Raw genomic sequence first — 57,671 nt, forward strand, 5'->3', positions numbered from 1 at the left:
GGTGACCATGACCAGCACGTCCCGGCCCAGCCGCCTCGACCCGGACATCGCCGCGCGGCTCAAGCGCAGCCCCGACGGCCTCCTGCCCGCCATCGCCCAGCAGTACGACACCGGAGAGGTGCTGATGCTGGGCTGGATGGACGACGAGGCGCTGCACCGCACGCTGACCACCGGCCGCTGCACCTACTGGTCGCGCAGCCGGCGGGAGTACTGGGTCAAGGGCGACACCTCCGGCCACTTCCAGTGGGTCAGGTCGGTCGCCCTCGACTGCGACGCGGACACCGTGCTGGTCAAGGTCGACCAGGTCGGCGCCGCCTGCCACACCGGCGCCCGCACCTGCTTCGACGCCGATGTCCTGGTGGTGGCGGACGCCCCCGCCTCGGATCAGTAGGGTCTGCGGCCATGGACCTCGAGACGTTCCGCAAGCTGGCCACCGACCGCCGGGTCGTCCCGGTCACCCGCAAGCTGCTCGCCGACGGCGACACACCGGTCGCGCTCTACCGCAAGCTCGCCGCCGAGCGCCCCGGCACGTTCCTGCTCGAATCCGCGGAGAACGGCCGTGCCTGGTCCCGCTACTCCTTCGTCGGGGTCCGCAGCGCCGGCACCCTCACCGAGCGGGACGGACAGGCCCACTGGGAGGGCACGCCGCCCGTCGGCGTCCCCACCGACGGCGACCCCCTCGCCGCGCTGCGCGCCACCCTCCGGGCCCTGCACACCCCCCGCGACCTCACCCACGACCTGGGCCTGCCGCCCTTCACCGGCGGCATGGTCGGCTATCTGGGCTACGACATCGTGCGCCGCCTGGAGAAGATCGGCCCCGGCGAGCGCGACGACCTGCGGCTGCCCGAGCTGACCATGCTGCTCACCAGCGACCTCGCCGTCATGGACCACTGGGAGGGCTCCGTCTGGCTGATCGCCAACGCGATCAACCACAACGACCTGGACACCGGCGTCGACGAGGCGTACGCCGACGCCGTGGCCCGCCTCGACGCCATGCAGGCCGACCTCACCCGCGCGGTGGCCCAGCCGCCCGCCGTCCTCCCGCCCTCCGAGCTGCCCGGCTACACCGCCCTGTGGGGCGGCCCCGACTTCCAGCGGGCCGTGGAGGACGTCAAGGAGCGCATCCGCGCGGGGGAGGCCTTCCAGGTCGTCCCCTCCCAGCGGTTCGAGACGCCCTGCACCGCGAGCGCCCTGGACGTCTACCGGGTGCTGCGGGCCACCAACCCCTCGCCCTACATGTACCTGTTCCGCTTCGACGGCTTCGACGTGGTGGGCTCCTCGCCGGAGGCCCTGGTGAAGGTCGAGGACGGACGGGCCATGGTCCACCCCATCGCCGGGACCCGGCCCCGCGGCGCCACCCCGCAGGAGGACCAGGCCCTCGCCGACGAACTGCTCGCCGACCCCAAGGAGCGCGCCGAGCACCTCATGCTCGTCGACCTCGGGCGCAACGACCTCGGGCGCGTCTGCGAACCCGGTTCCGTCGAGGTCGTCGACTTCATGTCCGTCGAGCGGTACTCGCACGTCATGCACATCGTCTCCACCGTCACCGGCCGGGTCACCCCCGAGCGCACCGCGTTCGACGTGCTCACCGCCTGCTTCCCGGCCGGCACCCTCTCCGGCGCGCCCAAGCCCCGCGCGATGCAGATCATCGACGAGCTCGAACCGTCCCGGCGCGGGCTGTACGGCGGCTGCGTCGGCTACCTCGACTTCGCCGGCGACTCCGACACCGCGATCGCCATCCGCACCGCCCTGCTGCGGGACGGCACCGCCTACGTCCAGGCCGGCGCCGGGATCGTCGCCGACTCCGACCCGGTCGCCGAGGACACCGAGTGCCGCAACAAGGCGGCGGCGGTGCTGCGCGCCGTGCACACCGCCAACCGGCTCGGAACGGCCTGAGACGAACCCCGGGTGACGGTTCGCCCGGGGTTCAGGCGATAGTGGAGGGCGTGACTGCTGTACCTACCCCCCGCCCCGAGGCCGCCGGCTCCGCCCGGACCGGCCGCCTCAGCCTCGCCGTCGCCCTGCTGTGCGGCGCCCTGGGCGCGGCCGTGGCCCTGCTCGCCACCCGGCAGGAGTGGTCGCGGGGCACCGCGACGGTGGCCGGCGGCGCCTTCCCCCTGACCGCCCGGGGCAGCGACGTCACCGGCGTCCCCGCCGCCCTGGCCGTCGTCGGGCTGGCCGCCCTCGTCGCCGTCTTCGCCGTGCGCCGGGCCGGCCGGCTGGCCGTCGCCGCGCTCCTCGCCCTCTCCGGCGCGGGCACCGTCGCGGCGGCGCTGCTCGGCGCGTCGGACGGCGCGGCCCTCGACGAGAAGGCCGCGGAGGCCTCCGGCGACACCTCGGCGACCGTGGACGCCCTCAGCCACACGGCGTGGCCGTACGTGGCCGCCGCCGGCGGGGTGCTGCTGCTGCTGGCCGGGCTGCTGGCGCTGCGCTACGGACGGCTGTGGCCGGCCATGTCGGGCCGCTACGAGCGGGGCGGCGCGCCCCGGCCGCGGCGCAGGCCCGCACCGGTCGACCCGGACCGGCCCGAGGACCTGTGGAAGGCGCTCGACCGCGGCGAGGACCCCACCGGCGCCTGACCGCCGCGCCGCCCCCGCGGGCGGTACGGCCGCCGTGCCGTCCGGTACCCCCGGTCTCCCCCCGGGCGCGCGTGCGGGACAATGAGGGCGAGCGTCTGCTCAGACACGTACACAGCAACGAGGAGCAAGCAATGGCGGGCAGCAGCCACGGTCACACCCCGGCCGCCTGGACCGGTGTCATCATCGCCTTCATCGGTTTCTGCGTCGCGGGCGCGTTCATGGTGATGGACCAGCCCGTGGGCTTCTGGGGCGGCATGGGCGTCGTGCTCCTCGGCGGTGTCGTCGGCGCCGTGATGCGCGCGATGGGCATGGGCCAGCCGAAGAGCGACCACCCCGTGCACCAGGTCACCGGCGACCGCGCCCCGGCCCGCGCCGAGGGCTGAGCACCGCGGAGCACTCCCGACGGGGGCGGCCGGCACGGTGGTGCCGGAACCGCCCCTGACGCGTACCGGGGGGGGACAATGCACCGCGTGAACGCCCTCGATCCCGGAGCGACCCGCGCCGGGGCGGCCCGGTCGGCCGTCCCCGCCGGTGTGCTCGCCGCCGTCGCCGGAGCCTTCGCCTACGTCGGCACGGTGGACCCCAACGAACCCGGCCACTACCCGGTCTGTCCGCTGCTGCGCCTCACCGGCCTGTACTGCCCCGGCTGCGGCGGACTGCGCAGCGCGCACGCCGTCGTCCACGGCGACCTCCTGGCCGCTCTCCAGGCCAACGCGCCCGCCGTCCTCGGCTACGCGGCCTTCGCCGTGCTGTGGACCGTCTGGGTGGTCCATGCGGTGCGCGGCAGGCCGCTGCGGATCGACCCGCATCCGGCGCTCCTGTGGTCCCTGGGGGTGTTGCTGCTGGTCTTCACGGTTGTCCGGAACCTGCCGTTCGGTGGCTGGCTGCACCCTTGATCAATGGGTGAACGTCCAGGTAGTGGAATCACTGTCGCCCGGATGCGGGGCCCGCGCCCCGCTGCGGATACCATCGCATTGACCATCGAAAGACCGACCGTCAGGAAGGGGGCCGCTCGCGTGAGTGTGCTCGACGAGATCATCGACGGAGTCCGTGCCGACCTCGCGGAGCGGCAGGCGCGCGTCAGCCTCGACGAGCTCAAGGAGCGCGCCGCGAAGGCACCCGCCGCCAAGGACGGCGTGGCCGCCCTGCGCGGCGACGGCGTCAAGGTGATCTGCGAGGTCAAGCGCTCCAGCCCGTCCAAGGGCGCGCTCGCCGCGATCGCCGACCCGGCCGGACTCGCCGCCGACTACGAGGCGGGCGGCGCCGCCGTCATCTCCGTCCTCACCGAGCAGCGCCGCTTCGGCGGATCGCTGGCCGACCTGGAGGCGGTCCGCGCGCGGGTGGACATCCCCGTGCTGCGCAAGGACTTCATCGTCACCTCGTACCAGCTCTGGGAGGCCCGCGCGTACGGCGCCGACCTCGCGCTGCTGATCGTCGCCGCCCTCGACCAGCCGGCCCTGGAGTCGCTGATCGAGCGCGCCGAGTCCATCGGCCTCACCCCGCTGGTCGAGGTGCACGACGAGGACGAGGTCGAGCGCGCGGTGGACGCCGGCGCCAAGGTCATCGGTGTCAACGCGCGCAACCTCAAGACCCTCGAGGTCGACCGCGGCACCTTCGAGCGGGTCGCCCCGGAGATCCCCGGCCACCTCGTCAAGATCGCCGAGTCCGGCGTCCGCGGCCCGCACGACCTGATCGCGTACGCCAACGCCGGCGCCGACGCCGTCCTGGTCGGCGAGTCCCTGGTCACCGGCAAGGACCCCAAGACGGCCGTCTCGGACCTGGTGGCGGCGGGCGAGCACCCGGCCCTCCGCCACGGCCGGGGCTGATCCACCGGTAGGCTGGCCCCGATGACGCGCTCACTGACCCCGGCCCGGGACCCGTACGCCCGCCTCGCGCGCGGCTGCCGGCCCCGAGGCTGCCGCGCGCCCGCCCGCAGGGTGCACGGCCGTCGGGTGCGGTACGTCATCGGCGACGAGCCCGGGCAGGTCAACGGGCGGCGATGGCACCGCACCCCCAGGGGCGCGGTGCGTTCTGACCATGCGACTCCGTCGCGTGAGCGCGACCAGTCACACACGGCCTGAAGCCGGCTGGTAAGCCCCGCCCCCACGGCGACTGGTGCCCACCACAAACCCACCGTGAGGCTCACGCATGCCCAGCACCTTCTTCATTCCCGACCCGGAGGGTCAAGTCCCCAGCGCCGAGGGCTACTTCGGCGCCTTCGGCGGCAAGTTCATCCCCGAGGCCCTGGTCGCGGCGGTCGACGAGGTCGCCGTCGAGTACGACAAGGCCAAGTCCGACCCCGCGTTCGCCCGCGAGCTCGACGACCTCCTGGCCCACTACACCGGCCGCCCCTCGGCGCTCACCGAGGTCCCCCGGTTCGCCGAGCACGCCGGCGGGGCCAGGATCTTCCTCAAGCGCGAGGACCTGAACCACACCGGCTCGCACAAGATCAACAACGTGCTCGGCCAGGCCCTGCTCACCAAGCGCATGGGCAAGACCCGCGTCATCGCCGAGACCGGCGCCGGCCAGCACGGCGTGGCCACCGCCACCGCCTGCGCCCTGTTCGGCCTGGACTGCACGATCTACATGGGCGAGATCGACACGCGGCGCCAGGCCCTCAACGTGGCCCGGATGCGCATGCTCGGCGCCGAGGTCATCGCCGTGAAGTCCGGCAGCCGCACCCTCAAGGACGCCATCAACGAGGCGTTCCGCGACTGGGTCGCCAACGTCGACCACACCCACTACCTCTTCGGCACCGTCGCGGGACCGCACCCCTTCCCGGCCATGGTGCGCGACTTCCACCGCGTCATCGGCGTCGAGGCCCGCCGCCAGCTCCTGGAGCGCGCCGGACGGCTGCCCGACGCCGCGATCGCCTGCGTCGGCGGCGGCTCCAACGCCATCGGCCTCTTCCACGCCTTCCTCCCCGACGCGGACGTACGCCTCATCGGCTGCGAGCCCGCCGGGCACGGCGTCGAGACCGGTGAGCACGCCGCCACCCTCACCGCGGGCGAGCCCGGCATCCTGCACGGCTCGCGCTCCTACGTCCTCCAGGACGACGAGGGCCAGATCACCGAGCCGTACTCCATCTCGGCCGGCCTGGACTACCCGGGCATCGGACCCGAGCACTCCTACCTCAAGGACAGCGGCCGCGGCGAGTACCGCGCGGTCACCGACGACGCCGCCATGCAGGCCCTGCGCCTGCTGTCGCGCACCGAGGGCATCATCCCGGCCATCGAGTCCGCCCACGCGCTGGCCGGCGCCCTGGAGGTCGGCCGGGAACTCGGCTCGGACGGGCTGATCGTCGTCAACCTGTCCGGCCGCGGCGACAAGGACATGGACACCGCCGCCCGCTACTTCGGGCTGTACGACACCGACGCCGAGGTCGCCGAGGACGCCTCCGGCACCGCTGAGATCGAGGGGGACGCCAAGTGAGCGGGAACGTGCGGCTGCTGGACGACACCCTCGCCGCGGCGAAGGCCGAGGGCCGCGCCGCCCTCATCGCCTACCTCCCGGCCGGGTTCCCGACCGTGGACGGCGGCATCGAGGCGGTCAAGGCGGCGCTGGACGGCGGTGCCGACGTCGTGGAGGTGGGGCTGCCGCACAGCGACCCCGTCCTCGACGGACCGGTCATCCAGACCGCCGACGACATCGCCCTGCGCGGCGGCGTGAGGATCGCGGACGTGATGCGCACGGTCCGCGAGGCGCACACCGCCACCGGCAAGCCGATCCTCGTCATGACGTACTGGAACCCCATCGACCGCTACGGCGTCGAGCGCTTCACCGCCGAGCTGGCCGAGGCGGGCGGCGCCGGGTGCATCCTGCCCGACCTGCCCGTCCAGGAGTCGGCGCTGTGGCGGGAGCACGCCGACAAGCACGGACTCGCCACGGTCTTCGTGGTCGCGCCCAGCAGCAGGGACGAGCGGCTGGCCGAGATCACCGCGGTGGGCAGCGGCTTCGTCTACGCCGCCTCCCTGATGGGTGTCACCGGCACCCGCGAGTCGGTCGGCGCGCAGGCCGAGGACCTGGTGCGGCGCACCCGCGCCACCACCGGCCTTCCGGTCTGCGTCGGGCTCGGCGTCTCCAACCCGGCCCAGGCGGCCGAGGTCGCCGGCTTCGCCGACGGCGTGATCGTCGGCTCCGCCTTCGTCAAGGGGATGCTGGACGCCCCCGACCACGCCGCCGGCGTCGAGGCCGTCCGCACGCTCGCCGGTGACCTGGCCAAGGGCGTACGCGGACAGGCGTGACCGGCGGGGGATCCGCAGACAGTCATACGGGTCCCTCGTAAGGGTGGACCTGGGACCGGGGAGGCGCTGCGCGCCTCCCCGGTTCGTTCTGCGGGGTGTGAGCGAGAAGAACCGTGAGGGAAAGCGCACCGCCCGGGAGCGGCTGGCGGTCGAGCGCGAGAAGCAGAAGTCCGCGGAGAAGCGGCGCCGCACCCTGATCGTGGGGGCGAGCGTGGTCTGTGTCCTGGGGCTCGCGGCGGTGATCGGCGTCGTCGCGGCCAACGCGGGCAACGACGAGGAGAGCGAGGCCGCCGGCCCCGTCGTGGCCCCCTCGGGCGCCCTGGGCAAGGACGGCACCGCGATCCCGGTCGGCAAGCAGGGCGCCAAGGCCACGCTCACCGTGTGGGAGGACTTCCGCTGCCCCGCCTGCAAGGCCTTCGAGGAGGCCTTCGGCCCGACCGTCCACGAGCTGACCGAGGCCGGGCAGCTCAAGGTGGAGTACCACCTGGTCACGCTGATCGACGGCGGCATGGGCGGCACCGGCTCCCGCACCGCGGCCAACGCCGCCGCCTGCGCCCAGGACGCCGGGAAGTTCACCGCCTACCACGAGGTGCTGTTCCGCAACCAGCCGATGGAGAGCGACGACGCCTACGCCGACAGCGGCAAGCTGCTCGACCTGGCCGGCAAGGTCGACGGGCTCGTCACCCCGGCCTTCCGCTCCTGCGTCGAGGACGGCACGCACAACGGCTGGGTCGCCAAGTCCCACCAGGCCTTCCAGAAGGAAGGGCTCAGGGGCACGCCGACCGTCCTGTTCAACGGCGAGAACATCTACCAGGACAGCTCGATGACCCCCGAGAAGTTCCGGCGGATGGTCGAGGAGGCCAACAAGGGATAGAGCGGGGCCCCGGGGATTTCTCCCGGGTCCTGTTATGGAGCCGTAGCCGGGCCGCCCGCCGTGCGGCCGGTCCGGCACGGTAGCGTCGACCCTGCCATGGAACTTGCCTACATTCCCAGCCCGTCGAGCGGGGTGCTGTACCTCGGCCCCGTCCCGCTGCGCGGCTACGCGTTCTGCATCATCATCGGTGTCTTCGTCGCCGTCTGGCTCGGCAACAAGCGCTGGGTCGCCCGGGGCGGCCGGGCCGGCACGGTGGCCGACATCGCTGTCTGGGCCGTGCCGTTCGGCCTGGTCGGCGGCAGGCTCTACCACGTGATCACGGACTACCAGCTGTACTTCAGCGAGGGCCGTGACTGGGTGGACGCCTTCAAGATCTGGGAGGGCGGCCTCGGCATCTGGGGCGCGATCGCCTTCGGCGCGCTCGGCGCCTGGATCGGCTGCCGCCGCCGGGGTGTCCCGCTGCCCGCCTACGCCGACGCCGTCGCGCCGGGCATCGCCCTCGCCCAGGCGATCGGACGCTGGGGCAACTGGTTCAACCAGGAGCTGTACGGGCGCAGCACCGACGTGCCGTGGGCGGTGGAGATCACCTCCTCCGCCGACGGCCGCGTTCCCGGCACGTACCACCCGACGTTCCTGTACGAGTCGCTGTGGTGCGTCGGCGTGGCGCTGCTGGTGATCTGGGCCGACCGCCGCTTCAAGCTCGGACACGGGCGGGCGTTCGCGCTCTACGTCGCCGCCTACTGCGCGGGCCGGTTCTGGATCGAGTACATGCGGGTCGACGAGGCCCACGAGATCCTCGGCCTGCGGCTGAACAACTGGACCTCGATCGTCGTCTTCCTGCTCGCGGTGCTCTACATCGTGCTCTCCGCGCGCAAGCGGCCGGGACGTGAGGACGTGGTGGAGCCGGGCGCCTCCGACGGGGAGGCCGCTTCCGCCGCCGAGGCCGACTCGGCCGACGCCGCGGACGACAAGGACGAGAAGGACGCCAGGGACGAGAAGGACGCGGCCGAGGCGTCGGACGGCGAGCAGGAAGCCGACGGGGCCGGGCAGGAGTCCAAGGACGGGGCCGGGTCGGCGAAGAAGAGCTGACACCCCGCTGTACGCCACGGAGGGCGCCCGGAGATCATCCGGGCGCCCTCCGCGTGTCCCGGCGCGGGACTTCAGGTGCGGCGGGCCAGACGGAGCGTGCGGTGGGCCGCCGTCACCACCGCCGCGTCGACGAAGGTGCCGTCCGGGAGGGCCTGGGCGCCCTGCTGCGCGGCCGCCGCCTTGAGCACGGTCTCCGCCTGTTCGACCTCCTCCTCGGTGGGCCGGTAGGCCCGCTCGATCACCGGCAGCTGGCGCGGATGGATCGCCGCGCGGCCCAGGAACCCCAGGGCACGGCCGTGGCGGCAGGAGGCCGCCAGGCCGTCCAGGTCCCGGGTGTCCGGGTGCACGGACTGGGCGGGCGGGGCCAGGCCCGCCGCCCGCGCGGCGACCACCACCCGGGAACGGCACCAGTCGAGGCCCGCGTCGTCGCGTACGCCCAGGTCGGCCCGTAGGTCCGCCTCGCCGAGGGCGATGCCGCGCAGGGACGGGTGGGCGGTGGCCACGGCATGGGCGCGTTCGATGCCGAGGGCCGTCTCCAGGAGGGCGTACAGGGGGAGGGCGCCGCCGTGCGCGGAGGCGGTCCGGCGCGCGACGCGCACCACGTCGGACGGGGAGCAGACCTTGGGCAGCCGCAGTCCGGACAGGCCGGGGGCCGGGACGACGGCCGCGAGGTCGGCGCGGGCCCACGGGCCGGACAGCGCGTTGACCCGGACGTGGACCGGCACCGGCTGGGGGTCGCGCAGCAGCTCGGCGGCGGCCTCGCGGGCGTAGGCCTTGCGGTCGGGCGCGACCGCGTCCTCCAGGTCGATCACCACGACGTCCGCCCCGGAGGCGAGCGCCTTCGCCACCACGGCGGGGCGGTCGCCGGGGACGTACAGCCAGGTCAGCGGGACGAACGTCATGTGGCGCCCTCCGCGCGCAGCGCCGCGAGGTCGTCCGGGGTGAGACCGAGCCCGGTCAGGACCTCCTCGGTGTCCGCGCCGTGCGGGCGGCCCGCCCAGCGGATCGCGCCCGGCGTGCCGGAGAGCCGGAAGAGGACGTTCTGCATCCGCAGCGGGCCCAGTTCCGGGTCGTCGACCGTGGTGATCGTGCCCAGCGCCTGGTACTGGGGGTCCGCCATGACGTCCCGCACGTCCTGGACGGGCGCGACGGCCGCCTCCGCCTTCTCGAAGGCGGCCAGCACGTCGGCGCGGGTGTGCCGGGCGATCCAGCCGCCGACCGCCTCGTCCAGCACGTCCGCGTGCCGGGCGCGGTCCTCGCCGGTGGCGAACCAGGGTTCGTCGATCAGATCGGGCCGTCCCACCAGCACCATCACGCGCTCGGCGATCGACTGGGCCGAGGTGGAGACGGCGACCCAGGTGCCGTCGGCGGTGCGGTAGGTGCCGCGCGGGGCGTTGTTCTGGGAGCGGTTGCCGGTGCGCGACTGGACGTGGCCGAGCTGGTCGTACCAGGTCGGCTGGGGTCCGAGGACGGTCAGGATCGGCTCGATCAGCGCCATGTCGACGACCTGGCCCTCGCCGGTGCGGTCCCGTCCGGCCAGCGCGGCCATGACCGCGTACGCGGTGGCCAGGCCCGCGATGGAGTCCGCCAGCCCGAACGGGGGCAGGGTCGGCGGCGCGTCCGGTTCGCCCGTGATCGCGGCGAAGCCGCTCATCGCCTCGGCGAGCGTGCCGAAGCCCGGACGGTGCGCGTAGGGGCCGAACTGGCCGAAGCCGGTGACCCGGGCCAGGACCAGACGCGGGTTGACGGCGGACAGCTCGGGCCAGCCCAGGTCCCACTTCTCCAGGGTGCCGGGGCGGAAGTTCTCGATGATCACGTCGGCGTCCTCGGCCAGGCGCAGCAGGGTGGCCCGTCCGCCCGGCGTGGACAGGTCGAGGGTGATGGTGCGCTTGTTGCGGCCGAGCACCTTCCACCACAGGCCGATGCCGTCCTTGGACGGGCCGTGGCCGCGGGAGGGGTCCGGTTTCCTCGGGTGCTCGACCTTGACGACCTCCGCGCCGAAGTCGCCGAGCAGGGTCGCGGCGAGCGGCCCGGCGAAGAGGGTGGCGAGGTCCAGGACGCGCAGGCCGGTCAGCGGGGGGCCGGCGGGCGTGGGGTGGCTCATGGGCGGGAGGCCTCCAGACGGGTCAGACGGGCCAGGGTGTCGAAGCCGGTGCCGTGGAAGTCGCCGACGGAGGTGGCCAGCCGGTTCTTCAGCGGGGCCGTCCAGCGTTCGGGCAGGGCGTCGGGCGAACCGGCGAGCAGGGCGGCGACGGAGCCGGCGGTCGCGCCGTTGGAGTCGGTGTCCCAGCCGCCGGAGACGGCACGGCAGACGGAGCCGGCGAAGTCGCCGTCGGCGTGGGTGAGGGCGGCGGCGATCAGGGCGGTGTTGGGGACGGCGTGCACCCAGTGGTGGGTGGCGGCGTAGGTGTCGTGCAGCAGGTCGACGACGGTGTCGAAGTCGGTGTGCTCGTGGGCCAGCCGGACGGCCCGGCGGACGGCCCGGGCGAGCCGGGAGCGGGGCGGGACGACCGTGAGGCCGGTGCGCAGACAGGCGTGGACGTCGGGGGCGCCGCCGGCCGCGGCGGCGATGACGGCGGCGGTGAACATCGCCGCGTAGACGCCGTTGGCGGTGTGGGTGAGGGTGGCGTCGCGGTGGGCCTGCCCGGCCGCCGCGGCCGGGTCGCCGGGGTTGGTCCAGCCGTGCACGTCGGCCCGGATGAGGGCGCCGATCCACTCGCGGAACGGGTTGTGGTGACGGGCGGTCAGCGGGGGTTCCAGACCGCCGAGGAGGTTGCGGTAGGCGACCCGCTCGGCGGTGAAGGTGCGGCCGGCGGGGAGTTCGTCGAGCCAGACGCGGGCCACGTCGGTGGTGGTGAAGGCCCGGCCGTGCCGCTGGAGGACGAGCAGGCCCAGCAGGGGGTAGTTGAGGTCGTCGTCCTCGGGCATGCCGTCGATGTTCTCGGCGAGGGAGGTGCCCGCGGAGCGGCGGTTCCACGGGTGGCGGGCGAGGAGTTCGCCGGGGACGCCACGGGCGGTGAAGTACCCGGTCAGGGGCCAGTTCCCGGAGGCCCGGGCGAGGCCGCGGATGGCGTCGAGGGGGAGCTTCTCGACCGGTTTGCCCAGCAGGCAGCCCACGGCCCGGCCCAGCCAGGCGGCTTCCAGGCGTCGGGGGTCCGGCGGGGGCGGGCGGTGCTCGGGGGGACGGGGCCAGTCGGGGCACAGGGCCCGGATCGCGGCCGGGTCGGTCGGTTCGTCGTCCGCGAACGCGCCGGGCAGGTCGGACAGTTCGTCCAGCAGGTCGGTGGCCAGCAGCCGGAGGTAGCGGGACGCCGGCCGGTCGGACGCGCCCGCGGTGAGCGGGGCCTCGGGGCCGCCCGCCGCGCGCCAGCGGGCGGCGATCACCGAGGTCTCACGGCCGTCCAGGGCCGCCTGACGCAGTTCGTGGCCGATCAGGTCCTCCGGCTGGACCCAGGTCAGCCGGAGCATGCCGGGCCTTCCAGCCGGGCGAACGCCTCCTCGTGGGCGCGGCGGCGCCGGACGTCGCGGGCGAAGACCTCGCGGGTCACGGCGGTCAGTGTGGCCGCCGGTTCCCACAGGTCGAGACGGCTGGCCTCCGCCACCGTCTTGGACCAGTCCCGGGGGACGGGGGAGCCGAGGGCGCCGGTCACCGCCCCGGCCATCGTGGCGATGGAGTCGCAGTCGCGGCCGTAGTTCACCGCGCCCAGCACCGCGTGCCGGAAGTCGCCGCCGGCCACCACCACCATGCCCAGCGCGACCGGGAGTTCCTCGATGGCGTGCAGCCGGGACGGGCGCCGGGCACCCAGGGACGGGGAACGGTAGTCGGGGCCCACGGTGTCGTACGGCGTCACCGCCTCCCGCAGCGGGCCGAGCGCCGACTCGAAGTCCGTGTACCGCGCGGCCGTTGCGCAGACCTTCTCGATCGCCGCACGCGTGCCGTCCTTCGCCAGCGACAGACACGCGGCGACCACCGAGTCCGCCGTCGCCCCCGGCGCGCACGCCGCCGCCACGGCCGCCGCGAACACCCCGGCCGCCTCCCTGCCGTACGACGACTGGTGGGCGCCCGCCACGTCCAGCGCCTCGGCGTAGGCGGCGGCCGGGTGGGCGGCGTTGACCAGGCCGACCGGGGCCATGTACATCGCGGCACCGCAGTTGACGATGTTGCCGGTGCCCGCCTCGCGCGGGTCGACGTGACCGTAGTGCAGCCGCGCCACCAGCCACTTCTCCGCGAGGAAGATCCGGTGCAGGGGAAGCGCCTCCGCCTCCAGCTCGGGGATCCAGCGCGGGTGGGTCATCAGGTCCGGCACCAGGTGGTCGGCGACCGCGTAGGCGTCCAGGTGGTCGCGGACCGTCGCGTACACCCGGACCAGCGCGTGGGTCATCAGGGTGTCGTCGGTGACGTGGCCGTCGCCCTTGTGGTAAGGGGCGATGGGGCGGGCGGTGCGCCAGTCGTCGCCGTTCCACGGGCCGACGACACCGTGCACGCGTCCGCCGTGCCGCTCGGCGATCTGCTCGGGGGAGTAACCCTCGACCGGTCCGCCGAGGGCGTCGCCGACGGCCGCCCCCACCAGGGCTCCGGTGATCCGCTCGTCCAGGGGGAGACCCCCGTCGTCGTTTTCGTCCTTTTCGCGCGTCATGAGCGAATCATCCTCCGGGTGGGGCCGGTTGTGCGGCTTCCAGGAGTCCGGCGAGTTCCACCAGGTCGGTGCCGGTGAGCCGGGGGAGGACGCAGCCGGAGAGGGTGCGGCAGCTCTCCCTCCAGGACTCCGGGATCGCCGCCGCGCCGCCCAGCGCGCCGGTGAGGGCGCCGACGAGCGCCGGCGCGGAGTCCGCCACCCGGGACAGACAGGCCGCCGCGGGCACCGCCTCCGCGATCCGGCCGCGGGCGGCGGTGGCCAGGGCGAGGGCGACGGGCACGGTCTCGGCGGCGGCGATGCCGTAGCTGTAGACGTGGTCGACGATCTGGTGCTCCAGCGGCGGGACGAGGGCGAAGGCGCCGTCGGCGTCCGCCGCCAGCTTCAGGGCGTGCCGGGCGTTGCGGCCGATCTCCGTGTCCTCGGGCAGCTCGGCGCAGGCGGCGGCCACGCAGTCGTCCGCGTCCGCCCCGGCCAGCGCGAGGGAGACGGCGGCGGCCATGGCGCGGGCGCCGTGCACGCCGTCGCCGTCCTGGGTGTAGCGGGCGTCGAACTCGGCGAGATCGGCGGCGCCCCGGGGGTCGCCGGGGTGGGCCACGGCCAGGACACAGGCCCGTACGCAGGCGGCGTCGTCGAAGTAGTGCGGGTTGTCGTGGCCGGTGGCGGGCGGGCGCAGACCGGTGGCCAGGTTGCCGAGACCGGCCCGTACGGAGATGCGGGCGCGCAGGGGGAGCACGGCGGACTCGGTCTCGGGGGCGCGTGCGGTGGCCGCGGCGACCTCGGCGGCCACGGAGTTCCAGGTCAGGTCGAGGGCGGCGCGGGTGCGGCGCTCCCGGCTCAGGTCGCCGAGCGCGGTGTCGTCGCCGGCCCGCAGCACCGCCTCGGCGGCGAACGCCGCCCACTCCGCGTCGTCGGAGGGGCCGAGGCGGAGCGGTTCGGGGGGCTGGTTGAGGGCGATCGGTACGGGGAGGGTGGTGGTCGCGTTCTGCTCGGCGAAGGTGTCCAGCTCGCGGGTGAGGCGGCGGGTCCACTCGGGCATGCGGACGGCGCGGTGGCGGGCGGCGGGCCAGCCGGCGGCGTCGCCCGCGGCGAGGCCGAGGAGGAGGCCCTCGATACGGGTACGGGCCGGTGTGTGCGGTCGCCGGTGCGGTGCGGGGGGTCCGGGCTCGGCTTCGCCGTCGGCCGGGGCGGTCCCCTCCGCACCACCTGTGCGGCTTTCGTGGTCGGGTGCGGGTGGGTGCTGTGCGGGGGTGGGGGGTGGGGCGCCGTCCGTGGGGGTTGGTGCGGGCGGGGGTGGGTCGAGGGTGGGCTCGGGGCCGGTCGTGGGGGTGGGCGGGGCCTGGGTGTGGGGGGTCATGTGACGGTCTCCGTTGGGTCGGCCGGGGGCCGGGTGAAGGTGTGCGGGGCCGGGGCGCCGGCTCGTGGGGGTGGCTCGCCCGGTGTCAGGAGGTCCGCGACGCGCAGGACGTGGTGGCCCGCCATCGCCGGCAGGCAGGTGCCGCGGGCCGGGGCGATGGCGGCCGCCCAGGGCTCCGGGATCGCGTCCACCCCCTGGGTCGCCCCCGCCAGCGCGCCCGCCACCGCCGCCGTGGTGTCGGCGTCGCGCCCCATGTTGACGGCCGTCAGCACCGCCTGCTCGAAGTCCCCGTCGGCCGCCGCGTACGCCCCGAAGGCGAGGGCGACCGCCTCGGGGGCCAGGTCGGTCCACGGGTAGCCGCCGATCACCACCGCGGCGCGGACCGCGCGTTCGCCGAGGTGGGCCGCGGTGACGGCGCGGCGCAGTGAGCGGGCGGTCCAGGAGTCGTCCGGGACCACCGCCAGCGCCGAGGCCACGACCGCGACCACCGGCGCCCCGGCCATCGCCGCCGCGACACCCGCCGCGACCGCCTGGCCGCCGTAGATGCCCTCGCCGTCGTGGCTGACCGAGCCGTCGACCGCCGCCAGCCGGGCCGCCTCGTCGGGACGCCCGGCCGCGAACACCCCGTGGGGCGCCGCCCGCATCGCCAGCCCGTCGCTCCAGGCGTGCCGGTGCTGGGCGGAGATCGGCGCGGCCAGGCCCCGGCGCAGGTTCTCCAGCGTGCCGCGCTCGCTGAAGCCGGCGCCCCGGAAGGGGCCCTCCGCGCGGTCGGCGATCAGCTCGTGCCAGGCGGCCTCCACGTGCGCCGGGGTGAGCGCGGAGCCGTGCCGGGCCAGCAGCAGACCGGAGAAGATCGCGTACTCGGTGTCGTCCGTGCCCGCCGGGTGGTCCGTCACGTAGCCCGTGATGCGGCCCCACCGCGCGCGGATCTCGGAGGGCTTCATGTTCTCGGCCGGGGCGCCCAGCGCGTCGCCGACGGCGAGGCCGAGCAGCGCGCCGCGCGCCCGCTCGCGGAGCCCGAGGGCGTCCCCGGGCGCGGGGACGGAGGGGATGCGGGCGGTCGATGCCATGCGCGGCTCTCCTCTCAGGTGCGCCCCGAGAGGCGCGGCCCCCTTTGCGGAACTGTCCCCGGTGCGGCGTCCGGCGCAGCCTCACCGGCCTCAGCGTCACCCGGTCGACATCTGTGCGCCCATCTACACAAACGAGCAGAACCCGCAAAACCGCAGGTTAGCCCAGCCTTTCCTTGCTGGCGGCGGGGAATGCGGGGACGTAGATTGAGTGTTGTCAAGAAGTAGAACGTGTCCAAACTAGTGCCGTGGGGGAACACGCATGGCCATCATCGAGACCGAGGCGGCGCTGCACGAGGCGCACCGCGACAACCACACGCACCGGGACGTGAACGGCGGCTGGCTGCGCCCCGCGGTCTTCGGCGCGATGGACGGACTGGTCTCCAACCTCGCCCTGATGACGGGTGTCGCGGGCGGGGCGGTCGGTCAGCAGACCGTCGTCCTCACGGGCCTCGCCGGCCTGGCCGCCGGTGCCTTCTCGATGGCGGCCGGGGAGTACACCTCCGTCGCCTCCCAGCGCGAGCTGGTCGAGGCCGAGCTCGACGTCGAGCGGCGCGAGCTGCGCAAGCACCCCAAGGACGAGGAGGCCGAGCTCGCCGCGCTCTACGAGGCCCGCGGCGTCGAGCCCCACCTGGCCCGCGAGGTCGCCCGGCAGCTGTCCCGGGACCCCGAGCAGGCCCTGGAGATCCACGCCCGCGAGGAGCTGGGCATCGACCCCGGCGACCTGCCCTCGCCCACCGTCGCCGCCGTGTCCAGCTTCGGCTCCTTCGCGCTGGGCGCCCTGCTGCCCGTACTGCCCTACCTGCTCGGCGCGGGCAGTCTGTGGCCGGCCGTGCTGCTGGCGCTGCTCGGGCTGTTCCTGTGCGGTGCGGTGGTGGCCAGGGTGACGGCGCGCAGCTGGTGGTACAGCGGACTGCGGCAGCTCGCCCTCGGTGGCGCGGCCGCCGGTGTGACGTACGCCCTGGGCGCGCTGTTCGGTACGGCCGTAGGATGATGCGTAGCGCACTTATGCGTTGGGCCGCATAAGTAGTCGTTACTTGCTGGTTTCGACGGCATGACCACTGGGCATGAGCCGTAAGCGCTGTGGGCAATGAGGCCGACGGCGTGCCCGCGGGACGGGCGAAGGAGCCGGATCCCGCCATCGGACCGACGGACATCGATCTGTCCGGCCAGGTCCCCATAGCTTCCACCGCCAGGCGCGGAACCCCGCCGCGATCCGTGTGGTGTCCGCATGTCGGAACGGGTTATCCCGGTTCCCGAGAACCGCTCCATCATGTAACCTGCACGAAATTTTGCACTCACGCAGAGGGCCAACGTCGTCCCTCGGCACTTGCACATGCCACATGACGACGACGGGAGAGCCGATGCGTACGCCGCGCCAGCCGTCCCAGCATTCCTCGAACGACCGCCTGAGCTGGTCTTTCATGGATGCTCGCCCTGCTGCGCAGGGTATGTACGACCCCCGCAACGAGCACGACGCCTGCGGCGTCGGCTTCGTCGCCACCCTGACCGGCGAGGCGTCCCACACCTTGGTCGAGCAGGCCCTCACCGTTCTGCGCAACCTCGAACACCGCGGTGCGACCGGCTCCGAGCCGGACTCCGGCGACGGCGCCGGAATCCTCTCCCAGGTCCCCGACGCGTTCTTCCGCGAGGTGGCCGGATTTGAACTGCCCGAGGCGGGCGGCTACGCCGTCGGCATCGCCTTCCTGCCGGAGCACGGCACCGAGGACGCCGTCGCCCGGATCGAGGAGATCGCCGCCGCCGAGGACCTGACCGTCCTCGGCTGGCGCGAGGTGCCGGTCGCGCCCGAACTGCTCGGCGCCACCGCCCGCTCGACCATGCCGGTCTTCCGGCAGATCTTCGTCGCCGCCGGCGACAGCCGGGGCATCGACCTCGACCGCAGGGCGTTCGTGCTGCGCAAGCGCGCCGAGCGCGAGGTGGGCGTCTACTTCCCGTCGCTGTCCGCGCGGACCGTCGTCTACAAGGGCATGCTGACCACCGGCCAGCTCGAACCCTTCTTCCCGGACCTGTCCGACCGCCGCTTCGGCTCCGCGATCGCGTTGGTGCACTCCCGGTTCTCCACGAACACCTTCCCGTCGTGGCCGCTCGCGCACCCCTACCGCTTCGTCGCCCACAACGGTGAGATCAACACCGTCAAGGGCAACCGCAACTGGATGCGCGCCCGCGAGTCCCAGCTCGCCTCCGAGCTCATCGGCAGCGGCAGCGACCTCGAGCGGATCTTCCCGATCTGCACGCCCGACGCCTCCGACTCGGCGTCCTTCGACGAGGTCCTGGAACTGCTGCACCTGGGCGGGCGCTCGCTGCCGCACTCCGTGCTGATGATGATCCCGGAGGCGTGGGAGAACCACGACTCCATGGACCCGGCCCGGCGCGCCTTCTACCAGTACCACTCCACGATGATGGAGCCCTGGGACGGCCCCGCCTGCGTCACCTTCACCGACGGCACCCAGGTCGGCGCCGTGCTCGACCGCAACGGCCTGCGCCCCGGCCGCTACTGGGTCACCGACGACGGCCTGGTCGTCCTCGGCTCCGAGGTCGGCGTCCTCGACATCGACCCGGCGAAGGTCGTCCGCAAGGGCCGCCTCCAGCCCGGCCGCATGTTCCTGGTGGACACCGCCGAGCACCGCATCATCGAGGACGACGAGATCAAGGCCCGGCTCGCCGCCGAACACCCCTACCCGGAGTGGCTCGAGGCCGGCGAGATCGAGCTGTCCGACCTGCCCGAGCGCGAGCACATCGTGCACACCCACGCCTCGGTCACCCGCCGCCAGCAGACCTTCGGCTACACCGAGGAGGAACTGCGCGTCCTCCTCGCGCCGATGGCCAAGGCCGGCGCCGAGCCGATCGGCTCCATGGGCACCGACTCGCCGATCGCCGCGCTGTCCGAGCGCCCGCGCCTGCTCTTCGACTACTTCACCCAGCTGTTCGCGCAGGTCACCAACCCGCCGCTGGACGCGATCCGCGAGGAACTGGTCACCTCGCTGCGCTCCTCGCTGGGCCCGCAGGGCAACCTCCTGGAGCCGACCGCCGCGGCCTGCCGCAGCGTCACCCTGCCCTTCCCGGTGATCGACAACGACGAGCTGGCCAAGCTCATCCACATCAACGCCGACGGCGACATGCCCGGCTTCAAGGCCGCGACCCTCTCCGGCCTGTACCGGGTCTCCGGCGGCGGCGAGGCCCTCGCCGCCCGCATCGAGGACATCTGCGCCGAGGCCGACGCCGCCATCGACAACGGCGCCCGCCTGATCGTCCTGTCCGACCGGCACTCCGACGCCGAGCACGCGCCGATCCCGTCGCTGCTGCTCACCGCGGCCGTCCACCACCACCTCATCCGCACCAAGCAGCGCACCCAGGTGGGCCTGCTGGTCGAGGCCGGCGACGTCCGCGAGGTCCACCACGTCGCCCTGCTGATCGGCTACGGTGCCGCCGCCGTCAACCCGTACCTGGCGATGGAGTCCGTCGAGGACCTGGTCCGCGCGGGCACCTTCCTGCCGGGCATCGAGCCCGAGCAGGCCATCCGCAACCTGATCCACGCCCTCGGCAAGGGCGTCCTGAAGGTCATGTCCAAGATGGGCATCTCGACGGTCGCCTCCTACCGGGGCGCCCAGGTCTTCGAGGCCGTCGGCCTCGACGACGGCTTCGTCGAGAAGTACTTCAACGGCACCGCCACCAAGATCGGCGGCGTCGGCATCGACGTCGTCGCCCAGGAGGTCGCCGCCCGCCACGCCAAGGCCTACCCGGCCTCCGGCATCGCTCCCGCGCACCGCGCGCTGGACATCGGCGGCGAGTACCAGTGGCGCCGCGAGGGCGAGCCGCACCTGTTCGACCCGGAGACGGTCTTCCGCCTCCAGCACTCCACGCGCGCCGGCAAGTACGACATCTTCAAGAAGTACACCGCCCGTGTGAACGAGCAGTCCGAGCGGCTGATGACGCTCCGCGGCCTCTTCGGCTTCAAGTCCGGCCGGGGACCGATCCCCATCGACGAGGTCGAGCCGGTCTCCGAGATCGTCAAGCGGTTCTCCACCGGCGCCATGTCGTACGGCTCCATCTCCCAGGAGGCGCACGAGACCCTCGCCATCGCCATGAACCAGCTGGGCGGCAAGTCCAACACCGGTGAGGGCGGCGAGGACCCGGAGCGCCTGTACGACCCGGCGCGCCGCTCCTCCATCAAGCAGGTCGCCTCCGGCCGCTTCGGTGTGACCTCCGAGTACCTGGTCAACTCCGACGACATCCAGATCAAGATGGCCCAGGGCGCCAAGCCCGGCGAGGGCGGCCAGCTGCCCGGCCACAAGGTCTACCCGTGGGTGGCGAAGACCCGGCACTCGACGCCGGGCGTCGGCCTCATCTCGCCGCCGCCGCACCACGACATCTACTCCATCGAGGACCTCGCCCAGCTGATCCACGACCTGAAGAACGCCAACCCCCAGGCGCGCATTCACGTCAAGCTGGTCTCCGAGGTCGGCGTCGGCACCGTCGCCGCGGGTGTCTCCAAGGCCCACGCGGACGTCGTGCTGATCTCCGGTCACGACGGCGGCACGGGTGCCTCCCCGCTGACCTCGCTGAAGCACGCGGGCGGCCCCTGGGAGCTCGGCCTGGCCGAGACCCAGCAGACGCTGCTGCTCAACGGCCTGCGCGACCGCATCGTCGTGCAGACCGACGGCCAGCTGAAGACCGGCCGCGACGTGGTCATCGCCGCGCTGCTGGGCGCCGAGGAGTTCGGTTTCGCGACCGCCCCGCTGGTCGTCTCCGGCTGCGTCATGATGCGCGTCTGCCACCTGGACACCTGCCCGGTCGGCATCGCCACCCAGAACCCGGTGCTGCGCGACCGGTTCTCCGGCAAGGCCGAGTACGTGGTGAACTTCTTCAAGTTCATCGCCGAGGAGGTCCGCGAGCTCCTCGCCGAGCTGGGCTTCCGCTCCATCGAGGAGGCCGTCGGCCACGCCGAGGTGCTCGACGTGACCCGCGCGGTGAACCACTGGAAGGCGCAGGGCCTGGAGCTGGAGCCGCTGTTCCACGTGCCCGAGCTGCCCGAGGGTGCCGTCCGCCACCAGGTCGTCGCCCAGGACCACGGTCTGGAGAAGGCGCTCGACAACGAGCTGATCAAGCTCGCCGCCGACGCGCTCGCCGCCTCCGGCGCCGAGGACGCCCAGCCGGTGCGCGCCCAGGTCGCCATCCGCAACATCAACCGCACGGTCGGCACCATGCTCGGCCACGAGGTGACCAAGAAGTTCGGCGGCGCCGGTCTGCCCGACGACACCATCGACATCACCTTCACCGGCTCCGCCGGCCAGTCCTTCGGCGCCTTCGTCCCGCGCGGCGTCACGCTGCGCCTGGAGGGCGACGCCAACGACTACGTCGGCAAGGGCCTGTCCGGAGGCCGGATCATCGTCCGCCCGGACCGCGGCGCCGACCACCTCGCCGAGTACTCGACCATCGCGGGCAACACCATCGCCTACGGTGCGACCGGCGGCGAGCTGTTCCTGCGCGGCCGTACCGGCGAGCGGTTCTGCGTGCGCAACTCCGGCGCGCTGGTCGTCTCCGAAGGCGTGGGCGACCACGGCTGCGAGTACATGACCGGCGGTCACGCGGTCGTCCTCGGCGAGACCGGACGCAACTTCGCGGCCGGCATGTCGGGCGGCACCGCCTACGTCATCGACCTCGACCGGAACAACGTCAACGCCGGCAACCTGGACGCCGTCGAGGCGCTGGACGAGGCCGACAAGCAGTGGCTGCACGGCGTGGTCCGCCGGCACCAGGAGGAGACGGGCTCCACCGTCGCCGAGAAGCTGCTCGCCGACTGGGACACGGCCGTGGAGCGCTTCAGCAAGATCATCCCCAGCACGTACAAGGCAGTGCTCGCCGCCAAGGACGCCGCCGAGCGAGCAGGTCTCTCCGAGACCGAGATCACCGAGAAGATGATGGAGGCGGCGATCAATGGCTGACCCGAAGGGCTTTCTGAACCACGGCCGCGAGGTCGCCACCTCCCGTCCGGTCGAAGAGCGCACGAAGGACTGGAACGAGGTCTACGTCCCCGGCTCCCTGCTGCCCATCATCAGCAAGCAGGCCAGCCGCTGCATGGACTGCGGCATCCCGTTCTGCCACAACGGCTGCCCGCTCGGGAACCTCATCCCCGAGTGGAACGACTACGCCTACCGCGAGGACTGGGGCGCGGCCTCCGAGCGCCTGCACGCCACCAACAACTTCCCGGAGTTCACGGGCCGGCTGTGCCCCGCTCCGTGCGAGTCGGCGTGTGTGCTGGGCATCAACCAGCCGCCGGTCACCATCAAGAACGTCGAGGTCTCGATCATCGACAAGGCGTGGGAGACCGGTGACGTCGCCCCGCAGATCCCCGAGCGCCTGTCCGGCAAGACGGTCGCCGTCGTCGGCTCGGGCCCCGCGGGCCTGGCCGCCGCCCAGCAGCTGACCCGGGCCGGCCACACGGTCGCCGTGTACGAGCGCGCCGACCGCATCGGCGGCCTGCTGCGCTACGGCATCCCCGAGTTCAAGATGGAGAAGCGGCACATCAACCGCCGTATCGAGCAGATGCGCGCGGAGGGCACCAAGTTCCGCACGGGCGTGGAGATCGGCCGCGACATGCCGGCCACCGCGCTGCGCAAGCGGTACGACGCCGTGGTCCTCGCCGTCGGCGCGACGACCGCGCGCGACCTGCCGGTGCCGGGCCGCGAGCTCAAGGGCATCCACCAGGCCATGGAGTACCTGCCCCTGGCCAACAAGGTGCAGGAGGGCGACTTCGTGGCGCCCCCGATCACCGCCGAGGGCAAGCACGTCGTCGTGATCGGCGGCGGTGACACCGGCGCGGACTGCGTGGGCACCGCCCACCGCCAGGGCGCGGCCTCCGTCACGCAGCTGGAGATCATGCCCCGCCCGAACGACGAGCGGAACCCGGTCTCCCAGCCCTGGCCGACCTTCCCGATGCTCTACAAGGTCACCAGCGCCCACGAGGAGGGCGGTGAGCGGGTCTACTCCGTCTCCACCACCCACTTCGAGGGCGACGAGGACGGCAACGTCCAGTGGCTGCACCTGACCGAGGTCGAGTTCGTCGACGGCAGGCTGACGCCGAAGCCGGGCACCGAGCGCAGGATCCCGGCCCAGCTGGTCACCCTCGCCATGGGCTTCACCGGCACCGACCGGGAGAACGGCATGGTCGACCAGTTCGGCCTGGACCTCGACGAGCGCGGTAACATCGCCCGCGACGCCGACTTCCAGACCAACGTGCCCGGCGTGTTCGTCGCCGGTGACGCCGGCCGCGGCCAGTCGCTCATCGTGTGGGCGATCGCCGAGGGCCGTTCGGCCGCCCGCGGCTGCGACCGCTTCCTCACCGGGGCGAGCGAGCTGCCGGCCCCGATCCGTCCGACGGACCGCGCCCTGGCGGTCTGACGGCCGGCACGACCGACAAGGTGACCTGACGGTCCCTCATATGCGTCCCGTACAAAGGCGTACGGAACACCTGGTGGCGCCTGCCCCCCAGTCCCCGACCGGACGACTGGGCAGGCGCCGCCGCACGTTCAGGGCAGCCGGTAGCCGTCGCCGTACACCTGCCACACCAGCGGTGTGTCCAGGTCCAGGTTCCCGTCCCGGAGGAACCGGCGCTGGGCGGTGTCGACGCGGGAGGTGTCGTGGTCCGGGGCCCGGGTCGGCATGGCCTCGCGGCGGACGTCGAGGAAGGCGTTCAGATAGGCCGTCTCGGAGCCGCCCGCGGCCGGCGTCTTCTCCTGCTCCAGCGTGCGCTCGCGCAGGGCGTAGAAGCCGCCCGCGTCGGTGTCGGGGCCGTGGAAGACCATCGCGTCGTAGTAGACGAACTGGCCCAGCGTGCCGAGGCCGTCCAGCTTGGCGAGGCGGACCGCCGGGTCGAAGTAGATGCGGTCCCGCTCCTCCTCCTGGGCCTCGCGGAACGCCGGGACCTCCGCCTCCGCCGCCCAGGCGGCGGTGAAGCCGGGGTCCAGGCCGTCGTGGGACTCGGAGCCGTCGACCTCGCGCAGGGCGGGCAGATAGGGCGCCAGCCCGTTGTCCGGGTGGGCCTCGGTGTACCGCTCGACCAGGGTGAGCAGGTCGTGGGTGCCGGTGCAGAAGCCGATGATGCCCGCCGTGTACCCGCAGCCGTCGCCCCGGTCCTCGATGGTGCCGTAGGTGGTGCGCCAGTCGGTGGTCGAGTGCTCGGCGCTGGCCACCAGCTGCTGGGCCAGCTCCTTCTTCGCCGGCGCGGCCAGCCCCGGCGGCAGGCCGGCGATGACCGCGTCGTCCGCCTTCCGCTCCTGCTCGGCCCGGTCCTTGGCGTCCTCGCGGGCCGCCTGGGCGGTGGCGGCGGGCGGTGCGGCCGGGGCGTCGGGCGCGTCCGACGACGGCAGGACGAAGTACACCGCCGTCGCGATCACGGGAAAGGCCGCCAGGAGCAGCACTCCGGAACGTCTCACTGGGGGACCCCTCCGCCCGTCAGCGCGGACACCTTCGCCACCGCCGCGACCGCCAGTACTACCACGAGCACCCCGCACGCGCCGACCTGCACGAGCGTGCGGCGCCCGTCCCGCGGGGCGTACGCGAACGCCAGCGCCACCACGCCGCCCGCCAGCAGTCCGCCGAGGTGGCCCTCCCAGGACGTGACGACCGCGGACACCACCAGCCACAGCAGCAGCCCGGCCATGAACCGGTTGACCTGGCCCATGTCCACGCCGATGCGCCGGGCCATGACGTAGTACGCGGCCCCGATGCCGAAGACCGCGCCGGACGCGCCGACGACGGCGTCCTCGGGCGCGATCAGCAGCACCAGCACCGAGCCGCCCAGCGCCGACAGCAGGTACAGGGCGAGGTAGTGGACCCGGCCCAGCATCGGCTCCACCAGCCGGCCCAGGTTCCACAGCGCCACCATGTTCATCACGACGTGGAAGACGCCGAACGTCCCCCCGGTGGGCGGCAGATGCAGGAACGCGCCGGTCAGCAGCCGGTACCACTCCCCGTCCACCAGCCCCTCCGGTGTGAAGCCCGCGGGGTGGGGGTCCACCCACAGGTAGTGCTCGCCGTCCGGACCGAGCAACCCCGCGCCCACCATCGCGAACCGGTCCACGATCTCCGGCCGCACCAGCTCCGCCAGGTACACCAGTACGTTGACGGCGATCAGCACGTACGTCACCACGGGCACCGCGGAGACCCGGCCGCCCACCAGGGTGCGGGCCTGCCGCACCGACCGCGCGCCCTCCCGCACGCACGCGGGGCACTGGTGGCCCACGGCCGCCTCCCGCATGCAGTCCGGACAGATGTACCGCTCGCAGCGCGTGCAGCGGACGTGACACTCCACCTGGGGATGGCGGTAGCAGGTGGTGACGGTGGACTCGGAATCCACGGGCCGGCTCCTCGGGAGGGACGGGACGGAAGTGAGCCGGTGGGGACGGCGGCGAACAAAATATCGAACGGCGGCGGACGGGGCGAGGGGCGGGGTGAGGGTGCCGTACGCTCTGGGCCAGTTCCGCGACGGAGGGGGAGCCGAATGGCCGCGATCGGTCTGCGCAGGATCGAGGAGACCGCGCCCGCGCTGGTCAGCCTCTACAAGACGGCCGGGGTGTCACTCGCCAAGCACCGGCTGGACGGGCTGCGCGCGGCGGTCTACCTGGTGATCGACTACTCCGGCTCCATGAAGCCGTACTACGAGGACGGCACGGTCCAGGCGCTCGCCGACCGGGTGCTGGGGCTGTCGGCCCACCTCGACGACGACGGCACCGTGCCGGTGGTGTTCTTCTCCACCGACGTCGACGCGGTCACCGACATCGCCCTCACGGGCCACCAGGGGCGCGTCGAGCGGATCGTGGCCGGGCTCGGCCACATGGGCAGGACCAGCTACCACCTGGCGATGGACGCGGTCATCGACCACTACCTGGACAGCGGGTCCACCGCACCCGCGCTGGTGGTCTTCCAGACCGACGGCGGCCCGGTCAACAAGCTCGCCGCCGAGAAGTACCTGTGCAAGGCGGCACGGCTCCCGCTGTTCTGGCAGTTCGTCGGCTTCGGCGACCCGCACAGCAAGCAGTTCGACTACCTGCGCCGACTCGACGACCTGGCCGTGCCGACGAAGCGCGTCGTGGACAACGCGGGCTTCTTCCACGCGGGCGAGAACCCGCGCGCGGTGTCGGACACCGACCTGTACGACCGCCTGGTGGGCGAGTTCCCCCAGTGGCTGGCCGCGGCACGGGCCCGGGGGATCGTGCGGTAGCGGACGGCACCCGACGCCACGAAGCGCTCCTAGGTGTCGCACTCCAGCACCGTCCGGCACAGGCCGCACCGCGCCCGCACCCGGCCCCGCACCGGCACCCGGATGCGCTGGTGACAGGTCGGGCAGGGGAACGACACCCGCAGGGGGCCGTGGCTGTCCGGGGTGAAGCGGTAGGGGACCTGCGCCTCCGCCACGGCCGGGCGGTGGTCCTGGGCGTGCCGCCGGTCCCGCGCGTACCGCCGCCGGCCCGCCCAGCCGGCCGCCGTCAGCGGCGGCTGCTGCCCGTCCCGGCGGGCCAGCGCCATGCCCGCGCCGTACGCCGTGTACGCCTGGGCGCTGGTGAACCACACCGACGGATCCTCCGCGAACGCCAGCGACCGCTTCGCCAGCACGTACCCGAACTCCTCCGGCGTGAGGTACCCCAGCTTCTGCGACGACGCCCCGTCCTGCCGGAAGGCGTCCAGCAGCAGCCACCCCGCCCCCAGGTACGTCGCCGTCGTGTCCGTCAGGATCTCGTTGTCCCGCGTGCCCGGGAACGACAGCCCCAGCCGGTGCAGGTACACATGCGCCACCTCGTGCGCCAGGGCCGCCCCGATGTCCCGCCGATGCGTACGGAACCGGTCGTTCAACTCCACGAAGTACTCCGGCCCCGCGGCCAGTTCCACATGCGCCGCATGCGTCATCTCGCGGAACCCGACGATCAGCCGCGCGTCCGGCAGCCGGTAGTGCCGCACCAGCTCGCGGGCCACCCGCTGCGCCCCCAGATGCAGCTCGTCCGTGTCGCAGAACGCCACGTCGGCCGGGGCCACGCTCACCGAGAAGGTGCGGACCGTGTCGTACGACAGCCGTCGGTACAGCGCCGTGACGGCCGACCGCACCGTCTCCAGATGCGGGTACCCGTGCTCGACCGGACCGCCGTTCGCCACGTCTCACCCCCGCCACGCCCAGAACCCGATTCCACTGTACGAGCCCGCCCCCGCCCCCGCCCCGGCCGGGCGGACACCGGCCCGGACGGGCACCGTAGGCTGACGCCCCATGAGCACCAGCAACACCGCCCCCGGTGACGCCGACCCCGCCGTCCGCGAGGAACTGGCCCGGCTGCGCGACAGCATCGACAACATCGACGCGGCCGTCGTCCACATGCTCGCCGAACGCTTCAAGTGCACCCAGCAGGTCGGCCGGCTCAAGGCCCTGCACCGGCTGCCGCCCGCCGACCCGGGCCGCGAGGCCCGCCAGATCGCCCGGCTGCGCGCCCTCGCCGAGAACGCCAGACTCGACCCGGCCTTCGCGGAGAAGTTCCTGAACTTCATCATCGCCGAGGTGATCCGCCACCACGAGCGCATCGCCGACGACACCGTCAACGGCGCCACGCCCTCAGCGAACCGCGCCACAACGTCCTCCCCCGGGGAGTGACACCGCGCCCCGCGCGGGGCATGCTGCGCTGTGCACTCCTTGTCAGCCGGCGGGTACCCCCCGTCAGCACCCGGACAGGCTCCGGTCCCTTACGAGGAGGGACGTGCACATGCCGCCGAACGCCCGGATCCTCATCGTCGACGACCACGAGGACACCCTCTACGCACTGGAGAGCGCCCTGGCCCCGCTGGGCCACCTGCTGGGCCGGGCCACCAGTGGCGACGAGGCCCTCAAACAGCTGCTGCGGGGGAACGTGGGCCTGCTCCTCCTCGACGTCCACATGCCGGGCACCGGCGGCCTCGACGTCGTGCGCTACATGCGGCGCCTGGAACAGACCCAGCACATCCCCGTCGTCCTGCTCACCGGCTACGCCCGCGACCCGCAGCTCGGCGCCGCCGCCTACGCCCTCGGCGTCGCCGACCTCGTCACCAAACCCGTCGACCCCTGGGCCCTGCGCACCAAGGTCCGCCACCTCTACGACACCCACCAGCGCCACCTCGCCCTCCAGCGCGAGATCCGCGCGCTGCGCGCCCGGCTCGACGGGCACCCCGCGAGCCCCCAGCGCCCCGCCCTGCCCCACCCCCACGCACACGCGGCGCCCGGACAGCCCGCGGGGGCGCACCCCGGGGAGCTCGAACGGGACCGGACATAGGGCGCGTACCCGATCCGCCCCTGTGCCCGGGCAACCGCATCGGGCAGCATGGCCTGCATGTCCGTACTGACGCGCGACGAAGCGCAGAACCGAGCTCAGCTCCTCGACGTCCACCGCTACACGATCGAACTCGATCTGACCGCCGGCGACGAGACCTTCGACTCCCGCACCCTGATCAGGTTCGGCGTCCGTACGGACGCGGACACCTTCGTCGAGATCAAGCCCGCCGAGCTGCGCTCCGTCACCCTCGACGGACAGCCCCTGGAGACCGGCACCCTCGACGGCAACCGGCTGCCGCTGAAGAACCTCACCGCCGGCGAGCACGAACTGCGCGTCGACGCGAGCATGCGCTACTCCCGCACCGGCGAGGGCATGCACCGCTTCACCGACCCCACCGACGGCGAGACCTACGTCTACACCCAGCTGTTCCTGGACGACGTGCAGCGCGTCTTCGCCGCCTTCGACCAGCCCGACCTCAAGGCCGTCTTCGACCTCACCGTCACCGCCCCCGAGAGCTGGACCGTCCTCGCCAACGGCGTCACCGAACACCTCGGCGGCGGCCGCTGGCAGGCCGCCGCCACCCCGCTGATCTCCACCTACCTCGTCGCCGTCGCCGCCGGCCCCTGGCACTCGGTGCGCACCGAGCACCGCGGACTGCCCTTCGGCATCCACTGCCGCCGCTCCCTCGCCCCCTTCCTCGACGCGGACGCCGACGAACTCCTCGACATCACCCGGGCCTGCTTCGACCGCTACCACGAGAAGTTCGAGGAGCCCTACCCCTTCGACTCCTACGACCAGGCCTTCGTCCCCGAGTTCAACGCGGGCGCCATGGAGAACCCCGGACTGGTCACCTTCCGCGACGAGTTCGTCTACCGCTCCGCCGTCACCGACACCGAGCGCCAGACCCGCGCCATGGTCGTCGCCCACGAGATGGCCCACATGTGGTTCGGCGACCTGGTCACCCTCGCCTGGTGGGACGACATCTGGCTCAACGAGTCCTTCGCCGAGTACATGGGCTACCAGACGCTCACCGAGGCGACCCGCTTCACCGACACCTGGACCGACTTCGGCGTCACCCGCAAGCCCTGGGGCTACGACGCCGACCAGCGCCCCTCCACCCACCCGGTCGCCCCGGAGAACGTCGAGGACACCGCCTCCGCCCTGCTCAACTTCGACGGCATCTCCTACGCCAAGGGCGCCTCCGCGCTGCGCCAGCTCGTCGCCTGGCTCGGTGAGAAGGACTTCCTCGCCGGCATCAACACCCACTTCGCCCGGCACCGGTTCGCCAACGCGGGCCTGGCCGACTTCATCGACTCCCTCGCCTCCGCCACCGAACGCGACGTGCACGCCTGGGCCGACGCCTGGCTGCGCACCACCGGCGTCGACACCCTCACCCCCGAACCGAGGAGCGGCGACAACGGCCACTGGCACCTCGGCATCGGGCACCGGGGCAGCCCCGCGGCCGGCTCCGGGCCGGACCCCGACCGGGACCGCGACGGCCGACGGCACCTCGGCTCCCTCCACACCACCGGCAGCACCCGCCCGCACCGCATCACCATCGGTGTCTACGACCGCGACCTGCACGACGCCGACCGGCTCACCCTGCGCAACCGCTTCGAGGCGGACGTCCCCGCCACCGAGGCCGTCGCCCTCAGCACCGCCGGAGCCCGCCCCGCCCTCGTCGTCCTCAACGACCAGGACCTCACCTACGCCAAGATCCGCTTCGACCCCGAGTCCCTGGGCACCCTGCGCACCCACCTGTCCGGCCTGCCCGAACCCCTCACCCGCGCGGTGGTGTGGAACGCGCTCAGGGACGCCGTCCGCGACGGCGACCTGCCCGCCGCCGACTTCCTGGACATCGCCCGCACCCACCTCCCGCACGAGACCGACCTCGCCCTCGTCCAGGGCGTCCTCGCCTTCGCCTCCACCCACATCGCCGACCGCTACCTCACCCCGGACCAGCGGCCCGCCGCGCTCGCCACCCTCACCGCCCTGTGCCGCGACCTCATCCGCCGCACCGAGGACGGCGACCACCCCGGCCTGCGGCTGATCGCCGTACGCCACCGCATCGACACCGCCGCCCACCCCGACACCATCGCCGCCTGGCTCGCCGACGGCATCGTCCCCGGCGGACCCGAACTCGACCCCGAACTGCGCTGGCGCGTCCTCGCCCGCCTCGCCGTGCTCGGCGCCACCGACGAGGCCGCCATCGCCGAGGAACTCCGGCGCGACCCCAGCGCCACCGGCCAGGAGGGCGCCGCCCGCTGCCGCGCCGCCCTGCCCGACGAGGACGCCAAGGCCCGCGCCTGGCAGGCCATGTTCGGCTCCGACGACCGGGCCGACCTGTCGAACTACCTGTTCACCGCCACCGCCCAGGGCTTCTGGCAGCCCGAACAGGCCGACCTGGTACGCCCGTACGTGACCCGCTACTACCAGGACGCGGTCGCCGTCGCCGCCCGCCGCGGCCCCGCCATCGCCGAGGCCGCCGGCCGCTGGGCCTTCCCCGCCCACGCCGTCGACGCCGAACACCTCGCGCTCGGACAGCGGTGCCTGCGCACGGCCGACCCGATCCCGGCCCTGCGCCGCAGGCTCGTCGACCAGCTCGACGACCTGGCCCGCGCCCTGCGCGTCCAGCAGGCGTAGCGCAGCGCACCGGGGGCGCCGCCGGACGGAACGGCGGCGCCCCCGCACGTACCTCGTAAAACGGGCGATACCCCCTTTCGGGTTCGATCCCCGTGCTTTCCGGGCGCCGTACCCCCTTCCCGTACACCCTGGAGTCCTCCCCGCGCCGCGCCCCGGAGGACAGCCCATGAGCACACCGCCCCTCGCCTCGGGCCCCCAGGGCCCGGACCGGCTGGAGCCGTTGCTCGACACCGTCCTCGACGCCCTGCGCACCGGCGCCCGCGCCCGCGGGGGACCGCTGCCCCCCGGCGGCCCCGACGCGGTCACCGCCCGCGTCCGGGACGCGGTGGGCGACGTCCTCCCCGAGCGGGGCGACCCCGACGCCCTGCGCACCCTCGTCCACGCCTTCACCGAGGGCGCCGCGGACCCCGCGCACCCCCTGTGCACCGCCCACCTGCACTGCCCGCCCCTCGCCGTCGCAGCAGCCGCCGACCTCGCCGCCACGGCCCTCAACCCCTCCCTCGACTCCTGGGACCAGGCCCCCGCCGCCTCCGCCCTGGAGACCCTCGTCACCCGGGCCCTCGCCCGCGAGGCCGGGCACGCCGACGCCCTCGTCACCACCGGAGGCACCGAGTCCAACCACCTCGCCCTCCTCCTGGCCCGCGAGGAACACGGCCGCTGCCTGCGCCTCGTCCACGGCACCAACGCCCACCACTCCCTGCCCCGCGCCGCCTGGCTGCTCGGCCTGCCCCGGCCCGTCACCGTCCCCGCACCCGACGGCACCCTCGACCCCGGCGCCCTCGACGCGATCCTCACCCGGCTGCCCGGACCCCACCTGGTCGCCGCCACCGCCGGCACCACCGACACCGGCGGCATCGACCCGCTGCCCGAGATCGCCGCCCGCTGCACCGCCCACGGCGCCCGCCTCCACATCGACGCCGCCTACGGCGGACCGCTCCTCTTCAGCGACCGCCACCGGCACCGGCTCACCGGCCTCGACGCCGCCCACACCATCACCCTCGACCTGCACAAACTCGGCTGGCAGCCGGTCCCTGCCGGCCTCCTGACCGTCCGCGACGCGGACGACCTCACCGCACTGCGGCACCACGCCGACTACCTCAACGCCCACGACGACACCGAGGCCGGACTACCCGACCTCCTCGGACGCTCCCTGCGCACCACCCGCCGCGCCGACGTCCTCAAACTCGCCGTCACCCTCAAGACCCTCGGCCGCACCGGACTCGGCGCCCTCGTCGACCAGGTCTGCGCCCACGCCCGGGCCTTCGCCGCCCTCGTCCACGACGACCCCCGCTTCGACCTCCACCGGCGGCCCGTCATCAGCACCGTCCTCTTCCGGCCCGCCGGCGCCGACGACACCGCCGTCGCCACCCTGCGCCGGCACCTGCTCACCACCGGCCGCGCCGTCCTCGGCCGCGCCCGCGCCGACGGCCGCCTCTGGCTCAAGGCCACCCTCCTCAACCCCGCCACCCACCCCGACGACCTGGCCGGCCTGCTCCACCTCGTCCACCAGGCACACACGGAAGGCCCCCGATGACCCCCACCCCCCACGACGCCCCCCACGACCTCGTCGGCATCGGCATCGGCCCCTTCAACCTCTCCCTGGCCGCCCTCGCCCACCCCCTCACCGCACTGCGCACCGCCTTCTACGACCAGCGCCCCCACTTCAGCTGGCACCCCGGCCTGCTCCTCGACGACGCCACCGTCCAGGTCCCCTTCCTCGCCGACCTCGTCACCCTCGCGGACCCCACCAGCCCCTGGACCTTCCTCAACCACCTCAGGGCCCGCGAGCGGCTCTACCCCTTCTACTTCGCCGAGCACTTCCACATCCGCCGCACCGAGTACGACGCCTACTGCCGCTGGGTCGCCGACCGGCTCCCCGCCCTCCACTTCGGCCACCGCGTCGACACCGTCCGCTGGAACCCCCGCCGCGCGCTCTTCGAAGCCGACCTCACCCCGCTCGACCCCGACGGCCGCGCCGGGTCACCCGGCCGCGTGAGCGCCCACCACCTCGTCCTCGGCATCGGCACCGAACCCTCGGTCCCCGAACCGCTCCGGCCCCTCGCCGACGCACCCGACGTCCCCGTCGTCCACTCCGACGACTACCTCACCCACCGCGCCGCCCTCCTCGCCGCGGGCCACGTCACCGTCGTCGGCACCGGACAGTCCGGCGCGGAGGTCTTCCTCGACCTGCTGCGCCACCGCCCCGTCGGCCGGGAACGCCTCCACTGGCTCGGCCGCACCGAGGCCTTCGCCCCCATGGAGTACTCCAAGCTCGGCCTCGAACACTTCACCCCCGACCACACCCGCTACTTCCGCGCCCTGCCCGAAGCCGTCCGCGACCGGCTCGTCCCCGCCCAGTGGCAACTCCACAAAGGCATCGACGCCGCCACCATCGCCGCCATCCACGACGAGCTGTACCGGCGCACCCTGCACGGCGGATGGCCCGACACCGTCCTCACCCCCGCGGTCCGCATCCGCACCGCCGGCCGGGTCGCCCCCGCCGGGATCGAACTCCACCTCGAACACACCCGGCAGCACACCCGCACCCGCCTCATCACCGACGCCGTCGTCCTCGCCACCGGCCACCGCGGACGCCCCCTCGACGACCTCCTCGCCCCCCTCGGCCCCCACCTGCGCCGCGACCGCTCGGGCCGCCCCCGCGTCGACGAGCACCACCGCCTCGACCTGGACCCCTCCGTCACCGGCAGCGTGTACGTGCAGAACGCCGAACTCCACACCCACGGCGTCGGAGCACCCGACCTCGGGCTCGCCGCCTGGCGCAGCGCCGTCATCCTCAACCACCTCACCGGCGAGCGGACCTACCCCCTCCCCGAACGCACCGCCTTCACCACCTTCGGCCTCCAGCCCCGAACGCCGCAGGTCCCGCCCGCCCGGCGAGCCGCACGGCTCACCCCACTGGCGGACGGGACCTGACGACCCCTGCGGACGGCGATCAGAACACCGGCACACCGTCCCGCGTCAGCCTCCAGTCCACCGACGCGAAGTCCTGCGGGTCCAGCACGCCCTTCGCCGTCACCCACTCGGCGATCCGCGTCCGGATCTCCGTCGACTCCGCCCACAGCTCCTTCGCCGACGCCACGTGCGGGAACGCGCCACCACCGTTGGCCCGGTAGTTGTTCACCGCGAACACGAACTGCCGCGCATCGTCCAGCGGAGCACCTTCGAACGTCAGGTTCCGGATCCGCGACCCGGCCGGCCGGGCGATGTCGATCTCGTAGGCGAGCCCCGAGACGTAGTCGTAGTTGTAGTCCGGACGGCCGCCCGCGTTCGTCAGCTTCGCCACGTCCACCGGGGCACCCGCCGCCGTCTGCGCGAAGTACTCCGCCGAGTACTCCAGGTACGCCCGCACCTGCGCGCCCGTCATCAGCTTCGCGACCAGCGTGTTGTCGTACACGTACAGGCTCGACAGGTCCCGGATCGTCACCTCGCCCGCCGGGATCTGCGACGTCCGCGAGAACGGCGACGCCTGCGACAGCACCGGCAGCGACGCGTACTCCGTGCCCGCCAGGGCCGCCCGCACCACGTCCTCCTGCACCTTCGCGATCAGGTCGATGATCGGCGCGTCCTTGTAGCGCGCCTCCACCGTCGTCAGCGTCCGCGTCGCCGTGCCGACCACCTGGTTGACGTACGCCACCACCACGGCGTGCTCGTCCGACAGCAGCTTGGTGATCGCCGGGTCGTCCTGGACCGCCGCCGCGTTCCGCAGCGACGCCTTGACCGACTCCACCCGCCACCGGCCCCGCTCCAGGACCAGCTCGAAGTCGAACAGCGTCAGCCGCTCGGCGTAGCACAGCGGCTCGGACAGCACGACGTCCCGGCCGGTCTCCTCGTTGACGACCCGCAGCTCCGCGATCTCCTGGTGCGCGTGACCCACCAGGATCGCGTCGATCCCCGGCACCAGCCGCGCCACGTTCGCCGCCGCGTTCTCCACGTACGGCAACTGGTCACCGTACGACGACGTGCCCGACGACCCCGAGTGCGCCGACACCACGACCACGTCCGCGCCCATCGACCGCAGCTTCGGCACCCACTTCGCCGCCTGCTCCTCCAGACCCGGGAACGTCAGCTTCCCCTGCACGTACGCCTTGTCCCAGATCGCGATACCGGGGTTCGTCAGCCCCAGCACCGCCACCTTCACCGGGGGAGCGCCCTTCACCCGGAACGTCTTCATGAAGTACGGCGGGAAGGCCGGCTTCAGCGTCTTCGCGTCCAGCGCGTTCGCGCCCAGCAGCGGGAAGTCGCACTGCTCCTCGAACTTCCGCAGCGTCTCGATGCCGTAGTTGAACTCGTGGTTGCCGAGCGCCACCGCGTCGTACCCGATGGCGTTCATCGCCTGCGCCATCGGATGCACCGGACCGCCCTCGGCGGTGATCGGGTCCACCTTCGCGTAGTAGTACGTCAGCGGGGTGCCCTGGATGGTGTCGCCCGCGTCGAGCAGCAGCGTGTTGCGCCGCCCCTTCTCCTCGCGGACCTGGTCCACCAGCGTCGACACCCGCGCCAGACCCTGCGCGTTGCCGGCCGCGTCCGTGTACTCGGCGTCCTTGAAGTAGTCCCAGTTGAAGACGTGCCCGTGCAGATCGGTCGTCCCCATCACCGTCAGCGCGTACCGCTTCACCGGCCGTCCTCCCCGGCCCGCCCCGGCGGCCTCGGCCGCGGGAACGGCCGCCGACCCCGCGAGCGCCACCCCCGCCCCCGTCACAGCGGATCTCTTCAGAAACTTCCGGCGGTTCAACGGCATGTCGGGCTCTCCTCGGACAACGGACAACAACGCGCGTAGACACGACGCGCGTAGACGCCCGACGATTCTGGCCCGGACCCGTCCACCCCGAACAGACCTCCCAGGTTGCGATCCGGTGTCCGGCAGCCACCCCGCACCGGCACGACCGGTGACACAGTGGGACGTATGACCACCCCGCATCCCTACGGCACACCGGGCGCCCCCCATCTCACCGTGCGCGGCGAGGCCCACCTCGAAGCCGTCCCCGACCTCGCCCGCATCACGGTCACGCTCACCGCGCGGGGCCGCGACCGGCGCACCACCCTCGACGACCTCGCCCGCCGCAACACCGCCGCCGTCGACCTCGTCAAGTCCTGCGGCGACGCCCTCGAACACCTCGAAACGGGCGCCCTCACCCTCACCCCCGAACTCACCGCCCACGGCCGCGGCGAACGCGTCCGGAGCCATCACGGCACGGTCCGCCTCACCGCCGAACTGAACGACTTCACCGTCCTCGGCGACCTCACCGCCCGCCTCGCCGACCTCGACCTCACCCGCGTCGACGGACCCCGTTGGATCCTGCGCCCCGACTCCCCGGCCCACCGGCAGGCCCGCCGCGAGGCGGTGCACGACGCCGTCCGGCGCGCCCGCGCCTACGCCGAGGCGCTCGGCACCACCCTCGCCGCCCTCATCGAACTCACCGACACCGGCGCCACGGCAGGCCACCCCGAACCCCTCCCCGGCACCCGCTCCCTGGCCTTCGCCGCAGCCGCCGAGGACGCCGCGCCCCCGCCGCTCGACCTCGAACCCCAGCGGCAGCACCTGCACGCCGAGGTCAGCGCACGCTTCACCATGCTGCCGCCCCGGCTCTAGCGAGCGCGGCCGCCGCACCCGCAGCCGCCCCCCGATCGCTCATCGGAGCGGCCCCGCGCACACTTCAACACTTGTCAACAACCCTTCACCGACAGGCCGTTGAGTCGTCATGCGCAACCAAGTCGCTACCCGCCGGTAAGCCCTAGGCTCGAACCATGCGCCGAGCGAAAATCGTCTGCACCCTGGGCCCCGCCACCGACACATACGACCAGATCAAAGCCCTGGTCGACGCGGGAATGGACGTAGCCCGATTCAACCTCAGCCACGGCGGCCACGCCGAGCACGAGGAGCGCTACCGACGTGTGCGCAAGGCCGCCGACGAGACCGGCCGCAGCGTCGGCCTCCTCGCCGACCTTCAAGGCCCGAAAATCCGCCTTGGCCGCTTCACCGAGGGCCCCGTACTCCTCGAACGCGGCGACACCTTCACCATCACCGTCGAAGAAGGCGTCCAGGGCGACCGCCACACCTGCGGCACCACCTACGCCGGCCTCGCCGCCGACGTCACCACCGGCGAGCGCATCCTCGTCGACGACGGCAAGGTCACCCTGGAGGTCACCGCCGTCGACGGCCCCCGCGTCCACACCACCGTGGTCGAAGGCGGCATGGTCTCCGACCACAAGGGCCTCAACCTCCCCGGCGTCGCCGTCTCCGTCCCCGCCCTCTCCAAGAAGGACGAGAACGACCTGCGCTGGGCCCTGCGCACCGGCTTCGACGTCATCGCCCTCTCCTTCGTCCGCAGCGGACGCGACATCAGGGACGTCCACCGCATCATGGACGAGGAGGGCCGCCGCCTCCCCGTCATCGCCAAGGTGGAGAAGCCGCAGGCGGTCGAGAACATCGACGACATCGTCGCCGCCTTCGACGGCATCATGGTCGCCCGCGGCGACCTCGGCGTCGAGATGCCCCTCGAACAGGTCCCGATCGTCCAGAAGCGCGCCATCAAACTGGCCAAGCGCAACGCCAAGCCGGTCATCGTCGCCACCCAGATGCTCGACTCGATGATCGACAACGCCCGCCCCACCCGCGCGGAGGCGTCCGACGTCGCCAACGCCGTCATCGACGGCACCGACGCCGTGATGCTCTCCGGCGAGACCAGCGTCGGCAAGCACGCCGTCGAGACCGTGCGCACCATGGCCCGCATCGTGGCCGCCGCCGAGGAGGACATCCTCGCCAAGGGCCTGCCGCCCCTGACCGAACGCAACAAGCCCCGCACCCAGGGCGGCGCCGTGGCCCGCGCGGCCGCCGAGATGGGCGACTTCCTCGGCGCGAAGTTCCTCGTCGCCTTCACCCAGTCCGGCGACACCGCCCGCCGCCTGTCCCGCTACCGCAGCCCCATCCCCCTGCTCGCCTTCACCCCGGACCCGGCCACCCGCTCCCAGCTCAGCCTGACCTGGGGCGTGGAGACCTTCCTAGGTCCCCACGTCGACTCCACGGACGCGATGGTCGAACAGGTCGACGAACTGCTGCTGGAGTACGCCCGCTGCGAGCGCGGCGACACCGTCGTCATCACCGCCGGCTCCCCGCCGGGAGTCTCCGGTTCGACGAACATGGTCCGTGTCCACCGCATCGGCGAGGACGACAGCCCTCGGCAGCCGTCCGGCACCTGATCGTCCCGAGGTGCGGCAGGCGTGCGACAAAAAGCGGATGTTCACCGAAAAGTTGGACATCCGCTGTCAAATGGTGACCTTGGATACAGAGGAAAAGTACCCCGGGTCGGATTCGAACCGACGCTGGATGGTGTTTGAGACCATTGCCTCTACCGCTGGGCTACCGGGGCGCCCTGCAAAACGAAGGTCGACGGTCACCCGCCGTGCCCCCACCTTACCGCAGCTGGGTACGCTCTTGTCAGCAGTACCGGTCTGCCCCGCACCAAGGAGCCCACGTGAGCGCCCCCGAGTCGCCCCAGCCTGTAGACGTGCCCGATGACGACAAGTCGCACGTGCCTCCCTTGACGACCCGCGTCGTGATCGCCGAGGACGAGGCCCTGATCCGGCTCGATCTCAAAGAGATGCTGGAGGAGGAGGGCTACTCCGTCGTCGGGGAGGCGGGGGACGGCGAGCAGGCGATCGAGCTGGCCCGTGAGCACCGGCCCGACCTGGTGATCCTCGACGTGAAGATGCCGAAGCTGGACGGCATCTCCGCGGCGGAGAAGATCGCCGAGGAGAGCATCGCCCCGGTGCTGATGCTGACCGCGTTCTCGCAGCGCGACCTGGTGGAGCGGGCGCGGGACGCGGGCGCGATGGCGTACCTGGTGAAGCCGTTCAGCAAGAGCGACGTGGTGCCGGCCATCGAGATGGCGGTGTCGCGGTTCACGGAGCTGAAGGAGCTGGAGCGCGAGGTCGCGGACCTGAGCCAGCGGCTGGAGACGCGGAAGCTGGTGGACCGGGCGAAGTCGGTGCTGCAGACGCAGTACGGACTGTCGGAGCCGGCCGCGTTCCGCTGGATCCAGAAGACGTCGATGGACCGGCGGATGTCGATGCAGCAGGTGGCGCAGGCGGTCATCGACGATGCCGAGGAGAAGAAGGCGTCCAAGGGATAGCCCGCGGCCGCCGTGTGCGCGACGAGGCCCGCGCTCCCCTCGCAGGGGGCGCGGGCCTCGTCGTGTGCCGGCCGGTGCGGGCCCTCAGTCCTCGCCGAGGTACGCCTTGCGGACGGACTCGTCGTGCAGGAGGTCCTGTCCGGAACCGGAGAGGACGATCTTGCCGACCTCCATGACGTGGGCGTGGTCCGCGAGGGACAGCGCCGCCTGGGCGTTCTGCTCGATGAGCAGGATGGTGGTGCCCTGGGACTTGAGTTCGGCGATGGTGGCCATGATCTTCTGCATCATGATCGGCGAGAGACCCATGGAGGGCTCGTCGAGCATCAGCAGTTTGGGCCGGGACATCAGCGCCCTGCCCATGGCGAGCATCTGCTGCTCACCGCCGGAGAGGGTGCCCGCGGCCTGCTTGCTGCGTTCCCCGAGGATGGGGAAGAGCTCGTAGGCGCGCTGGATGTCCTTCTCGATGCCCTCCTTGTCGTTGCGGAGGAAGGCACCGAGGCGCAGGTTGTCCTCGATGGTCATCCGGGGGAAGATGTGCCGCCCCTCGGGGGAGTGGGCGAGCCCCAGCGACACGATCTTGTGCGCGGGGATCTTCTTCAGCGACTGTCCGTCGAACCTGATGTCGCCGGAGACCGGCTGGAGCAGTCCGGAGAGCGTCCTGAGCGTGGTGGTCTTGCCGGCGCCGTTGGTGCCGATGAGGGTGACGACCTCGCCCGCTTCGACCTTGAACGAGATGCCCTTGACGGCCTCGATCTTGCCGTAGGCGACCCTGAGGTCCTCGACCTCCAGCAGTGCGGTCACTTGTCGTCCCCTTCTGTGGTGCTGTGCGCCTCGGCGGCCTCGACCTCGGCGGCCTCCTCCTGGCCCGGTGCGCCTTCGAAGGGGGTGCCGAGGTAGGCGGCGATGACGCGTTCGTCGGCCTGGACGACCTCGGCGGGGCCTTCGACGATCTTCTCGCCCTGGACGAGTACGGCGACCCGGTCGCAGAGGTTCATGATGAACCGGATGTCGTGTTCGATGACGAGGACGGCGATGCCCTTGTCGCGGATGGCGAAGATCAGCTCTTCGGCGGCCCGGGTCTCCTGCGGGTTCATGCCCGCGGTGGGCTCGTCGAGCAGGAGCAGGCCGGGCTCGCTGGCGAGTGCCCGGGCGATCTCCAGCTTGCGCTGTTCGCCGTAGGGCAGGTTGCGGGCGAGGTGGTCGGCCTTGGCCGCGAGTCCGGTGAACTCCAGGAGTTCCATGGCCCGTTCGCGGGATTCCTGTTCGGCCCTCTTGAAGCCGGGCAGCCGCAGCAGGGCCGACCAGAGGCCTTCCTTGGTGCGGGTGTGCCGTCCGACGAGCACGTTCTCCAGAACGGTCATGTTGGCGAAGAGCCGGATGTTCTGGAAGGTGCGCGCGATGCCGGCCTGGGTGACCAGGTGCGGCTTGGGCGGCAGCACGGTGCCCTTGTAGGAGACCTTGCCCTCGGTGGGGACGTACAGGCCGGTGAGGCAGTTGAAGAAGGTGGTCTTCCCCGCGCCGTTGGGGCCGATGAGTCCCACGATCTCGCCGCTGTTGACGGTGAGGTCGACGGAGCGCACGGCGGTGAGGCCGCCGAAGCGCATGGTGACGTCGCTGGCGTCGAGGACGGTGGTGGTGGGTGCGGTGGTGGTCATGAGGGTCACGCCCCTGCCTTCGCGACGCCGGTCGCGCCGTCCGGGAGCGGCTTGTCGTCCGGTACGTCGAGCTGTCCGGTGTCGTGGAACTCGAGTTGCTTCCTGCGGTCGGCGACCAGGCCCTCGGGGCGGAAGCGCATGAGGAGCATGAGCGCGGCGCCGAAGAGGAGCAGCTGGTACTCCGCCATGAACTGGAGTTTGGCCGGGATGAGGTAGAGCAGTGCGGCGCCGATGAGGGGGCCGCTGATGGTGCCCATGCCGCCGAGGATGACGGCGGCGAGCAGGAAGGCCGAGTTCGGCGGCACGGAGCCGGCGAACTGGTACTGCTCGGGGGTGACGCTGTAGGAGACGTGGGCCTGCACGGTGCCGGCGAGGCCGGCCAGGCAGGCGCCGAGGGCGAAGGCGAGGAGCTTGAGGCGGAAGCCGTTGATGCCCATGGCGGTGGCGGCGGTCTCGTCCTCGCGGATGGCGACCCAGGCACGGCCGATGCGGGACTCCGCGGAACGGCGGAAGACCAGCACGACGATCGCGGTGAACAGCAGCATCAGCAGGTAGTAGTTGCCGGAGCGGGTGAGCTCGTGGCCGAGGACGTCGTGCGGCAGGCCCAGGTTGAAGCCGAAGATCTCCAGGTCGGGGATGTTCGGGATGCCGTTGGAGCCGTTGGTGACGTCCGGTCCGCTGTTGCCGTTCAGGTTGTTCATGGTGATGCGGAAGATCTCACCGAAGCCGAGCGTCACGATGGCGAGGTAGTCGCCGCGCAGTCGCAGGGTCGGCGCGCCGATCACCACGCCGAAGATCAGCGAGGCGAGCGCGCCGGTGAGGACGGCCGCCCAGAACGGGAAGTGCAGGCCGATGCTCGACTGCGGGGAGCCGGACACCAGGGCGGCGGCGTAGGCGCCGACACCGAGGAAGGCGACGTATCCGAGGTCGAGGAGGCCGGCGAGGCCGACGACGACGTTGAGGCCCAGGGCGACCGTGGCGAAGATCAGGATGTTCGCGCCGATGAGGGCGAACTGGTCGTTGCTCTGGGTGAAGGGGAAGCAGATCGCGGCGACGAAGGCGGCCGCGAGGGTGACGTTGCGGTGCTTGGCGGTGAGGGCCGAGAGCCGCTTGAGCAGTCCGGCGCGGGTGACGGCGGTGAAGCCGAACCCGGCGGTGATCAGGAACCCGATGAACAGCTCGGAGTACTCGGTGCCGATGCCGTACGCGAAGACGTACAGGCCGGCGCCGAAGCCGGCGGCGATGATCAGGATCTCGGCCCAGGAGGGCAGCTCCTTGGCGCGGCCGGGTTCGGGGGCGGTGAGGGAGTGGCGGATCCGGCCCCAGAGGCCGGGGCGGCCTTCGTTGCGGTCGTAGGGCTGGTCGACCGGGAGGCCGAGGGCACCGACGACGGCGACGAGGGCGCCGGCGCCGGAGACCCAGGCGCCGGGTTCGAGGTTGACCAGGCCGCCGAGTTCCTGGCTGATGGCGCCCATGGTGTAGCCGGTGGTGCCGAGGACGCCGAGGGCGCCGAGCAGGACCGGGCTGTTGGTGCCGCCGGGGGTGAGCCAGCCCAGACCCCGGATGCCGTAGCCGGAGAGGGCGAACAGCAGGGTGAGCGCGGAGCCGACGAGGGTGAGGACCTGGAGGCCGCCGGGGTAACCGGTGACGGTGAGGTTGCCGGGGAACTCGTCGGTCCAGGTCCAGGCGAGGAAGGTGCCGATGAGGGCGAGGGCGGAGCCGGCGACGGCGGTCGCGCGTGCCGCGGCGGGCGGCAGGGGGACGACCGGGGTGGCCGGTGCGGTGTCCGCCTTGGTGGCGGTGGTGGGAGGTGTGGTGGTCATGGGTATCACGCCCGATCCGCGACGCGTTCGCCGAGCAGGCCCTGTGGCCGGAAGAGCAGGACGAGGATGAGCAGGCTGAACGCCCATACGTCCTTCCAGGCGCCGCCGCCGAAGAGTTCCATGCCCGGGATGTTGCCGATGTAGCCGGTGGCGAGGGCTTCGGCGACGCCGAGGACGATGCCGCCGAGCATGGCGCCGTAGATGTTGCCGATGCCGCCGAGGACCGCGGCGGTGAAGGCCTTGAGGCCCATCAGGAAGCCCATGCGGAAGCCGACCTGGCCGTTCTTGAGGCCGTAGGCGACGGCGGCGATGGCGGCGAACGCGGCACCGATGGCGAAGGCCATGACGATGATGCGGTCGGTGTTGACGCCCATCAGCTTGGCCGTGTCGGGGTCCTGGGCGGTCGCCTGCATGCCGCGGCCGGAGCGGGTCTTCGACACGAAGAGGCCGAGGGCGATCATGCACAGCGGGGCGGCGATGATGACGAAGAGGTCACCGCGCTGGACGGTGGCGCCGAGGATGTCGATCGCCTCGCCCTCGAACTGCGGGAAGGAACGGTCCTTCTTCGCCTCGGGGTACCACATCCACACGATCTGCTGGAGGACGATGGACAGGCCGATGGCGGTGATCAGGGGTGCCAGCCGTGGTGCGTTGCGCAGGGGCCGGTAGGCGAAGCGTTCGGCCGCGGTGGCGAAGGCGACCGAGACGATCACGCCGCCGAGGATCATGAGGGGGATGGCGGCTCCGAGGGCGAAGCCGTCGGGGAGTATCAGGAAGACGGTGAGGGCCCCGAAGCCCCCGACCATGAAGATCTCGCCGTGGGCGAAGTTGATGAGCTGGACGATGCCGTAGACCATCGTGTAGCCGATCGCGATGAGTCCGTACATCGCGCCGAGGATGAGTCCATTGGCCAGCTGTTGCGGCAGTTCGTTCACCGCAGGGCCTCCGTGGAGTGGTTCGGATATGGCGCCGCGCGGGAGCGCTGGTGGGCGCTCCCGCGCGGCCTGGATCAATGTCTGAAGGGTGTGTCCTTCGGGTGTCCCCTCGCTCAGTCCACCTTGGGCGAGGCGCTGTACTCGGGCGCCCAGGCGCTGCTCTTGACCTTGTAGGCGGTCATCAGCGTGTTGGTGGTGTCACCGAACTCGTCGAAGGAGATGGTGCCGGTGACGCCGTCGAACTTGACCTTGCTCATCGCGTCGAGGACGGCCTTGCGGGCGTCGGACGGGACCTTGCCGTCGTTGCCGTCGACGGCCAGCTTGATGGCCTCGATGATCGACCAGGTGGCGTCGTAGGTGAGGCCGCCGTACGCCTCGTACGGGTCCTCGAAGCCCTCGTTCTTGTAGTTCTCGATGAACTCCTTGGCGGAGGGCAGCTGCTCGACGGGCTTGCCCACGGAGGTGGCGAGGTCGCCCTCGGCCTTCTTGTTGAGCTTCGGGAACTCGCCGGAGTAGATGCCGTCGCCGCCCATCAGCGGGATGTTCTGGCCGCTGTCCTTGAGCTGCTGGCTCAGCGGGGCGGCGGCCGGGTACTCGCCGCCGTAGTAGAGGGCCTCGGCACCGGTCTTCTTGATCTTGGCGACGACGGCGTTGAAGTCGCGGTCGTCGGGGTTGATGTGGTCGGTGCCGACGATCTTGCCGCCGAGCTTGGTGAAGTTGGTCTTGAAGGAGGCGGCGAGGCCGGCGCCGTAGGTCTTCTGGTCGTCGATCAGGTAGACCTTCTTCTTGCCGGCCTTGGTGTAGAGGTACTCGGCGGCGAAGGCACCCTGGATCTCGTCCGTGGTGGCGGTGCGGAAGAAGGTCTTGAACTGGCGGACCGAGTCGCCGGTCTTCCAGCCGTCGCCCTGGGTCAGCTCGGTGCCGGTGTTGGCCGGGGACACCTGGACCAGACCGGCGTCGTTGAACGGCTTCTGCATCTGCTGCGAGACGCTGGAGTTCAGCGGGCCGACGACGCCGAGGACGTCCTTGTCGCTGATGAACTTCTGGGCGTTCTGCTGGCCGACGGAGGGCTGGGCCTGGTCGTCGAGCGGTTCGAGCTTGAACTCGACGCCGTCGACGTAGCCCTCCTTGTTGGCGGTCTTCACCGCGAGCTCGGCGGAGTTGCGCATGCCGAGGCCGAGGGCCGAGAGGTCGCCGGTCAGCGGGGCGTCGATGCCGATCACAACAGTGGTCTTGTCGCCGCCGCCACTGCCGTTGCTGCTGTCGTCGCGCGACCCGCATGCGGTGAGCGTGAGCGATCCCGCCGCGAGTGCCGCGGTGAGGGCGATGAGCGAACGTTGACGCACGATCCAGTCCTTTCCCCTGACAACCGCTTCCTGGTGAAAACGGCCGAGTCGAGCGCTGGGCCGACGTGACAATCGGGCGGCGCGGTGACTGGCCGTGACTCTAAGCGGGTGTGGGGAAGGTGGAGGAGGGTCTGGCCAAGGCTGTGACTCTCTTGTTATGACACGACGTATTGCAGAGCGGTACTGACTGGGGGGAACGGCGGAATTCTCGCCGTTTTGCCCTGTCCGGATGGTGAGAAACCGCAGGACCCGGCGGAGTGTGTTCAGGCGTATCGGGGGTTTTGCTCATGACTGGACGGGGGTGCAGAAACCTGCACACGGGGTCTGGTGGGGGCCTTGGCGCGGCCTGGGGCGGGAGGGGGCGGGCCGGGTTACTGTATTGCGCGCGCATTACGCAGCGTTACGCGGAGGAAAGGGAGTCCGGCGTTCCGGCGTTCTCCGGTGGTTTCTCTCATTTGGCCACGGGTGGGGCGCGGGAAAGGTCCGGAGCGGGTCGACGGCGGGGTGGCGTCGGGGACGGAATTCCGTGTAATAGGCACGGAAATCTTGGATTCGTTGATCGGCCGGATAATGAATCAAGAGTTCCGGATTCTTGGATCAACGGCTCTGGCCTGCGATTTCCCTGCCTCACCGGAGAGTTGCCCGGGGGTGGCGCGGTGGACGCGCGGCCGGCCTGCCGGGAGGCCGCCGGGCGGGGTGGCGCTCGGGTGGCCGGGCTGCCGGGCCGGGCGGCGCCTTCCGGCCTCGGCGTCTCACGGCTCGTCAAGTCCCGGCTTGGGGTGCCCTTTTGACGGCCGGTCGAGTGGGTGCGCGCCGGCCGGACACCTCGCACCCGGTCACCGGGCCGGGGCGCCGGACGCGCGGGGGCGTGCTGCGGGGTGGGGGCGGGGTGGCGCGATGGCGGGGGTTCCGCGCGCTGGTGGGGGCGTGGGCTTCGTGCCGGGAGGGCGGGACGGTGTCCGGGCCGTCTCGGGCGCGAAGAGGAGCGGGGCGTAGGGGGCCCCGGCGCCCGAAGGGGCGCGTGGTGCGGGGGCGGACGCGCTCCCGCACCACACCGCCCGTCAGCCCGCGACCTGTTCCCCGTCCCCGGGCCGCACGTCCCGCAGCAGACAGGTCAGCCGCGCGGTGCACACCCGCTTGCCCGCCTCGTCGGTGATGACGATCTCGTACGTCGCCGTGGACCGCCCCCGGTGCACCGGCGTGGCGACCCCGGTCACCAGGCCGGAGCGGACACCGCGGTGATGGGTGCAGTTGAGGTCGACGCCGACCGCGATCTTCGAACTGCCGCCGTGCAGCATCGACCCCACCGACCCCAGCGTCTCCGCCAGCACGGCGGAGGCGCCGCCGTGCAGCAGGCCGTACGGCTGGGTGTTGCCCTCCACCGGCATCGTCCCGACGACCCGCTCCGCCGACGCCTCCCGTATCCGCACGCCCATCCGCGTCCCCAGGTGGCCCGCCGAGAACAGCGCCTGGAGGTCCACGCCGAGCGCGGCGTACTCGTCGATGACCTCCGGCGGGAACGTGACGTGCTGCTGCTCTCCCATGGGCCCGGCTCCATTCGTCGTGCGTCGGTACGGCTCGCTGCTGAGCGAACGCTCAGTCGGTCGACGATTGTTCCAGACGCACCACGACGGACTTGCTGGCCGGGGTGTTGCTGGTGTCCGCCGTGGCGTCCAGCGGCACCAGGACGTTGGTCTCCGGGTAGTACGCCGCGGCGCAGCCCCGGGCCGTCGGGTAGTGCACGACGCGGAAACCGGGCGCCCTGCGCTCCACGCCGTCCTTCCACTCGCCGACCAGGTCGACGTAACTGCCGTCCACGAGCCGCAGTTCCCGGGCGTCCTCCGGGTTCACCAGCACCACCCGCCGGCCGTTCCTGATGCCCCGGTAGCGGTCGTCCAGGCCGTAGATCGTGGTGTTGTACTGGTCGTGCGAGCGCAGCGTCTGCAGCAGCAGCCGGCCCTCCGGCAGCTCCGGGTACTCCACCGGCGCGGCGGTGAAGTTGGCCTTGCCGGTGGTGGTGGGGAAACGGCGCTCGTCGCGCGGCGCGTGCGGGAGCGCGAAGCCCTCGGGACGGGCCACCCGCGCGTTGAAGTCCTCGAAACCGGGGATCACGCGCGCGATGCGGTCGCGGATCGTCGCGTAGTCCTTCTCGAACTCCTCCCACGGCACCGTGCTGCGCTCACCGAGGACCCGGCGGGCCAGCCGGCACACGATGGCCGGCTCGGACAGCAGCTGCCGGCTCGCGGGCTCCAGCCGGCCGCGCGAGGCGTGCACCATGCCCATGGAGTCCTCGACCGTCACGAACTGCTCGCCGCTGCCCTGCACGTCGCGCTCCGTGCGGCCCAGGGTGGGCAGGATGAGGGCGCGCGCGCCGGTGACGGTGTGCGAGCGGTTCAGCTTCGTCGACACGTGCACCGTCAGCCGGGCGCGGCGCATCGCCGCCTCGGTGACCTCCGTGTCGGGGGAGGCGGAGACGAAGTTGCCGCCCATGGCGAAGAAGACCTTCGCCTTCCCGTCGCGCAACGCGCGGATGGCCCGTACGACGTCGTAGCCGTGCTCGCGCGGCGGGGCGAAGCCGAACTCCCTCTCCAGGGCGTCCAGGAACGCCGGCGCGGGCCGCTCGAAGATGCCCATGGTGCGGTCGCCCTGCACGTTGGAGTGGCCGCGCACCGGGCACACGCCCGCGCCCGGCCGGCCGATGTTGCCGCGCAGCAGCAGGAAGTTGACGACCTCGCGGATCATCGGCACGGAGTGCTTGTGCTGGGTGAGGCCCATCGCCCAGCACACGATGGTGCGCCGGGAGTCGAGGACCATCCGCAGACAGCGCTCGATGTCCCCGCGCGTGAGACCGGTCGCCGTGAGCGTCTCGTCCCAGTCGGCGGCACCCGCGGCCTCGGCGAACTCCTCGTAGCCGTGGGTGTGTTCGCGCACGAACTCCTCGTCGACCGCGCCCGGCGTGTCGAGGATCAGCTTGTTCAGGAGGCGGAAGAGGGCCTGGTCGCCGCCGAGGCGGATCTGCAGGAACAGGTCCGTCAGCGCCGCGCCGGTGGTCAGCCCCTTCGGCGTCTGCGGGTTCTTGAACCGCTCCAGCCCCGCCTCGGGCAGCGGGTTGACGCTGATGATCCGCGCGCCGTTCGCCTTTGCCTTCTCCAGGGCGGACAGCATGCGCGGGTGGTTGGTGCCCGGGTTCTGCCCGGCGACGATGATCAGGTCGGCCTTGTGGAGGTCCTCGAGCAGGACGCTGCCCTTGCCGACGCCGATCGTCTCCGACAGGGCCGAGCCGGAGGACTCGTGGCACATGTTGGAGCAGTCCGGCAGGTTGTTGGTGCCGAGCTCCCGCGCGAAGAGCTGGTAGAGGAACGCGGCCTCGTTGCTGGTGCGCCCGGAGGTGTAGAAGACGGCCTCGTCGGGGGAGTCGAGCGCGCCGATCTCCTCGGCGACGATGTCGAAGGCGCGCTCCCAGGTGACCGGCTCGTAGCGGTCACCGCCCTCGGGGAGGTACATGGGGTGCGTCAGCCGGCCCTGCTGCCCCAGCCAGTAGCCGCTGCGCCCGGCGAGGTCGGCGACGGAGTGCGCGGCGAAGAACTCCGGGGTGACCCGGCGCAGGGTGGCCTCCTCGGCCACGGCCTTCGCGCCGTTCTCACAGAACTCCGCCCTGTGCCGGTGCTCCGGCTCCGGCCAGGCGCAGCCCGGACAGTCGAAGCCGTTCTTCTGGTTGACGCTCAGCAGCGTCAGCGCCGTGCGCTTGATCCCCATCTGCTGGTGGGCCATGCGCAGGGTGTGGCCGATCGCGGGCAGCCCCGCCGCCGCGTGCTGGGGCTCGGCGACCTCCGGCGCGTCCTGGACCGGATCACCCTTGGGCGGCTTCGTGGCCATCGCGCGCTCCTGTTCGCGTACACGTGTGAGGTACGCCTCCGATCCTCGCACGCGCCGGTGACGGGAGTGTGGGCCGGAGGGACGGGGATCGCGCGCAAAGCGTGGGGTACGGGGGTGGGGGGCGAGGTGCGTGGACGGGCCGGGGGCGGCGGCGGGGCGTGGGTGGCGGCGGGGCGTGGGTGGCTGGAGGGGCCAGCGGCGTGCGGGCGGTGGGCCGGTGGTGCGGTGGCCTGGTGGTGCGGTGACTTGGTGGTGCGGTGCGCGGTGGTGCGGTGCGCGGCGGTGTAGTGGCCCGGTGGTGCGGTGCGCGGTGGTGCGGTGTGTGGCGGGTGGGGCGTCGCACGGGGTGGGGATGTGGCGCGGGGCGTCGCTCGGGGTGGGGCCGGGTGTCAGTGGGGCGTGGCAGGATCGGGGGCGTGGCAGAGACAGCATCGAAGAAGACCGACCAGACCTCCGGCGGGACCCGTCCGCGACTGATGCTCATGGACGGGCACTCGCTGGCCTACCGCGCGTTCTTCGCGCTGCCCGCGGAGAACTTCACCACCGCGACGGGCCAGCCGACGAACGCGATCTACGGCTTCGCGTCGATGCTGGCCAACACCCTGCGTGACGAGGCGCCCACGCACTTCGCGGTCGCCTTCGACGTCTCGCGCAAGACCTGGCGGTCGGAGGAGTTCACCGAGTACAAGGCGAACCGCTCCAAGACCCCCGACGAGTTCAAGGGCCAGGTCGAGCTGATCGGCGAGCTGCTCGACGCGATGCGCGCCGAGCGCTTCGCCGTCGAGGGCTTCGAGGCGGACGACGTCATCGCCACCCTCGCCACCCAGGCCGAGGCTGAGGGCTTCGAGGTGCTGATCGTCACCGGCGACCGGGACTCCTTCCAGCTGGTCTCCGAGCACACCACCGTGCTGTACCCGACGAAGGGCGTCTCCGAGCTGACCCGCTTCACCCCGGAGAAGGTCTTCGAGAAGTACGGTCTGACGCCCGCCCAGTACCCCGACTTCGCGGCCCTGCGCGGCGACCCGTCCGACAACCTGCCCGGCATCCCGGGCGTCGGCGAGAAGACGGCCGCGAAGTGGATCAACCAGTTCGGCTCCTTCGCCGAGCTGGTCGAGCGCGTCGACGAGGTCAAGGGCAAGGCCGGGCAGAACCTGCGCGACCACCTGGAGTCCGTGAAGCTCAACCGCCGGCTCACCGAGCTGGAGCGGCGGGTCGAGCTGCCGAAGGGCGTCACCGACCTGGAGCGCACCGCCTACGACCGCAAGGCCGTGGCGATGATCCTGGACACCCTGGAGATCAGGAACCCGTCGCTGCGCGAGCGCCTGTTCGCCGTCGACCCGGGCGCCGAGGAGGCCGAGGCCACTCCCGTCGTCGCGGCGGGCGTGGAGCTGGACGGCACCGTGCTGGGCACCGGCGAGCTGGCCGGCTGGCTCGCCGAGCACGGCACTGGCCCCCTCGGTGTCGCCACCGTCGACACCTGGGCGCTCGGCACCGGCTCGGTCGCCGAGGTGGCGCTCGCCACGTCCGCCGGGCCGGCCGCCTGGTTCGACCCGGCCGAGCTCGACGAGGCCGACGAGCGGGCCTTCGCGGCCTGGCTCGGCGACGCCGGCCGGCCCAAGGTGTTCCACAACGCCAAGGGCGCCATGCGGGTCTTCGCCGAGCACGGCTGGAGCGTCGAGGGCGTCACCATGGACACCGCGCTCGCCGCGTATCTGGTGAAGCCGGGCCGCCGCTCCTTCGACCTGGACGCGCTGTCCCTGGAGTACCTGCACCGCGAGCTGGCGGCCGCCGCCGCGCCCGACGGGCAGCTGGCCTTCGGGGCGGACGACGGTGCGGAGGCCGAGGCGCTGATGGTGCAGGCCCGCGCCGTCCTCGACCTGGGGGAGACCTTCGAGGCCCGCCTGGCGGACGTGGGCGCGGCCGACCTGCTGCGCGACATGGAGCTGCCGACGTCGGCGCTGCTGGCCCGCATGGAGCGGCACGGCATCGCGGCCGACCGGGCGCACCTGGAGGCCATGGAGCAGATGTTCGCGGGCGCCGTGCAGCAGGCGGTGAAGGAGGCGCACGCGGCGGCGGGCCACGAGTTCAACCTGGGCTCGCCCAAGCAGCTCCAGGAAGTCCTCTTCGGCGAGCTGGCCCTGCCCAGGACGAAGAAGACGAAGACCGGCTACACCACGGACGCCGACGCGCTGGCCTGGCTCGCCACGCAGACGGACAACGAACTGCCGGTCATCATGCTCCGCCACCGCGAGCAGGCGAAGCTCCGCGTCACCGTCGAGGGCCTGATCAAGACGATCGCCGCGGACGGCCGCATCCACACCACGTTCAACCAGACGGTCGCCGCCACCGGCCGCCTGTCGTCGACCGACCCGAACCTGCAGAACATCCCCGTCCGCACCGACGAGGGCCGTGCGATCCGCCGCGGCTTCGTGGTCGGCGAGGGCTTCGAGTCGCTGATGACCGCCGACTACAGCCAGATCGAACTGCGCGTGATGGCCCACCTGTCGGAGGACGCCGGACTGATCGAGGCGTTCACCTCGGGCGAGGACCTGCACACCACGGCGGCCGCGCAGGTGTTCTCGGTCGAGCAGTCCGCGGTCGACGCGGAGATGCGCCGCAAGATCAAGGCGATGTCCTACGGCCTGGCCTACGGGCTGTCGGCCTTCGGCCTCTCCCAGCAGCTGAACATCGAGGCGGCGGAGGCCCGCGCCCTGATGGACGCCTACTTCGAGCGGTTCGGCGGCGTACGGGACTATCTGCGCCGCGTGGTGGACGAGGCGAGGGCGACCGGCTACACGGCGACGCTCTTCGGCCGCCGCCGCTACCTGCCGGACCTCAACAGCGACAACCGCCAGCGCCGCGAGGCGGCCGAGCGCATGGCGCTCAACGCGCCGATCCAGGGCACGGCGGCGGACATCGTCAAGATCGCCATGCTGAACGTGGACCGCGCGCTGCGCGAGGCGGGCCTGAGCTCGCGGATGCTGCTCCAGGTCCACGACGAAATCGTCCTGGAGATCGCCCCCGGTGAGCGTCCGGCGGTGGAGGACCTGGTCCGCCGCGAGATGGCGAGCGCGGTGGAGCTGCGCGTGCCCCTGGGCGTCTCGGTGGGCGCCGGACCGGACTGGGAGTCGGCGGCCCACTAGCGGACGTCGTCGTCCGGGCCGGGCCGGCCCCTGCCGCGCGACGGCGAGCGGCGAGGCCGCCGCCCCGCGGCACTGGCGCGGTGGCGCCGCCGCGGCCTGGTGGACGGGCCGGCCCGGCCCCAGGCCGGGGGACGGCGGGGGTGAAACCGCCGTCCTTCAACGCCCGCGCGGCGGCGGCGCGGCCCGGTGGGTCCGGCCCGGATCTCCCCCGTCCGCCGATCACCGCACCAGCACCGCTACCGGGACGGCCTGTCGCCGCGCCCCACTGCCCCAGCCCCACCCCACCGCCACAGCCCCACGCCACACCCCCATCGCCACAGCCCCACAGCCCCACCGCCCCGCAGGGTGCTTCACTCGCGTGGCCCCCGCGGACAAGCCGTCGCCGGGGCCGGCCGACAGGATGCGGGGCATGGGTATACGCATGCTGCACCGCAGAGCGGCACCCCCGCGGGCCGGCGCCGACGGACCCACCCCCGAGGCGTTTCCGCCGGTTCCTGTCTTCGCGGCCGCCGCAAGTACCGCCCGCGTCCCCGTCACCCCCGCGACCGCGCTGCGGCAGGCCACGGCGGACCTCGGCCGCCGCATCGCCGACGGCCGATGGCGCACCGGCCGCGCCTCCACCGCCGTACTCCCCGCCCTGCCCGGCCGTCCCGGTCTCCCCGGAGAGCCGCCGTGGCGGCTGTGGGCCGAGCTGGCCCGCGCCTACCTCACCCTGGTCCTCACCCTGCTGCCCCGCCCCCGCCCGGTGCGCACCGTCACCGTGTTCGTCGCGGCGAGCGACACCCTCACCGTGCGGTCGTACGGCTCGGCCGCCGCCCACCGGCCCCTTCAGGGCCCTCCGTGGCCGGACTGGCCGGACTGGCCGGACGCCACGCCCTGACGGCCACCGCGTACAGCGGCAGCGCGAGGACGAGCCCCGCGCCCGCCCCGAAGCACACCGTCGGGATCAGTTCCCACGGCTTCGCGGTCGACCCCCAGTACGCCCACCACCGCGAGGCCCGCTGCACCGCCCCCACCAGCGCACACCCGGCGAGCAGCGCGAGGGCCCACCCCCGGTCCCCGGCGGAGAGCAGGGGGACCCCGGCCGGTTCCGCCCGGGGCGCCGTCCGGCGCAGCGCCCGCGCCACGAACAGGGCGATCACGACCGCGGCCACCGCCGAGCCGCCGTACTGCATGTACCAGTACAGGGGCGAGCCGGCGATCTCCCGGCCCAGCACGGGAAAGACCCGCATGCCCCACTGGTCGAGATGCGTGAACGCGTCCCAGACCACGTGCGTCAGCGACCCGAGCACGGCCGAGACGTACCAGCGCGCCAGCAGCGACGGCCGCACGCGCGCGCGGGGCGCACCGCAGCGCAGCAGCGCCGCCGCCCGTCCCTGGCGGGCCCGCGGCAACAGCGCCACCAGCGGTTCGCGCACCAGCAGCCAGAGCCCGACCAGCGCCCAGGCGATGGCCACGTCGACCGTGAAGACGCCCCAGAAGGCATGGGTGACGTCCCCGAACTGCATCGCACCCGACAGGACACTCGCCGCGTAATAGGTCATGTCGGGAGCAAAGCTGCCCGCGATCAGCACGGCGGGGACGAAGGGGCCGCGGCCGCTCCCGTCGGCCCGTACGGCGGGCAGTACCGCCGCCGCATGACTCAGGGTGAACGGCAACTCGGCTCCTCGCGACAGTCGTTGACCGGACCGCCGGGGCCCGTCGATCGGCAGGGCCCAGTATGCGGGACACCCCGCTCCGGGCCCGGCCGTGCACGATCATGGCCAACCGGTGAATATCGGGCATGAACGGGTGTCCGAGCAAAGGAAGTTGTCGTAGGGTCGCGAGGGTCGTCGTGCCGGGTGCCCGCCGAGGGCAACCAGTGGGGCGGGCAGATCGTCACAACAGGGCGAACACAACACACGCTGACGGACGCTCCGACGTCCACGGGGAGGGGTTCACTCTATGGCGGCGCATTTCGGCAGGAGGCTGCGCAAGGGAGCGGCAACCACCGCAGTGGCCGCGGCGGCCGTGGCGGCCCTGTCCGCGTCCCAGGCGCCGGGTGTGACGGTCGACGACCAGGGAAGACAGGCCAGCTCCGACAGCACTCCCTCGCCCGAGGACGCCACCGACGGGGCGACCGGCAACTCGCCGTACTACACCGACCTGCCGCCGCTCAACAGCCCCAACCCCTCCCCGGGCACCGGCACCGGCCAGGCCACCCCGGGCACGGCCGAGGCCGGCATTCCCGCGACCGTCCTCGACGCCTACAAGAAGGCCGAGGCCGCGCTGCGCGAGAAGAAGCCCGGCTGCAACCTGCCCTGGCAACTCCTCGCCGCCATCGGCAAGGTGGAATCCGGCCAGGCCCGCGGCGGACGCGTCTCCGCCGACGGCACCACGCTCTCCCCGATCCTCGGCCCCCAGCTCGACGGCAACGGCTTCGCCGCCATCCTGGACACCGACGACGGGGCCTACGACGGCAACAGCACCTACGACCACGCCGTCGGCCCCATGCAGTTCATCCCGTCCACCTGGGAGTGGGCAGCCCGCGACGGCAACGGCGACGGCCGCGAGGACCCCAACAACATCTACGACGCCGCGCTCGCCGCCGGCCACTACCTGTGCCGCTTCGGCTGGGACCTGTCCGACCAGCGCGACCTCAACAAGGCGATCCTCAGCTACAACAACTCGACGGAGTACCTGAACACCGTCCTGTCGTGGCTGGAGTACTACCGCAAGGGAACCCACGAAATCCCGGACGGCACCGGCACCCTGCCCGAGGACCGCAGCGACGACACGATCGTGCGCCCCTCCCCGACGACGTCGGGCACCTCGTCACCGAAGCCCGGCCCGAAGCCCGAGAAGCCGGCCGGCAGCAGCCCGAGCCCCAAGCCGACCCCGCCGCCCGGCACCGGCAGCCCGAGCACGCCGCCACCGCCCACCACCACCCCGACCCCCACCGACACGGTGGACCACCTGGAGGACGCCGGCACCGCGCAGCTCACCGCGATGGCGGGCGACGCGTTCTCCAAGAGGATCAGCACCCGCGCCGAGACGGACGCCGGCAAGGCGGTGGCGAAGGTGCGGATCCGCTTCACCATCGTCGGCGACACCGACACCACCTTCACCGGTGGCGAGAGCGTGGCCACCGTCGTCACCAACAGCACCGGCGTCGCCGTGGCGCCCGCGCTGCAGGCGGGCGAGCAGACCGGCGCGTTCGCCGTCCAGGCCACCGTCGTGGGCCGCACGATCCCGGGCGTCGCCTACAAGGCGACCGTCACCGAGCGCGCGGCCGACACCCTCGTGCGCACCAGCGACAAGGCGCTGACCTGCACCCCGGGCGGCGAGTTCGCCGAGCCCGTCGAGGTGAGGGCCACGTACAACGGTGTCGCCGCCGACAAGGTCGCCGCCACCGCCACGCTCATCAAGTCGGCCGACGACCCGACCGCGAACGACAAGGGCCCCTACTTCAAGGACGCGGACGGCAAGGCGATCCGCACCCTGAGCGGCCTGACGACGGACGCCAACGGCCTGCTGAAGCTGCCGCAGCTGTACGCGGACGACACCGCCGGCACGTTCCTGCTCCGCATCACCACGGCGGGCGGCGCGACCCTCACCGTCGAACTGACCGTGGCGGCCGCCGAGACGACGTCCCCGAGCCCGTCACCCACCCCGTCCGAGACCTCCGGCACCTGACCTGACCGGACCGGACCTGACCGGACCGGACCTGACCGGTCCGGCTCGGCCGCACCGACGACGAGGGCGCCCCTCCGTGGACGACGGAGGGGCGCCCTCGCCCGTGCCGGCAGCCGGAGCGGCGGCTCACCGTCCCAGGCGCGCGTTGGTGTGCCGGGTCGGCCGCGCGGCGGCCGGATCCTCCGGCCACGGATGCTTGGGGTAGCGCCCGCGCAGCTCGGCCCGTACGCCCCGGTAGCCGTCGCGCCAGAAGGAGGCGAGATCGGCGGTCACGGCGGCCGGCCGCCCCGCCGGGGACAGCAGGTGCACCAGCAGCGGCACCCCGGCCACCCGCGGCGACTCCTGCAGCCCGAACATCTCCTGGAGCTTCACGGCCAGCACCGGCTGCGCCGGATCGGCATAGTCGATCCGGATGCCGGAACCACTGGGCACGGTGATGCGCTCGGGAGCGAGTTCGTCGAGCCGCGCGGCCTCCCCCGAGGCCCAGGGCAGCAGCCGTGCGAGTGCCTGTCCGGCGTCGATCCGCGCGAGATCGGCCCGCCGCCGGGCACGGCTCAGCTCCGGCTCCAGCCACTCGTCCACGCGCGCGTGCAGCGCCGCGTCGGACACGTCGGGCCACGGCGCGCCGAGCCGGCCGTGCAGGAAGGCCAGCCGCTGCCGCAGCACGGTCGCCCCCGCCGGCCACCGCAACAGCCCGAACCCCTCCCGCCGCAGCCCGTCCAGCAGCGCCGCCCGTACGAGCGCGGGGTCGGCGTCGGTGTGGGGCCGCACGGCCAGCTCCACCGCCCCGAGCCGCTCGACCCGGCGCGCCACGACGTCCCCGTCGGACCAGCGCACCTCCTCGCGCGACTCCCGCAGCGCCCCCGCGGCGAACCGGGCGACGGCCTCGTCGACCACCGCGCCGAGCCGCACCCGCGCATGCCCCCGGCCCACGGGCCGGTCGGCCACGGCGACGGCGACCCACACCGCACCACGCAACCCGGAACCCGCACCCACCTCGGCCCGCGTCCCGCCCACCATCAGGTACGAACCGCCGTCCACCCGGCCGACCCGCTCGGGAAAGGCCAGCGCCACCACCAGCCCGACCCGCGCGTCCTCACCACCCGCGGCCAACGCCCCGACGACCGGGCTGCCCCCACCCGCCGCTGCCGCACCACTCCCGGACGGCTCCCGGACGACCGCACCGCTCCGGTCCGCCGCCTCGCCGCCCTCGGACAGCCCCCCGACGACCGCACCGCCCCCGCCCGCCGTTCCCGCCCCCCGCGCGCCCCCGCCGGCCGCCTCCGAGGCGAGGGTTCGCAGGCGCCGGACCTCCTTGCGCCACCGCGCGGCGTATGCGTCACCCCCGCGTCGTGCCGTGCGCAGCGCGCCCGTGAGGTCGTCGCCGTAGTCGCGCGGCGGCTCCTCGCCGAGCAGCGCGGCCACCTCGGCGGCGAGGCCGGCCCCCACCACCGGTGCCGCGTCCAGCAGCGCCCGCCCCAGCCTGGGGTGCAGCCCCAGCCGCGCCAGCCGCACTCCACGCTCCGTGGCCCGCCCGTCCGGCCCGACCGCACCGATCGCCGTCAGCACCTCCCGGGCCGCCGCCATCGCCCCGCCCGGCGGGGCGTCCAGCAGCGCCAGCCCGGACGCGTCCGGATCGCCCCAGCAGGCCGCCTGCAGCGCGAACGCCGTCAGGTCGGCCACCTTGATCTCGGGGGAGGGGAACCGCGGCAGCCGCGCGTCCTCCGCCTCCGCCCAGCAGCGGTACACCGTGCCCGGCGCCTCACGCCCGGCACGGCCCGCCCGCTGCCGCCCCGCCGCGCGGGAGGCCCGTACCGTCGTCAGCGCGCTCAGCCCCCGCGCGTGGTCCACGCGCGGCTCCCGAGCCAGCCCCGAGTCCACGACCACCCGCACCCCCGGAACCGTCAGCGAGGACTCCGCCACCGAGGTCGCCAGCACCACCCGGCGCCGCTCCCCGGGCGCCAGCACCGCGTCCTGCACGGCGGCCGGCGCCCGCCCGTGCACCTGGAGCACCTCGACACCGCCCGGATCCCCCAGCAGGCCGGCCACCCGGGCGATCTCGCCCACCCCGGGCAGGAACGCCAGCACGTCCCCGTCCCGCTCGGCCAGCGCCCGCCGTACCACCGACGCCACGTGCGCGAGCAGCGCCGGATCGACCCGCATGCCGTGCGGGGGCGCCACCGCGCGCGCGGGCGGCGCCCACACCACCTCCACCGGGAACGCGGCGCCCCGCGCCTCGACCACCGGCGCGTCACCCAGCAGCCGCGCCCAGCCCT

Annotated in this window: 44 protein-coding genes and 1 tRNA gene (2 of these 45 cut by a window edge); 25 read left to right on the forward strand and 20 right to left on the reverse strand. The window is 72.8% G+C overall.

Features of this window, described 5'->3' with window-relative positions:
* The 11 genes from hisI to lgt all read left to right on the forward strand — a co-directional run.
* Positions 1-391, forward strand: the 3' portion of a protein-coding gene (gene hisI / locus FHX78_RS26225) for a phosphoribosyl-AMP cyclohydrolase (RefSeq protein WP_145869861.1). Its footprint begins 2 nt before the window's first position; only the last 391 of its 393 coding nucleotides appear in the window; its start codon straddles the left edge of the window (only 1 of its three bases is visible, at position 1); its stop codon occupies positions 389-391.
* Between the two features lie 11 nt (positions 392-402).
* Positions 403-1,896 (forward strand): anthranilate synthase component I, encoded by a 1,494-nt coding sequence (locus tag FHX78_RS26230; RefSeq protein ID WP_145869862.1) that lies wholly within the window; start codon positions 403-405, stop codon positions 1,894-1,896.
* Positions 1,897-1,937: 41 nt separating this feature from the next.
* A complete protein-coding gene (locus FHX78_RS26235) occupies positions 1,938-2,579 on the forward strand; it encodes a TIGR02234 family membrane protein (protein ID WP_145869863.1) in 642 nt (213 codons plus the stop codon).
* 131 nt (positions 2,580-2,710) lie between these two features.
* On the forward strand, positions 2,711-2,962 hold the full coding sequence (locus FHX78_RS26240) for an HGxxPAAW family protein (RefSeq protein ID WP_145869864.1): 252 nt from the start codon (positions 2,711-2,713) through the stop codon (positions 2,960-2,962).
* A 78-nt stretch (positions 2,963-3,040) separates the two neighbouring features.
* Positions 3,041-3,475 (forward strand): DUF2752 domain-containing protein, encoded by a 435-nt coding sequence (locus FHX78_RS26245; protein ID WP_145869865.1) that lies wholly within the window; start codon positions 3,041-3,043, stop codon positions 3,473-3,475.
* Positions 3,476-3,595: 120 nt separating this feature from the next.
* Entirely contained in the window at positions 3,596-4,405 is an 810-nt protein-coding gene (gene trpC / locus FHX78_RS26250) for an indole-3-glycerol phosphate synthase TrpC (protein WP_145869866.1), read from the forward strand.
* 21 nt (positions 4,406-4,426) lie between these two features.
* Positions 4,427-4,660: a tryptophan biosynthesis modulator TrpM gene (gene trpM, locus FHX78_RS38230; protein ID WP_145869867.1), complete on the forward strand. Its 234-nt coding sequence runs from the start codon at positions 4,427-4,429 to the stop codon at positions 4,658-4,660.
* A gap of 67 nt (positions 4,661-4,727) precedes the next feature.
* On the forward strand, positions 4,728-6,011 hold the full coding sequence (trpB, locus tag FHX78_RS26260) for a tryptophan synthase subunit beta (protein ID WP_145869868.1): 1,284 nt from the start codon (positions 4,728-4,730) through the stop codon (positions 6,009-6,011).
* Complete coding sequence (trpA, locus tag FHX78_RS26265; RefSeq protein ID WP_145869869.1) at positions 6,008-6,823, forward strand: tryptophan synthase subunit alpha; 816 nt, start codon at positions 6,008-6,010, stop codon at positions 6,821-6,823. Before trpB ends, trpA begins: the two co-directional genes overlap by 4 nt.
* Positions 6,824-6,920: 97 nt before the next feature.
* A complete protein-coding gene (locus FHX78_RS26270; protein ID WP_167531861.1) occupies positions 6,921-7,697 on the forward strand; it encodes a thioredoxin domain-containing protein in 777 nt (258 codons plus the stop codon).
* A gap of 96 nt (positions 7,698-7,793) precedes the next feature.
* Complete coding sequence (gene lgt, locus FHX78_RS26275) at positions 7,794-8,786, forward strand: prolipoprotein diacylglyceryl transferase (RefSeq protein ID WP_145869871.1); 993 nt, start codon at positions 7,794-7,796, stop codon at positions 8,784-8,786.
* A 71-nt stretch (positions 8,787-8,857) separates the two neighbouring features.
* On the opposite strand, the gene FHX78_RS26280 is transcribed toward lgt, so the two are convergent.
* The 6 genes from FHX78_RS26280 to FHX78_RS26305 are packed head-to-tail and all read right to left on the reverse strand — an operon-like array spanning position 8,858 to position 15,847.
* Positions 8,858-9,688: an HpcH/HpaI aldolase/citrate lyase family protein gene (locus tag FHX78_RS26280; protein WP_145869872.1), complete on the reverse strand. Its 831-nt coding sequence runs from the start codon at positions 9,686-9,688 to the stop codon at positions 8,858-8,860.
* Positions 9,685-10,890 (reverse strand): CaiB/BaiF CoA transferase family protein, encoded by a 1,206-nt coding sequence (locus FHX78_RS26285; RefSeq protein ID WP_145869873.1) that lies wholly within the window; start codon positions 10,888-10,890, stop codon positions 9,685-9,687. Before FHX78_RS26285 ends, FHX78_RS26280 begins: the two co-directional genes overlap by 4 nt.
* Positions 10,887-12,254 carry an ADP-ribosylglycohydrolase family protein gene (locus tag FHX78_RS26290; RefSeq protein WP_145869874.1) on the reverse strand — a complete coding sequence of 456 codons (1,368 nt, stop codon included), beginning with the start codon at positions 12,252-12,254 and terminating at the stop codon, positions 10,887-10,889. The genes FHX78_RS26285 and FHX78_RS26290 overlap by 4 nt, the downstream gene beginning before the upstream one ends.
* Positions 12,242-13,423 carry an ADP-ribosylglycohydrolase family protein gene (locus FHX78_RS26295; protein ID WP_145869875.1) on the reverse strand — a complete coding sequence of 394 codons (1,182 nt, stop codon included), beginning with the start codon at positions 13,421-13,423 and terminating at the stop codon, positions 12,242-12,244. Before FHX78_RS26295 ends, FHX78_RS26290 begins: the two co-directional genes overlap by 13 nt.
* Positions 13,424-13,430: 7 nt before the next feature.
* On the reverse strand, positions 13,431-14,777 hold the full coding sequence (locus FHX78_RS26300) for an ADP-ribosylglycohydrolase family protein (protein ID WP_229924095.1): 1,347 nt from the start codon (positions 14,775-14,777) through the stop codon (positions 13,431-13,433).
* Positions 14,774-15,847: an ADP-ribosylglycohydrolase family protein gene (locus FHX78_RS26305; protein WP_229924096.1), complete on the reverse strand. Its 1,074-nt coding sequence runs from the start codon at positions 15,845-15,847 to the stop codon at positions 14,774-14,776. The genes FHX78_RS26300 and FHX78_RS26305 overlap by 4 nt, the downstream gene beginning before the upstream one ends.
* Positions 15,848-16,106: 259 nt before the next feature.
* On the opposite strand from FHX78_RS26305, the gene FHX78_RS26310 reads away from it, so the two are divergent.
* From FHX78_RS26310 to FHX78_RS26320, 3 genes are all read left to right on the forward strand, one after another.
* The gene (locus FHX78_RS26310; RefSeq protein WP_145869876.1) at positions 16,107-16,838 is read left to right on the forward strand and encodes a VIT1/CCC1 transporter family protein; all 732 of its coding nucleotides are present in this window, start codon (positions 16,107-16,109) and stop codon (positions 16,836-16,838) included.
* 370 nt (positions 16,839-17,208) lie between these two features.
* On the forward strand, positions 17,209-21,807 hold the full coding sequence (gene gltB, locus FHX78_RS26315; RefSeq protein WP_145872168.1) for a glutamate synthase large subunit: 4,599 nt from the start codon (positions 17,209-17,211) through the stop codon (positions 21,805-21,807).
* On the forward strand, positions 21,800-23,263 hold the full coding sequence (locus FHX78_RS26320; protein WP_145869877.1) for a glutamate synthase subunit beta: 1,464 nt from the start codon (positions 21,800-21,802) through the stop codon (positions 23,261-23,263). The genes gltB and FHX78_RS26320 overlap by 8 nt, the downstream gene beginning before the upstream one ends.
* Positions 23,264-23,391: 128 nt before the next feature.
* Here the strand turns inward: FHX78_RS26320 and FHX78_RS26325 are convergent, their stop codons facing one another.
* Together FHX78_RS26325 and FHX78_RS26330 are read right to left on the reverse strand one after the other, a co-directional pair.
* The gene (locus FHX78_RS26325; RefSeq protein WP_145869878.1) at positions 23,392-24,297 is read right to left on the reverse strand and encodes a chitosanase; all 906 of its coding nucleotides are present in this window, start codon (positions 24,295-24,297) and stop codon (positions 23,392-23,394) included.
* A complete protein-coding gene (locus tag FHX78_RS26330; RefSeq protein ID WP_145869879.1) occupies positions 24,294-25,220 on the reverse strand; it encodes a rhomboid family intramembrane serine protease in 927 nt (308 codons plus the stop codon). The genes FHX78_RS26325 and FHX78_RS26330 overlap by 4 nt, the downstream gene beginning before the upstream one ends.
* Before the next feature lie 144 nt (positions 25,221-25,364).
* Between FHX78_RS26330 and FHX78_RS26335 the strand changes: the two genes are divergently transcribed.
* Positions 25,365-26,084: a vWA domain-containing protein gene (locus FHX78_RS26335; protein ID WP_145869880.1), complete on the forward strand. Its 720-nt coding sequence runs from the start codon at positions 25,365-25,367 to the stop codon at positions 26,082-26,084.
* A gap of 29 nt (positions 26,085-26,113) precedes the next feature.
* Here FHX78_RS26335 and FHX78_RS26340 read toward each other — a convergent pair whose 3' ends face one another.
* On the reverse strand, positions 26,114-27,010 hold the full coding sequence (locus FHX78_RS26340) for a hypothetical protein (protein ID WP_145869881.1): 897 nt from the start codon (positions 27,008-27,010) through the stop codon (positions 26,114-26,116).
* Positions 27,011-27,119: 109 nt separating this feature from the next.
* On the opposite strand from FHX78_RS26340, the gene FHX78_RS26345 reads away from it, so the two are divergent.
* The 5 genes from FHX78_RS26345 (at position 27,120) to FHX78_RS26365 (ending at position 33,726) form a co-directional block, all read left to right on the forward strand.
* Entirely contained in the window at positions 27,120-27,497 is a 378-nt protein-coding gene (locus FHX78_RS26345; RefSeq protein WP_145869882.1) for a chorismate mutase, read from the forward strand.
* Positions 27,498-27,606: 109 nt separating this feature from the next.
* The gene (locus FHX78_RS26350; RefSeq protein WP_145869883.1) at positions 27,607-28,149 is read left to right on the forward strand and encodes a response regulator; all 543 of its coding nucleotides are present in this window, start codon (positions 27,607-27,609) and stop codon (positions 28,147-28,149) included.
* Positions 28,150-28,197: 48 nt separating this feature from the next.
* Entirely contained in the window at positions 28,198-30,792 is a 2,595-nt protein-coding gene (gene pepN, locus FHX78_RS26355; protein WP_145869884.1) for an aminopeptidase N, read from the forward strand.
* 166 nt (positions 30,793-30,958) lie between these two features.
* The gene (locus FHX78_RS26360) at positions 30,959-32,326 is read left to right on the forward strand and encodes a pyridoxal phosphate-dependent decarboxylase family protein (RefSeq protein ID WP_145869885.1); all 1,368 of its coding nucleotides are present in this window, start codon (positions 30,959-30,961) and stop codon (positions 32,324-32,326) included.
* Positions 32,323-33,726 carry a lysine N(6)-hydroxylase/L-ornithine N(5)-oxygenase family protein gene (locus tag FHX78_RS26365; RefSeq protein ID WP_145869886.1) on the forward strand — a complete coding sequence of 468 codons (1,404 nt, stop codon included), beginning with the start codon at positions 32,323-32,325 and terminating at the stop codon, positions 33,724-33,726. Before FHX78_RS26360 ends, FHX78_RS26365 begins: the two co-directional genes overlap by 4 nt.
* A gap of 19 nt (positions 33,727-33,745) precedes the next feature.
* Here FHX78_RS26365 and FHX78_RS26370 read toward each other — a convergent pair whose 3' ends face one another.
* The gene (locus FHX78_RS26370; protein WP_145869887.1) at positions 33,746-35,551 is read right to left on the reverse strand and encodes a bifunctional metallophosphatase/5'-nucleotidase; all 1,806 of its coding nucleotides are present in this window, start codon (positions 35,549-35,551) and stop codon (positions 33,746-33,748) included.
* A gap of 165 nt (positions 35,552-35,716) precedes the next feature.
* On the opposite strand from FHX78_RS26370, the gene FHX78_RS26375 reads away from it, so the two are divergent.
* Positions 35,717-36,403: an SIMPL domain-containing protein gene (locus tag FHX78_RS26375; protein ID WP_145869888.1), complete on the forward strand. Its 687-nt coding sequence runs from the start codon at positions 35,717-35,719 to the stop codon at positions 36,401-36,403.
* Positions 36,404-36,558: 155 nt separating this feature from the next.
* Positions 36,559-38,010, forward strand: a complete 1,452-nt coding sequence (gene pyk, locus FHX78_RS26380) for a pyruvate kinase (RefSeq protein ID WP_145869889.1) — start codon at positions 36,559-36,561, stop codon at positions 38,008-38,010.
* 97 nt (positions 38,011-38,107) lie between these two features.
* On the opposite strand, the gene FHX78_RS26385 is transcribed toward pyk, so the two are convergent.
* Positions 38,108-38,180: transfer RNA gene (locus FHX78_RS26385), tRNA-Leu, on the reverse strand.
* A gap of 105 nt (positions 38,181-38,285) precedes the next feature.
* On the opposite strand from FHX78_RS26385, the gene FHX78_RS26390 reads away from it, so the two are divergent.
* Positions 38,286-38,942 (forward strand): ANTAR domain-containing response regulator, encoded by a 657-nt coding sequence (locus tag FHX78_RS26390; RefSeq protein WP_145869890.1) that lies wholly within the window; start codon positions 38,286-38,288, stop codon positions 38,940-38,942.
* An 84-nt stretch (positions 38,943-39,026) separates the two neighbouring features.
* Here FHX78_RS26390 and FHX78_RS26395 read toward each other — a convergent pair whose 3' ends face one another.
* The 7 genes from FHX78_RS26395 to FHX78_RS26425 all read right to left on the reverse strand — a co-directional run bounded on the left by FHX78_RS26395 (position 39,027) and on the right by FHX78_RS26425 (position 48,577).
* Positions 39,027-39,743: an ABC transporter ATP-binding protein gene (locus FHX78_RS26395; protein WP_145869891.1), complete on the reverse strand. Its 717-nt coding sequence runs from the start codon at positions 39,741-39,743 to the stop codon at positions 39,027-39,029.
* Entirely contained in the window at positions 39,740-40,606 is an 867-nt protein-coding gene (locus tag FHX78_RS26400) for an ABC transporter ATP-binding protein (RefSeq protein WP_145869892.1), read from the reverse strand. Before FHX78_RS26400 ends, FHX78_RS26395 begins: the two co-directional genes overlap by 4 nt.
* Positions 40,603-42,420 carry a branched-chain amino acid ABC transporter permease gene (locus FHX78_RS26405; protein ID WP_145869893.1) on the reverse strand — a complete coding sequence of 606 codons (1,818 nt, stop codon included), beginning with the start codon at positions 42,418-42,420 and terminating at the stop codon, positions 40,603-40,605. The genes FHX78_RS26400 and FHX78_RS26405 overlap by 4 nt, the downstream gene beginning before the upstream one ends.
* Positions 42,421-42,425: 5 nt before the next feature.
* Positions 42,426-43,355 (reverse strand): branched-chain amino acid ABC transporter permease, encoded by a 930-nt coding sequence (locus FHX78_RS26410; RefSeq protein WP_145869894.1) that lies wholly within the window; start codon positions 43,353-43,355, stop codon positions 42,426-42,428.
* 113 nt (positions 43,356-43,468) lie between these two features.
* Positions 43,469-44,701: a branched-chain amino acid ABC transporter substrate-binding protein gene (locus FHX78_RS26415; RefSeq protein ID WP_145869895.1), complete on the reverse strand. Its 1,233-nt coding sequence runs from the start codon at positions 44,699-44,701 to the stop codon at positions 43,469-43,471.
* Positions 44,702-45,762: 1,061 nt separating this feature from the next.
* Positions 45,763-46,245 carry a PaaI family thioesterase gene (locus tag FHX78_RS26420; protein ID WP_145869896.1) on the reverse strand — a complete coding sequence of 161 codons (483 nt, stop codon included), beginning with the start codon at positions 46,243-46,245 and terminating at the stop codon, positions 45,763-45,765.
* 52 nt (positions 46,246-46,297) lie between these two features.
* Positions 46,298-48,577, reverse strand: a complete 2,280-nt coding sequence (locus FHX78_RS26425) for an FdhF/YdeP family oxidoreductase (protein WP_145869897.1) — start codon at positions 48,575-48,577, stop codon at positions 46,298-46,300.
* Positions 48,578-48,993: 416 nt separating this feature from the next.
* Between FHX78_RS26425 and polA the strand changes: the two genes are divergently transcribed.
* A complete protein-coding gene (gene polA, locus FHX78_RS26430; RefSeq protein ID WP_145869898.1) occupies positions 48,994-51,720 on the forward strand; it encodes a DNA polymerase I in 2,727 nt (908 codons plus the stop codon).
* Between the two features lie 785 nt (positions 51,721-52,505).
* On the opposite strand, the gene FHX78_RS26440 is transcribed toward polA, so the two are convergent.
* Complete coding sequence (locus FHX78_RS26440) at positions 52,506-53,378, reverse strand: DUF4184 family protein (protein WP_145869899.1); 873 nt, start codon at positions 53,376-53,378, stop codon at positions 52,506-52,508.
* A gap of 286 nt (positions 53,379-53,664) precedes the next feature.
* Between FHX78_RS26440 and FHX78_RS26445 the strand changes: the two genes are divergently transcribed.
* Complete coding sequence (locus FHX78_RS26445) at positions 53,665-55,395, forward strand: lytic transglycosylase domain-containing protein (protein WP_145869900.1); 1,731 nt, start codon at positions 53,665-53,667, stop codon at positions 55,393-55,395.
* Between the two features lie 126 nt (positions 55,396-55,521).
* Here FHX78_RS26445 and FHX78_RS26450 read toward each other — a convergent pair whose 3' ends face one another.
* Positions 55,522-57,671 carry the 3' portion of an ATP-dependent RNA helicase gene (locus tag FHX78_RS26450; protein ID WP_145869901.1) on the reverse strand. It continues 508 nt past the right edge of the window, so only the last 2,150 of its 2,658 coding nucleotides appear in the window; the start codon falls outside the window, past its right edge; the stop codon is at positions 55,522-55,524.

It is taken from the genome of Streptomyces capillispiralis (assembly GCF_007829875.1).
GTDB classification, from domain to species: Bacteria; Actinomycetota; Actinomycetes; order Streptomycetales; family Streptomycetaceae; genus Streptomyces; species Streptomyces capillispiralis.

What these genes read in the sequence shown, in the direction of transcription:
- FHX78_RS26230 (WP_145869862.1), top strand. Translation starts at nt 403, where the DNA reads ATGGACCTCGAGACGTTCCGCAAGCTGGCCACCGACCGCCGGGTCGTC.
- FHX78_RS26240 (WP_145869864.1), top strand. Translation starts at nt 2,711, where the DNA reads ATGGCGGGCAGCAGCCACGGTCACACCCCGGCCGCCTGGACCGGTGTC.
- FHX78_RS26245 (WP_145869865.1), top strand. Translation starts at nt 3,041, where the DNA reads ATGCACCGCGTGAACGCCCTCGATCCCGGAGCGACCCGCGCCGGGGCG.
- trpM (WP_145869867.1), top strand. Translation starts at nt 4,427, where the DNA reads ATGACGCGCTCACTGACCCCGGCCCGGGACCCGTACGCCCGCCTCGCG.
- trpB (WP_145869868.1), top strand. Translation starts at nt 4,728, where the DNA reads ATGCCCAGCACCTTCTTCATTCCCGACCCGGAGGGTCAAGTCCCCAGC.
- lgt (WP_145869871.1), top strand. Translation starts at nt 7,794, where the DNA reads ATGGAACTTGCCTACATTCCCAGCCCGTCGAGCGGGGTGCTGTACCTC.
- FHX78_RS26280 (WP_145869872.1), bottom strand. Translation starts at nt 9,688, where the DNA reads ATGACGTTCGTCCCGCTGACCTGGCTGTACGTCCCCGGCGACCGCCCC.
- FHX78_RS26285 (WP_145869873.1), bottom strand. Translation starts at nt 10,890, where the DNA reads ATGAGCCACCCCACGCCCGCCGGCCCCCCGCTGACCGGCCTGCGCGTC.
- FHX78_RS26290 (WP_145869874.1), bottom strand. Translation starts at nt 12,254, where the DNA reads ATGCTCCGGCTGACCTGGGTCCAGCCGGAGGACCTGATCGGCCACGAA.
- FHX78_RS26295 (WP_145869875.1), bottom strand. Translation starts at nt 13,423, where the DNA reads ATGACGCGCGAAAAGGACGAAAACGACGACGGGGGTCTCCCCCTGGAC.
- FHX78_RS26300 (WP_229924095.1), bottom strand. Translation starts at nt 14,777, where the DNA reads ATGACCCCCCACACCCAGGCCCCGCCCACCCCCACGACCGGCCCCGAG.
- FHX78_RS26305 (WP_229924096.1), bottom strand. Translation starts at nt 15,847, where the DNA reads ATGGCATCGACCGCCCGCATCCCCTCCGTCCCCGCGCCCGGGGACGCC.
- FHX78_RS26310 (WP_145869876.1), top strand. Translation starts at nt 16,107, where the DNA reads ATGGCCATCATCGAGACCGAGGCGGCGCTGCACGAGGCGCACCGCGAC.
- gltB (WP_145872168.1), top strand. Translation starts at nt 17,209, where the DNA reads ATGCGTACGCCGCGCCAGCCGTCCCAGCATTCCTCGAACGACCGCCTG.
- FHX78_RS26320 (WP_145869877.1), top strand. Translation starts at nt 21,800, where the DNA reads ATGGCTGACCCGAAGGGCTTTCTGAACCACGGCCGCGAGGTCGCCACC.
- FHX78_RS26335 (WP_145869880.1), top strand. Translation starts at nt 25,365, where the DNA reads ATGGCCGCGATCGGTCTGCGCAGGATCGAGGAGACCGCGCCCGCGCTG.
- FHX78_RS26345 (WP_145869882.1), top strand. Translation starts at nt 27,120, where the DNA reads ATGAGCACCAGCAACACCGCCCCCGGTGACGCCGACCCCGCCGTCCGC.
- FHX78_RS26350 (WP_145869883.1), top strand. Translation starts at nt 27,607, where the DNA reads ATGCCGCCGAACGCCCGGATCCTCATCGTCGACGACCACGAGGACACC.
- pepN (WP_145869884.1), top strand. Translation starts at nt 28,198, where the DNA reads ATGGCCTGCATGTCCGTACTGACGCGCGACGAAGCGCAGAACCGAGCT.
- FHX78_RS26360 (WP_145869885.1), top strand. Translation starts at nt 30,959, where the DNA reads ATGAGCACACCGCCCCTCGCCTCGGGCCCCCAGGGCCCGGACCGGCTG.
- FHX78_RS26365 (WP_145869886.1), top strand. Translation starts at nt 32,323, where the DNA reads ATGACCCCCACCCCCCACGACGCCCCCCACGACCTCGTCGGCATCGGC.
- FHX78_RS26370 (WP_145869887.1), bottom strand. Translation starts at nt 35,551, where the DNA reads ATGCCGTTGAACCGCCGGAAGTTTCTGAAGAGATCCGCTGTGACGGGG.
- FHX78_RS26375 (WP_145869888.1), top strand. Translation starts at nt 35,717, where the DNA reads ATGACCACCCCGCATCCCTACGGCACACCGGGCGCCCCCCATCTCACC.
- pyk (WP_145869889.1), top strand. Translation starts at nt 36,559, where the DNA reads ATGCGCCGAGCGAAAATCGTCTGCACCCTGGGCCCCGCCACCGACACA.
- FHX78_RS26405 (WP_145869893.1), bottom strand. Translation starts at nt 42,420, where the DNA reads ATGACCACCACACCTCCCACCACCGCCACCAAGGCGGACACCGCACCG.
- FHX78_RS26420 (WP_145869896.1), bottom strand. Translation starts at nt 46,245, where the DNA reads ATGGGAGAGCAGCAGCACGTCACGTTCCCGCCGGAGGTCATCGACGAG.
- FHX78_RS26425 (WP_145869897.1), bottom strand. Translation starts at nt 48,577, where the DNA reads ATGGCCACGAAGCCGCCCAAGGGTGATCCGGTCCAGGACGCGCCGGAG.
- FHX78_RS26445 (WP_145869900.1), top strand. Translation starts at nt 53,665, where the DNA reads ATGGCGGCGCATTTCGGCAGGAGGCTGCGCAAGGGAGCGGCAACCACC.